The sequence below is a fragment of the Dyella japonica DSM 16301 genome (genome assembly GCF_001010355.1).
Lineage (GTDB): Bacteria > Pseudomonadota > Gammaproteobacteria > Xanthomonadales > Rhodanobacteraceae > Dyella > Dyella japonica.
Genome location: NZ_JPLA01000025.1, coordinates 1 through 57671 on the forward strand (window position 1 = coordinate 1; position 57671 = coordinate 57671).

50 protein-coding genes and 1 tRNA gene (1 of these 51 running past the window's edge) are annotated in these 57671 nt (G+C 65.0%); 26 read left to right on the plus strand and 25 right to left on the minus strand.

Annotation, left to right across the window (positions count from 1 at the left end; genetic code table 11):
- Window positions 1–301: 301 nt before the first annotated feature.
- Window positions 302–378 (plus strand) — tRNA-Arg (locus Y882_RS09925).
- 120 nt (window positions 379–498) lie between these two features.
- Window positions 499–1365, plus strand: a complete 867-nt coding sequence (locus Y882_RS09930) for an MBL fold metallo-hydrolase (RefSeq protein WP_046971758.1) — start codon at window positions 499–501, stop codon at window positions 1363–1365.
- Between the two features lie 16 nt (window positions 1366–1381).
- On the opposite strand, the gene Y882_RS09935 is transcribed toward Y882_RS09930, so the two are convergent.
- Window positions 1382–1600 (minus strand): CsbD family protein, encoded by a 219-nt coding sequence (locus Y882_RS09935; RefSeq protein ID WP_046971759.1) that lies wholly within the window; start codon window positions 1598–1600, stop codon window positions 1382–1384.
- A 282-nt stretch (window positions 1601–1882) separates the two neighbouring features.
- Between Y882_RS09935 and Y882_RS09940 the strand changes: the two genes are divergently transcribed.
- Window positions 1883–2434 (plus strand): HdeD family acid-resistance protein, encoded by a 552-nt coding sequence (locus tag Y882_RS09940; protein ID WP_046971760.1) that lies wholly within the window; start codon window positions 1883–1885, stop codon window positions 2432–2434.
- Between the two features lie 62 nt (window positions 2435–2496).
- On the opposite strand, the gene Y882_RS09945 is transcribed toward Y882_RS09940, so the two are convergent.
- The gene (locus Y882_RS09945) at window positions 2497–3093 is read right to left on the minus strand and encodes a hypothetical protein (protein WP_046971761.1); all 597 of its coding nucleotides are present in this window, start codon (window positions 3091–3093) and stop codon (window positions 2497–2499) included.
- Between the two features lie 135 nt (window positions 3094–3228).
- Complete coding sequence (gene queF / locus Y882_RS09950) at window positions 3229–4053, minus strand: NADPH-dependent 7-cyano-7-deazaguanine reductase QueF (RefSeq protein ID WP_046971762.1); 825 nt, start codon at window positions 4051–4053, stop codon at window positions 3229–3231.
- A gap of 147 nt (window positions 4054–4200) precedes the next feature.
- Between queF and Y882_RS09955 the strand changes: the two genes are divergently transcribed.
- The 8 genes from Y882_RS09955 (at window position 4201) to Y882_RS09990 (ending at window position 13951) form a co-directional block, all read left to right on the plus strand.
- Window positions 4201–6168 (plus strand): M1 family metallopeptidase, encoded by a 1968-nt coding sequence (locus Y882_RS09955; RefSeq protein WP_046971763.1) that lies wholly within the window; start codon window positions 4201–4203, stop codon window positions 6166–6168.
- A gap of 163 nt (window positions 6169–6331) precedes the next feature.
- Window positions 6332–8518, plus strand: coding sequence for a penicillin acylase family protein (locus tag Y882_RS09960; RefSeq protein ID WP_046971764.1), 2187 nt, complete (start codon window positions 6332–6334; stop codon window positions 8516–8518).
- A gap of 450 nt (window positions 8519–8968) precedes the next feature.
- Window positions 8969–10573: a S8 family serine peptidase gene (locus tag Y882_RS09965; protein WP_046971765.1), complete on the plus strand. Its 1605-nt coding sequence runs from the start codon at window positions 8969–8971 to the stop codon at window positions 10571–10573.
- 189 nt (window positions 10574–10762) lie between these two features.
- On the plus strand, window positions 10763–12085 hold the full coding sequence (locus tag Y882_RS09970; RefSeq protein ID WP_052949883.1) for a Xaa-Pro dipeptidase: 1323 nt from the start codon (window positions 10763–10765) through the stop codon (window positions 12083–12085).
- A gap of 89 nt (window positions 12086–12174) precedes the next feature.
- Window positions 12175–12642 (plus strand): nuclear transport factor 2 family protein, encoded by a 468-nt coding sequence (locus Y882_RS09975; RefSeq protein WP_046971766.1) that lies wholly within the window; start codon window positions 12175–12177, stop codon window positions 12640–12642.
- Between the two features lie 40 nt (window positions 12643–12682).
- Window positions 12683–13033: a UBP-type zinc finger domain-containing protein gene (locus Y882_RS09980; RefSeq protein ID WP_046971767.1), complete on the plus strand. Its 351-nt coding sequence runs from the start codon at window positions 12683–12685 to the stop codon at window positions 13031–13033.
- 61 nt (window positions 13034–13094) lie between these two features.
- Complete coding sequence (locus Y882_RS09985; RefSeq protein ID WP_046971768.1) at window positions 13095–13511, plus strand: VOC family protein; 417 nt, start codon at window positions 13095–13097, stop codon at window positions 13509–13511.
- Between the two features lie 98 nt (window positions 13512–13609).
- The gene (locus Y882_RS09990; protein ID WP_046971769.1) at window positions 13610–13951 is read left to right on the plus strand and encodes a ribonuclease E inhibitor RraB; all 342 of its coding nucleotides are present in this window, start codon (window positions 13610–13612) and stop codon (window positions 13949–13951) included.
- A gap of 17 nt (window positions 13952–13968) precedes the next feature.
- Here Y882_RS09990 and Y882_RS20015 read toward each other — a convergent pair whose 3' ends face one another.
- Window positions 13969–14211 (minus strand): hypothetical protein, encoded by a 243-nt coding sequence (locus Y882_RS20015; RefSeq protein WP_156171392.1) that lies wholly within the window; start codon window positions 14209–14211, stop codon window positions 13969–13971.
- A gap of 94 nt (window positions 14212–14305) precedes the next feature.
- Complete coding sequence (locus tag Y882_RS10000) at window positions 14306–15988, minus strand: DUF4231 domain-containing protein (protein ID WP_046971771.1); 1683 nt, start codon at window positions 15986–15988, stop codon at window positions 14306–14308.
- Window positions 15989–16280: 292 nt separating this feature from the next.
- On the opposite strand from Y882_RS10000, the gene Y882_RS10005 reads away from it, so the two are divergent.
- From Y882_RS10005 to Y882_RS19315, 5 genes are all read left to right on the plus strand, one after another.
- Window positions 16281–18488, plus strand: coding sequence for a TIR domain-containing protein (locus tag Y882_RS10005; RefSeq protein ID WP_046971772.1), 2208 nt, complete (start codon window positions 16281–16283; stop codon window positions 18486–18488).
- A 79-nt stretch (window positions 18489–18567) separates the two neighbouring features.
- On the plus strand, window positions 18568–19011 hold the full coding sequence (locus Y882_RS10010) for a hypothetical protein (protein ID WP_046971773.1): 444 nt from the start codon (window positions 18568–18570) through the stop codon (window positions 19009–19011).
- Window positions 19012–19240: 229 nt separating this feature from the next.
- Entirely contained in the window at window positions 19241–19387 is a 147-nt protein-coding gene (locus Y882_RS20510) for a hypothetical protein (RefSeq protein ID WP_169748743.1), read from the plus strand.
- Window positions 19388–19404: 17 nt separating this feature from the next.
- Entirely contained in the window at window positions 19405–20223 is an 819-nt protein-coding gene (locus Y882_RS10015; RefSeq protein ID WP_046971774.1) for a hypothetical protein, read from the plus strand.
- 350 nt (window positions 20224–20573) lie between these two features.
- On the plus strand, window positions 20574–20726 hold the full coding sequence (locus Y882_RS19315) for a DUF3309 family protein (RefSeq protein WP_082121058.1): 153 nt from the start codon (window positions 20574–20576) through the stop codon (window positions 20724–20726).
- An 88-nt stretch (window positions 20727–20814) separates the two neighbouring features.
- On the opposite strand, the gene Y882_RS10020 is transcribed toward Y882_RS19315, so the two are convergent.
- Complete coding sequence (locus tag Y882_RS10020) at window positions 20815–22752, minus strand: hybrid sensor histidine kinase/response regulator (RefSeq protein ID WP_046971775.1); 1938 nt, start codon at window positions 22750–22752, stop codon at window positions 20815–20817.
- A 126-nt stretch (window positions 22753–22878) separates the two neighbouring features.
- Window positions 22879–23589: an rRNA pseudouridine synthase gene (locus tag Y882_RS10025; protein ID WP_046971776.1), complete on the minus strand. Its 711-nt coding sequence runs from the start codon at window positions 23587–23589 to the stop codon at window positions 22879–22881.
- A gap of 126 nt (window positions 23590–23715) precedes the next feature.
- Here Y882_RS10025 and Y882_RS10030 point away from each other — a divergent pair, with 126 nt between their 5' ends.
- The 3 genes from Y882_RS10030 (at window position 23716) to Y882_RS20020 (ending at window position 25777) form a co-directional block, all read left to right on the plus strand.
- Window positions 23716–24960: a DUF418 domain-containing protein gene (locus Y882_RS10030; protein WP_046971777.1), complete on the plus strand. Its 1245-nt coding sequence runs from the start codon at window positions 23716–23718 to the stop codon at window positions 24958–24960.
- Between the two features lie 78 nt (window positions 24961–25038).
- Window positions 25039–25254 carry a hypothetical protein gene (locus Y882_RS10035; RefSeq protein WP_046971778.1) on the plus strand — a complete coding sequence of 72 codons (216 nt, stop codon included), beginning with the start codon at window positions 25039–25041 and terminating at the stop codon, window positions 25252–25254.
- 148 nt (window positions 25255–25402) lie between these two features.
- Window positions 25403–25777, plus strand: a complete 375-nt coding sequence (locus Y882_RS20020; RefSeq protein ID WP_156171394.1) for a hypothetical protein — start codon at window positions 25403–25405, stop codon at window positions 25775–25777.
- Window positions 25778–25865: 88 nt separating this feature from the next.
- On the opposite strand, the gene Y882_RS18890 is transcribed toward Y882_RS20020, so the two are convergent.
- A complete protein-coding gene (locus Y882_RS18890) occupies window positions 25866–26549 on the minus strand; it encodes a toll/interleukin-1 receptor domain-containing protein (protein WP_052949884.1) in 684 nt (227 codons plus the stop codon).
- A 2-nt stretch (window positions 26550–26551) separates the two neighbouring features.
- Window positions 26552–27415, minus strand: a complete 864-nt coding sequence (locus Y882_RS10045) for a Tll0287-like domain-containing protein (protein WP_211259159.1) — start codon at window positions 27413–27415, stop codon at window positions 26552–26554.
- 289 nt (window positions 27416–27704) lie between these two features.
- Between Y882_RS10045 and Y882_RS10050 the strand changes: the two genes are divergently transcribed.
- Window positions 27705–28040, plus strand: a complete 336-nt coding sequence (locus Y882_RS10050; protein WP_046971780.1) for an antibiotic biosynthesis monooxygenase family protein — start codon at window positions 27705–27707, stop codon at window positions 28038–28040.
- A 61-nt stretch (window positions 28041–28101) separates the two neighbouring features.
- Here Y882_RS10050 and Y882_RS10055 read toward each other — a convergent pair whose 3' ends face one another.
- Window positions 28102–33606 carry an AAA family ATPase gene (locus Y882_RS10055; RefSeq protein WP_156171395.1) on the minus strand — a complete coding sequence of 1835 codons (5505 nt, stop codon included), beginning with the start codon at window positions 33604–33606 and terminating at the stop codon, window positions 28102–28104.
- 452 nt (window positions 33607–34058) lie between these two features.
- Here Y882_RS10055 and Y882_RS10060 point away from each other — a divergent pair, with 452 nt between their 5' ends.
- Window positions 34059–34385, plus strand: a complete 327-nt coding sequence (locus Y882_RS10060) for an RcnB family protein (protein ID WP_046971781.1) — start codon at window positions 34059–34061, stop codon at window positions 34383–34385.
- A 144-nt stretch (window positions 34386–34529) separates the two neighbouring features.
- Here Y882_RS10060 and Y882_RS10065 read toward each other — a convergent pair whose 3' ends face one another.
- The 7 genes from Y882_RS10065 to Y882_RS10095 form a co-directional block, all read right to left on the minus strand.
- A complete protein-coding gene (locus Y882_RS10065) occupies window positions 34530–35276 on the minus strand; it encodes an HvfC/BufC N-terminal domain-containing protein (protein WP_046971782.1) in 747 nt (248 codons plus the stop codon).
- A complete protein-coding gene (gene bufB / locus Y882_RS10070; RefSeq protein WP_046971783.1) occupies window positions 35273–36118 on the minus strand; it encodes an MNIO family bufferin maturase in 846 nt (281 codons plus the stop codon). The genes Y882_RS10065 and bufB overlap by 4 nt, the downstream gene beginning before the upstream one ends.
- Before the next feature lie 62 nt (window positions 36119–36180).
- Window positions 36181–36462, minus strand: a complete 282-nt coding sequence (gene bufA2, locus Y882_RS10075) for a BufA2 family periplasmic bufferin-type metallophore (RefSeq protein WP_046971784.1) — start codon at window positions 36460–36462, stop codon at window positions 36181–36183.
- Between the two features lie 43 nt (window positions 36463–36505).
- A complete protein-coding gene (locus tag Y882_RS10080) occupies window positions 36506–37288 on the minus strand; it encodes an alpha/beta fold hydrolase (RefSeq protein ID WP_046971785.1) in 783 nt (260 codons plus the stop codon).
- A gap of 51 nt (window positions 37289–37339) precedes the next feature.
- The gene (locus Y882_RS10085) at window positions 37340–37804 is read right to left on the minus strand and encodes a DoxX family protein (RefSeq protein WP_211259160.1); all 465 of its coding nucleotides are present in this window, start codon (window positions 37802–37804) and stop codon (window positions 37340–37342) included.
- Window positions 37801–38076, minus strand: coding sequence for a BufA1 family periplasmic bufferin-type metallophore (locus tag Y882_RS10090; RefSeq protein WP_046971786.1), 276 nt, complete (start codon window positions 38074–38076; stop codon window positions 37801–37803). The genes Y882_RS10085 and Y882_RS10090 overlap by 4 nt, the downstream gene beginning before the upstream one ends.
- Window positions 38077–38108: 32 nt before the next feature.
- The gene (locus Y882_RS10095) at window positions 38109–38522 is read right to left on the minus strand and encodes an organic hydroperoxide resistance protein (protein ID WP_046971787.1); all 414 of its coding nucleotides are present in this window, start codon (window positions 38520–38522) and stop codon (window positions 38109–38111) included.
- A 306-nt stretch (window positions 38523–38828) separates the two neighbouring features.
- Here Y882_RS10095 and Y882_RS10100 point away from each other — a divergent pair, with 306 nt between their 5' ends.
- From Y882_RS10100 to Y882_RS18895, 4 genes are all read left to right on the plus strand, one after another.
- Window positions 38829–39371, plus strand: a complete 543-nt coding sequence (locus tag Y882_RS10100; protein ID WP_046971788.1) for a redoxin family protein — start codon at window positions 38829–38831, stop codon at window positions 39369–39371.
- 35 nt (window positions 39372–39406) lie between these two features.
- A complete protein-coding gene (locus Y882_RS10105) occupies window positions 39407–40147 on the plus strand; it encodes a response regulator (protein WP_046971789.1) in 741 nt (246 codons plus the stop codon).
- Window positions 40144–41463 carry a sensor histidine kinase gene (locus Y882_RS10110; protein ID WP_046971790.1) on the plus strand — a complete coding sequence of 440 codons (1320 nt, stop codon included), beginning with the start codon at window positions 40144–40146 and terminating at the stop codon, window positions 41461–41463. The genes Y882_RS10105 and Y882_RS10110 overlap by 4 nt, the downstream gene beginning before the upstream one ends.
- A gap of 239 nt (window positions 41464–41702) precedes the next feature.
- Complete coding sequence (locus Y882_RS18895) at window positions 41703–44444, plus strand: hybrid sensor histidine kinase/response regulator (RefSeq protein ID WP_162207410.1); 2742 nt, start codon at window positions 41703–41705, stop codon at window positions 44442–44444.
- Between the two features lie 79 nt (window positions 44445–44523).
- Here the strand turns inward: Y882_RS18895 and Y882_RS10120 are convergent, their stop codons facing one another.
- The 7 genes from Y882_RS10120 to Y882_RS10150 form a co-directional block, all read right to left on the minus strand.
- Window positions 44524–44988 carry a hypothetical protein gene (locus tag Y882_RS10120; protein WP_046971791.1) on the minus strand — a complete coding sequence of 155 codons (465 nt, stop codon included), beginning with the start codon at window positions 44986–44988 and terminating at the stop codon, window positions 44524–44526.
- Between the two features lie 182 nt (window positions 44989–45170).
- Window positions 45171–46562, minus strand: coding sequence for a sensor histidine kinase (locus Y882_RS10125; RefSeq protein WP_211259161.1), 1392 nt, complete (start codon window positions 46560–46562; stop codon window positions 45171–45173).
- On the minus strand, window positions 46559–47224 hold the full coding sequence (locus tag Y882_RS10130; RefSeq protein WP_046971792.1) for a response regulator: 666 nt from the start codon (window positions 47222–47224) through the stop codon (window positions 46559–46561). The genes Y882_RS10125 and Y882_RS10130 overlap by 4 nt, the downstream gene beginning before the upstream one ends.
- 149 nt (window positions 47225–47373) lie before the next feature.
- A complete protein-coding gene (locus tag Y882_RS10135; protein ID WP_046971793.1) occupies window positions 47374–48099 on the minus strand; it encodes a phosphatase PAP2 family protein in 726 nt (241 codons plus the stop codon).
- A 14-nt stretch (window positions 48100–48113) separates the two neighbouring features.
- Entirely contained in the window at window positions 48114–50378 is a 2265-nt protein-coding gene (locus Y882_RS10140; RefSeq protein WP_244466315.1) for a TonB-dependent receptor, read from the minus strand.
- 188 nt (window positions 50379–50566) lie between these two features.
- Complete coding sequence (locus tag Y882_RS18900; RefSeq protein WP_052949888.1) at window positions 50567–54865, minus strand: autotransporter outer membrane beta-barrel domain-containing protein; 4299 nt, start codon at window positions 54863–54865, stop codon at window positions 50567–50569.
- A 211-nt stretch (window positions 54866–55076) separates the two neighbouring features.
- Window positions 55077–55496 (minus strand): cupin domain-containing protein, encoded by a 420-nt coding sequence (locus tag Y882_RS10150; protein ID WP_046971795.1) that lies wholly within the window; start codon window positions 55494–55496, stop codon window positions 55077–55079.
- Between the two features lie 134 nt (window positions 55497–55630).
- Between Y882_RS10150 and Y882_RS10155 the strand changes: the two genes are divergently transcribed.
- On the plus strand, window positions 55631–56713 hold the full coding sequence (locus tag Y882_RS10155; protein ID WP_046971796.1) for an oxidoreductase: 1083 nt from the start codon (window positions 55631–55633) through the stop codon (window positions 56711–56713).
- 244 nt (window positions 56714–56957) lie between these two features.
- On the opposite strand, the gene Y882_RS10160 is transcribed toward Y882_RS10155, so the two are convergent.
- Window positions 56958–57671 carry the 3' portion of an aldo/keto reductase gene (locus tag Y882_RS10160; RefSeq protein ID WP_046971797.1) on the minus strand. 282 nt of this gene lie beyond the right edge of the window, so only the last 714 of its 996 coding nucleotides appear in the window; the start codon falls outside the window, past its right edge; the stop codon is at window positions 56958–56960.

Below are 57671 nucleotides of genomic sequence, written 5' to 3' on the forward strand. Positions count from 1 at the left end.
CCCCTGTGCGCGACCAACCTACGAAGAGGTACACCCCAGCGCTGCGGTCGCGCACAAGGTGCGCTCCTACAAGGGTGCGCACGCCGTGGGGTGGTCAACATTGCCGGTCGGCTCTTTGTGGGAGCGCACCCTGTGCGCGACAGGCCTACGGAGCGATACACCCGGGCGTGGCAGTCGCGCACAGGGTGCGCTCCCACAGACAGCGGGGCACGTCAGCGCATGGGCTCTCGCCCCCAACTCCGCTATACTGCGCCCTCGCCGTGCCCCGGAGCCCCGGTTCCATGCACGCGCCGACGCTTATGCGCCCGTAGCTCAGCCGGATAGAGTAGTGGCTTCCGAAGCCATTGGTCGGGGGTTCGAATCCCTCCGGGCGCGCCATCTTCTGACCCTGTACCTGCTCCTGCGCGATGCGCCGAGCGGGTCGCTATGGCTATTGGCCGCTGGCATCGCGATGCCTCATGCGTTCCAATGAGCCGCCATGGACACGAGTAGCAAGCCGTGCAGCGACCCGAGGTAAAGGCCTTCTTCGACGAGTCGACCAACACCTTCAGCTACGTCGTGGCTGATCCGGCGACGCGCAAGGCGGCGGTGATCGACAGCGTGCTGGATTACGACGCCGTCTCCGGGCGCACGCGGCGCGATTCGGCCAACGCCATGATCGACTTCGTCAAGGCACAGGGGCTGGAGCTCGAATGGGTCATCGATACCCATGTGCATGCGGATCATCTTTCCGCGGCGCCCTACGTGCAGTCCGTGCTTGGCGGCAAGCTGGCCATTGGCGAGCATATCCGTGAGGTGCAGGAGACGTTCGGCAAGATCTTCAACGCCGGCGCGGCGTTCCAGCGCGACGGCAGCCAGTTCGATCATCTGTTCAAGGACGGCGAGCGTTATCGCGTCGGCGGCATCGAGGCGGTGGCGATGCATACGCCGGGTCATACGCCGGCGTGCATGACGCACGTGATCGGCGATGCGGCGTTCGTTGGCGACACCTTGTTCATGCCGGACTACGGCACGGCACGCTGCGATTTTCCCGGCGGTGATGCGCGCACGCTATACCGATCCATCCAGCGGATATTCACCCTGCCGGACGAAACGCGCGTGTTCCTGTGCCACGACTACAAGGCGCCGGGTCGCGACGTCTTCTCGCATGAAACCACGGTGGGTGATGAGTGCCGGGCCAACATCCATGTGCGGGCAGGCAGCGATGAGGAGGACTTCGTGCGCATGCGCAGCACGCGCGATGCCACGCTCCCGATGCCGCGACTGCTGCTCCCGGCGGTGCAGGTGAACATGCGTGCGGGTCGTTTGCCGCCGTCGGAAGACAACGGCACCAGCTATCTGAAGATACCGCTTGACACCTTGTGAGCTTTGTAACTGTCGCTCAGCGCGAGCCCTGCGAGTGACATAGCTGCTTCTCGAAGGCCTTCACCTGCTGATCGGCCTTGTCGCGCGCGATGCCGTCGCGCTGCTGCAGCTTGCCCGATAGATATTCGGCATTGCCTTCGGCGATTCTCAAATCGTCCGCCGTGAGCTTGCCCCAGTGCTGCTTGATCTGGCCGCCGGGCTGCTTGCCACGGCCCTGGATAGTGGCCTTTTTCAAGGTGAGTCCTCGATGGATGGCCCATCGTGCAGTGCGTATCGCAAGACCATTCAAGCAAGCCACGGGTTAAGTGCACGTGCCATCCATGTTGTCGCCTTGGCCGGAATTCACCCCCTCTGAAGGCCGCTGAGACGGCATTCGCATTGCGTCGACACGCCGGATGCGTCGATGCTGTCTCGGACGCTCCCGCGACGAAGGGGACGGGCTGCCTGGTTCCTGCCTGGGTCGTGGGTGTCTGCGGGCCGATGTGCCCGCCATTCAACTTCAAGGAGGGTCGCGACTATGAGTTCCATCCTGCATCGGGGCGTCAGCCGCACAGGCTGGTTGCTGGTGTTCTACGGCGTCATCTCCATCCTGTTCGGCATCAGCGCGCTGGTGTGGCCCGGCGGCACGGTGATTGCGCTGACCTGGGCGTTTGGTGTGATGGCGTTGGCGGAAGGCATCATCAGCGTGTTCGCCTTGTTCAATCGCCACCTGGCGATGTCGCGCGGCTGGCTGATCGTCTATGCGATCGCCTCCATTGTGTTTGGACTGCTGGCGATCTGGCATCCCCTGGCCGTGGTCAACGTGCTGCTGCTGTTCCTGGCGGCGTGGCTGATCGTGGCGGGCATCTACCGCATCGTGTTCGCCATCCGCGTGCGCAAGGAGATCACCGGCGAGTGGATGATTGCCTTGAGTGGCGTGCTGGCCATCCTGCTGGGCGGTCTGTTCGCCGCCTATCCGGTGGCCGGCCTGCTCACCGTGGCGATCTGGATCGGCGTGGCTGCGCTGGTCTACGGCGTGCTGCAGGTGATCGCAGGCATACGCGTGCACAAATGGAAGCGTGCCTTGTAGCCCTCCCGCGCAGCCACAAAAAAGGCGCCGTAAAGGCGCCTTTTTCTTGCGCAACCACCGGCCTAGCTGCGTACTTCGAAATCTTCCGACGCCACGGGCCTGCCATTGAGCGAGATCACCACCTTGTACTTGCCCTTGGGCCACGCATTGGGGTTCTGCACCTTGAACGTGGTGATCGCGGGGCCGTCGGTGGCGATGGATTCGCTGGTGCTGCTGAAGGCCTCGTCCTTGCCGTCGACGTAGCTCCACTTGGCGTTCAAGGTGGCGTTGTCGGTGGTGCCGATGGTGGCCACACTGGCGTAGATGGCCTGGTCTTCCGGCGCGAAACGACGCTGTTCCTTGCTGATGGCATGTGCCGCGTCGACCTGGCTGCCCAGGGTGACGGCGGCCACCTTGATCTCGCCGCCGGTCTGGATGCTGGCCGACTTTCCGGTGGTCTCCGCGGGTGCGGGCGCCGTGCTGGTTGGCGATGGCGCGCTCGACGGCGCCGGCATCGGCGTACTGGCCGAGGGTGCCGGGGCGGCAGGCGCGGGGGCGCTGGACGCTGGCGCCGTGGGCGTGGTGTTGGAGGCTTCCTGGTTCTTGCCGCACGCGCTCAGCACTAGCAGTCCGGCAAGGGTCGCGCAGTACAAAGCCGTCTTACGTGGCTGGATATTCATGACTGACCCCGTGGCTGGTGGCGGACACGCACCCGGCGGATGATGCCGGGCGCCTTGCCAGTGGGAGGCTAGCTTCCACGGTCTGAAGCTGCGATTACCGTGGTTTTCTGCATCCACGCCGCCTTCACGATGGGCTTACTGGCGTGCACCGCGCGGATTGCCGGGACGCTCGCTGCCGGTGCTGCGATAAGGGTTGATGTCCAGGCCGCCGCGCCGCGTATAGCGCGCATAGACGCTCAGATGCTGCGGGCGGCAGCGTTCCATCACGTCCACGAAAATCCGCTCCACGCACTGCTCGTGGAATTCGTTGTGGTTGCGGAACGAAACCAGGTAGCGCAGCAGGCCGGCATGATCGATCGGCGCGCCGCGGTAATGGATCTGCACGCTGCCCCAGTCGGGCTGGCCGGTCACCGGGCAATTGGAACGCAGCAGGTTGGAGACCAGGCTTTCCTCGACCACGGGGGCATGCTCGTTGGTCATCAGATAATCCGCACGCGGCGGACCGTAGTCGTCGATCTCGATGGCCAGCTCATCCACCAGCGTGCCCGGTAGATCGGTGACGGCATGGCCGCGCGCCTGCGCGTGGCTCAGCGTCACTTCCACCGGGGCGCCGGCGGCGGCCGAGAGATCGCGCACGAGGATGGCCGCCAGGGCGTCGCCGCCGGCCATGCGCTCCTGCGAGAAGCCATTGAGATAAAGCTTGAACGACTTCGACTCGATGATGTTGGGCGAGCTGGCCGGTACGCGGAATTCGGCCAGCGCCACCACCGGCTTGCCACGCATATCCAGCCAGGACAGCTCGTAGGCGTTCCAGACGTCCTCGCCGTGGAACGGCAGGGGCTCGGCGACGCCGATCTCGTCGCGCTTGGCCTGGCGCGGGATGGGGAACAGCAGGGCAGGGTCGTAGCGGTCGGCGTAGACCGTGGTCTTGCCGAGCGGGGAATGTTCGGGGGTACTCATGGCGCCATTGTACCGCCTCGGGGGCGCGGCCCTGGACCGATCCGCATGAAGCTGCGCCGCCGTCCATGACCACTGACCCGGTTCATCCGCCGCCCCACTGCCTATATTGTCGGGTGGAATGCTGGGGAATCCCGAGGAAAACGCCTGATGAAGAAACTCGTCCTGGGCTGCGCCATAGCGGCGGGCCTGCTTGCGGCTGGCGCCCGCTGCGCGCCCGCCTTCGCCGACGGCACGGACGCCGCGTTCGATCCCCAGGCGCTGTTTGCGCCGCTCGTACTGCCCGACGCGCCCAACGCGTTCCGCGACGGCGCCGGCAAGCCGGGGCCCCAGTTCTGGCAGAACCGCGTGGACTATGCGATCCAGGCAGACATCGACCCGGCCTCGCACACGCTGCGCGGCGATGAAACCATCACCTATACGAACCGCAGCCCCGATGCGCTGGACGTGCTGTGGGTGCAGCTGGACCAGAACATCTATCGCCGCGATTCGCGCGGCACGCTCTCCTCGCCGCGTCCGCGCAACGATTTCACCGACGGCTACCAGATCGAAGCGGTGGAGGTGGACGGCAAGCCCGTGCACTTCCTGGTCGACGATACGCGCCTGCGCGTGGACCTGGGCCAGGCGCTGGCCGGCAACGGCAAGCAGGCCAAGCTGCGCATCCGCTATCACTACACCGTGCCGGGCACCTGGGGCGGCCGCACCGCCGTCACGCCCACCAAGAACGGCGACATCTACGAGATCGCCCAGTGGTTCCCGCGCATGGCCGTCTACGACGATCTGCGTGGATGGGATACGCAGCCTTACCTCGGCTCGGAGTTCTACCTCGAATATGGCGATATCGATTACGCCGTCACCGTGCCGTGGAATTACCTCGTCGCCGGTTCCGGCGCGCTGACGAACCCCACCGAGGTGCTCACTGCCACGCAGCAGAAGCGCCTCGCACAGGCGGCGCAGAGCGACAGCACGGTGATGATCCGTTCGCCGCAGGAGGTGAACGACCCCGCCAGTCGCCCGAAGCAGAGCGGCACGCAGACCTGGCGCTTCCACATGGAGCACACCCGCGACGTGGCCTTCGCCGCATCGCCGGCCTTCGTGTGGGATGCCGCGCGCATCAACCTGCCTGATGGCAAGCATGCGCTCGCCATGTCGGTGTATCCGCAGGAAGGCGTGGGCAAGGACCAGTGGAATCGCTCCAGCGAATACGTCAAGGGCGCGATCGAGCACTTCTCCTCGAAGTGGTATCCGTATCCGTGGCCGGTGGCGGTCAATCTTGGTGGCCACGGCGCGGGCATGGAATATCCGGGCATCGTGTTCGACGGCTACGACGACAAGGGCCCGATGCTGTTCTGGATCACCGCGCACGAAATCGGCCACACCTGGTTCCCGATGGTGGTGGGCTCCAACGAACGCCGCAACGCCTTCATGGACGAAGGCTTCAACACCTTCATCGACGTGTATGCATCGGACGCGTTCAACAAGGGCGAGTTCGCGCCCAAGCGCGATGGCGAGTACGCGCCCAAGGGCGGCAATCCGGTCGACGAGATCCTGCCGCTGCTGGCCGATGCCAATGCGCCCACGCTGATGGCGCCTGCCGATTCAGTTGCGGAGAAGTACCGCCACCCGGTGAGCTACTTCAAGGGCGCGCTGGGCCTGGTGCTGTTGCGCGAGCAGATCCTGGGTCCGGAGCGCTTCGATCCGGCCTTCCGCAAATACATCGCTACCTGGGCGTATCACCATCCCACGCCGTCGGACTTCTTCCGCTTCATGAGCAGCGAAGCGGGCGAGGATCTGTCGTGGTGGTGGCGCGGCTGGTACCTCAACAACTGGCAGCTGGACATGGGCATCAGCGCGGCCAGCTATGTCGACAACGACCCGGCCAAGGGCGTGCAGGTGACGCTGGCCAGCAAGCAGAAGCTGGTGATGCCCGCGACGCTGCGCATCGACTATGCCGACGGCAGCCACGAAGACGAGCGCGTGCCGGTGGAAGCATGGCGGCAGAGTGCGACGCCGAAGCTGGCGTTGCATACGACGAAGAAGATCGCGAAGCTCACGCTGGATCCGGAGCATAAGTTGCCGGATGCGGATCGGGGGAATAACAGTTACGCCATGCCGTGACAGGAACGCCGGACTTCACTAGCTCGTCATCCCGGCGGAAGCCGGGATCCAGCGCCTTATCCACGCGATAAAGCTAAGGCGCTGTATTCCGGCTTTCGCCGGAATGACGGAGTGGAGGACTGGACCGGGCCGTTGAACTCGAACACAAAAGACACCGAAGACCATGACCATCGGCAAGCGTCCCCTCTCAATCGCCGTCCTTCTCGCCCTCGGCTGCCTCGGCACTGCGCACGCAGCATCCGACGACACCTCCCGCTGGAAGACCCAATCCGCCGCCGTCACCATCACCCGCGACGACTGGGGCATCGCCCACGTGCACGGCAAGACCGATGCCGACGCCGTGTTCGGCATGGCTTATACCCAGGCCGAAGACGACTTCAACCGCGTCGAGACCAACTACCTCAACTCGCTGGGCTGGCTCGCGCAAGCCGAAGGCGCGCAGGCGATCTGGTCCGATCTGCGCCAGCAGCTGTGGATTGATCCGGTCGAGTTGAAGCAGCAGTACGCGAAGAGTCCGGCGTGGCTGCGCGTGCTGATGGACGCCTGGGCCGATGGCCTCAACTATTACCTCGCCACGCATCCGGACGTGCATCCGCGCGTCATCACGCATTTCGAGCCGTGGATGGCGCTGAGTTTCAGCGAGGGCAGCATCGGCGGCGATATCGAGCGCGTGTCGTTGAAGGATCTGCAGGCGTTCTACGGAAAATCCAGCGATGCCGTGGCCTTCGTCGACACGCCGTCGAGCTGGGCCGAACCCACTGGCTCCAACGGCATCGCCATCGCGCCGAAGCTCACCGCCGATGGCCATGCCTTGCTGCTGATCAATCCGCACACCTCGTTCTTCTTCCGTTCCGAGCTGCAGATGAGCAGTGATGCGGGACTCGACGTGTACGGCGCCGTGACCTGGGGCCAGTTCTTCATCTACCAGGGCTTCAACAAGCACATCGGCTTCATGCATACCTCGACCACCGCCGACGTGGTGGACGAATTTGCCGAAACCATCGTGCATGACGGCGGCAAGCTCGGCTATCGCTACGGCAAGGACGTTAGGCCGGTCACCGCCAGGCCGATCACCGTGCGTTACCGCAAGGCCGATGGTTCGATGGCGCAGCGCACGTTCACCACCTATGTCACCCATCACGGCCCGGTCGTGCGCGCGGAAGGCGACAAGTGGATCGCCACCGCGCTGATGAACAAGCCGATGGAAGCACTGGAGCAAAGCTGGCTGCGCACCAAGGCCAGCGACTTCGCCAGCTTCATGAAGATCGCCGAGCTCAAGGCCAACTCGTCCAACAACACCATCTTTGCCGATGACAAGGGCGAGATCGCGTACCTGCATCCGCAATTCATCCCCAAGCGCGACAACCGTTTCGATTACACCAAGCCGGTCGATGGCAGCGATCCGGCGACGGACTGGCAGGGACTGCTGCCGCTGGATGCCGCCCCGCATCTGCTCAATCCCGCCAACGGCTGGATCATGAACACCAACAACTGGCCGTACTCCGCGGCCGGCCCCGACAGTCCCAAGCGCGAGAACTATCCGCGCTATATGGACAGCGTCGGCGAGAATCCGCGCGGCATCCACGCCACCATGGTGTTGACGGACAAGCGCGACTTCACGCTGCCCTCGCTGATCACCGCGGCGTTCGATTCGTATCTGCCGGCGTTCGCGCGGCAGGTACCGATCCTGCTCAAGGACTACGACGCGCTGCCCGCCAACGATCCGCTGAAGAAGCAACTCGCCGGCCCGATCGCCTTGCTGCGCGGCTGGGACTATCGCTGGGGCATCGCCTCCATGCCCACCTCGCTGGCGGTGTTCTGGGGCGATACCTTGTGGGACAAGGTCGACAAGTCCGATGTATCCGAAGGGCTCTCCGTCTACGACATCATGGCCGAGCGCGCGGGGCCCCAGGCACGTCTGCAGGCGCTGGTGGAAGCGTCGGACCGTCTGCAAAAGGACTTCGGCAGCTGGGGCGTGCCGTGGGGTGAAGTCAATCGCTACCAGCGCATCAACGGCGACATCCAGCAGCCGTTCGACGACAGCAAACCCAGCATCCCGGTGCCGTTCACCTCATCGCGCTGGGGCTCGCTTGCCTCCTTCGGCGCGCATCGCTGGCCCGGTACGCGCCGCTACTACGGCACCAGCGGCAACAGCTTCGTCGCCGCGGTGGAGTTTGGCGACAAGGTGCGCGCGCGTGCCATCACGGCAGGCGGCGAGAGCGGCCATCCGACATCGCCGCACTTCAACGATGAGGCCGAGCGTTACACCACCGGCAATCTGCGTACGGTGTATTTCTGGCCTGAAGACCTGCAGGGCCACATCGAGCGCACCTACCATCCCGGGTCGTAATTAAGTTCGATAGGCGCAAGCGCGACGCCTACATGCATCGCTTGTGTGAGCTTGCTCACATAAGCGATGTCTACCTACGCCGGTGACGGCAATTATTTGCGATTCCTTCACCGGTGCCATGGGTCAATGCTGGGGTCGCCGATGGATGCGACGTGGCTGCGTGAGGGGATACGAAACGCGCGCCACCCATGAGAGAGCTACGTTGCCGGCTACCCTGGGGGCCGCCGGCGCGGTGAGCGTTTGCGTTGGATTCTGGGGTTACCGGTTTCGTTGAATCGCTGCGTTACGCGCGGCGCGGGTTGGCTTTGTCTTCGCGGCGGGTCATGGATGACTCCCGCGTCGCCGTAATCATCAACGTCGAAGGCTCGACGCATCGAGGCGCCGCCACGGTGGGATTCCGACAGGAGGTCACGGGATCACTTCGACCCAAACCAAGCATGGGGAGTTCGAATGGAACGTCATACTCACAAGCGCTGGCTGGTGGTTTCCCTGTTGATGGCATTGTCCGCATCGGCGTCTGCCGCCGATTTCGGCACGTCGCCGCCGCCTTCGGCCAATTTCGACGTCAGTCCGCTGCAGAGCGATCAGAGCTACAGCGGTTTCATCATCACGTACAAGGACGGCAGCGCCGAACGCGGCAACGCCGCCGTCGCGGTGCAGAACGTGGGCGTCGCCGTATCGCGCGCGAAACTGGGCGCGGGAACGCTTGCCGCGCCGCGTGCACTCACGGTGCGCTACGCGCGCAGGCTGGCCACCGGTGCCGATCTGGTGCATACCGATCGCGCACTCTCGGCGAGCGAGGCGGCGACGCTGATCAAGCAGATCGCCGCCGATCCCGCGGTCTCCTATGTGGAACCGGAATACATGCTCAAGCGCGTGGATGGCATTCGCCCGCAAGGCGCCGCCACTTTCACGGTGCCCAACGATCAGTACTACGGCGCCTATCAGTGGGATTACCTGGCACCCAGCGGCGCGAGCTTCTTCGACAACACGCTCAACGCCAACGTCGCCAACTGGGGCGCGGCCAATATCCAGCAGGCGTGGACGCTGGCCGATGGCACCGGCGTGACGATCGCCAGTCTCGATACCGGCGTCACCAATCATCCGGACCTCAATCTCTCGCTCGCCAACGCCGGCTATGACTTCATCACCAGCGCCGCCGTGTCGGGCCGCTCCACCAACGGTCGCGTGGCCGGCGGCTGGGACACCGGCGACTGGACCACGGCCAACCAGTGCGGCGCGGGTCAGCCCGCCGAGAGCAGCAGCTGGCACGGCACGCACGTGTTCGGTACCGCGGGTGGCGAGATCACCAACAACAGCACGGGCATGGTCGGCACCGCCTTCAGCGCGCAGGTGGTGCCGGTGCGCGTGCTGGGTCATTGCGGTGGCTCCAACGCCGACATTGCCGATGCCATTACGTGGGCGTCGGGCGGCAGTGTCTCCGGCGTGCCGGCCAATGCGCATCCGGCCCAGGTGCTCAGCCTGAGCCTGGGTGGATCGGGCACCTGCCCCGCGAGCAGTGCGCTGGGCAAGGCGATCACCGGCGCGATCGGTCGCGGCGCCAGCGTGGTGGTGGCCGCTGGCAACAGCAACGCCAATGCGGCGAACTTCTCGCCGGCCAGCTGCGCTGGTGCCGTCGTGGTGGCCGCCACCGGCGTCACCAGCACGCGTGCGTATTACTCCAACTACGGTTCGATCGTGACCCTGGCTGCACCCGGCGGCGGCGTCTACAAGAACGACGCCTCGAGCGGCACCCAGGCCACCACCGGCTTCATCTGGTCCACCATCAATGCCGGCACCACCACGCCGACCACGGCAACCTATGGCGGCATGGCCGGCACCTCGCAGGCGACGCCGCACGTGGCGGGCGTGGTGGCGCTGATGCAGAGCTATCGTCTTGCGCTCGGCAAGGCCCTGCTGACACCGGCGAAGGTCACCCAGCTGCTGAAGTCCTCGGCCACGGTGCCGCACGTCACGCCCAGCGGCAGCAAGCCGATCGGTGCCGGCATCGTCAACGCCTATGCCGCCGTGCAGGCGGCCGGCAGCCAGCCCTGATCGACGGCGGGACCGATGTTCCCCGCATCGGTCCCGTTTTCTGGTGGTCTGGCATGCGCCATCCGTCACGGGTGACGGATCGGCGTTTTACGGTAAGGTGCCGACAGGGGGATATCGCAAGATCGTGGCGCAATGCGCGGCGTCGGGCTGTCCGCCCACCGTCATCGTCATTGCCCACGGAGATGCTCCATGCGTTTGCTGCCCCTGTTTTCCGCCATCGTCCTAGGCCTGGGTTCGGTCGCTGCCGCGTCGGCAGACGATGCACCGGCACCGGCACCAACGCGTGTTGCCGTGCGTGCCGCGCATCTCGTCGACGTCAAGGCGGGCACCGTGCGCGACAACCCGCTGGTGATCATCGAAGGCGAGCGCATCACCGAAGTGCGCTATGACGGCCAGGTGCCGGCAGGCATCAACGTGATCGACCTGGGCAGCGCCACGCTGCTGCCCGGCCTGATCGACTGCCACGTGCATCTCACCGGCGACCCGGGCGAGGTGAAGGGCGATTACTACGAGGCCGTGCTCAAGCGCGGTTCGATTGATTCGGCGATCCTCTCGCCCATCTATGCCAGGCGCACGCTGGATGCCGGCTTCACCACGGTGCGCAACCTGGGTGCGCCCGACTATGTGGACGTGGCCCTGCGCAATGCGATCGATCGCGGCGACATCGCCGGTCCGCGCATGCTGGTGTCCGGTCCGCCGCTGGGCGCCACCGGCGGCCATGCCGACGACACCACCGGCTTCTCGCCGTTGATCGAATTCCACGGCGTCGAAGGCGTGGCTGACGGCGTCGATGCCATCCGTCACCGCGTGCGCGAAAACGTCAAGAACGGCGCCGACGTGATCAAGTTCATGGCCAGCGCCGGCGTGCTCAGCGCAGAGGCTTCGGTCGGTGCACCGCAGTACTCGCAGGAAGAAATGAACGCCGTGGTGGATGAAGCGCATCGCTGGGGCAAGAAGGTCGCCGCGCATGCGCACGGCGCCGAGTCGATCAAGATGGCCATCCGCGCCGGCGTGGACTCGATCGAGCACAGCAGCATGATCGACGAGGAAGGCCTCAAGCTGGCCAAGCAGCACGGCACCTATCTGGATTTCGACGTCTACAACGACGACTACATCTTGAGCGAATACGCCAAGAAGGGCTTCCCGGCCAGCACGGTGGAGAAGGAGCGGCTGGTGGGCCGCCTGCAGCGCGAGAATTTCCAGCGCGCGGTGAAGGCCGGCGAAAAGATGGCCTTTGGTACCGACGCCGGCGTCTATCCGCACGGCTGGAACGCCAAGCAGTTCGCGGTGATGACCCACTGGGGCATGACGCCGATGCAGGCGATCCAGGCGGCCACCGTCAACGCCGCCGATCTGCTCGGCATGACCGGCAAGGTGGGCGCGGTGGCGCCGGGCTATTACGCCGACCTGGTGGCGGTGAGCGGCGATCCGATCAACGATGTTGCGCAACTGGAACACGTGGGCTTCGTGATGAAGGGCGGCGCCGTCGACAAGAACGAGATCAAGCGCTGATCCGTAGCGCGTTTGTGGCAACCTTCGCGGGACGTGGATGTTACTCAGGCTAAGCTTGCGTATCGCTCAACCCGTCCCCGAGGTGTGCCATGGAAGTTCGTCAGCCTGTCCCTCCCTTCACGGCCGAAACGGCGGCGCAGAAAGTGCGCCTTGCCGAAGACGGCTGGAACAGTCGCGACCCGGTGAAGGTCTCGCTGGCGTACTCGCCCGATACCTACTGGCGCAATCGCGCCGAGTTCGTGCATGGCCGTGAGGAGGCGCAGGCCTTCCTCGCCCGCAAGTGGAATCGCGAACTCGACTATCGCCTGATCAAGGAACTGTGGACCTTCGCCGGCAACCGCATTGCCGTGCGCTTTGCGTACGAATGGCACGACGACTCCGGCCAGTGGTACCGCAGCTATGGCAACGAGAACTGGCAGTTCGATGAGAACGGCTTGATGACGCATCGCCATGCCTCCATCAACGATATGCGCATTGCCGAATCGGAGCGCAAGTATCACTGGCCGCTCGGTCGCCGTCCGGACGATCATCCCAGCCTGAGCGACCTGGGCTTCTGAGCGCCGTTTCCATCCATCGATCACGTCAAGGAGGCCACTGATGAGCCATGCGGATAGCGGCATCAACCTGGATGCCGAACCCAGCGGCGAAGGCTGCGTCGAATGTCTCAAGGCCGGCGGCTGGTGGCTGCATCTGCGCCGTTGCGCGCAATGCGGCCATATCGGCTGCTGCGACAGTTCTCCCAGCCAGCACGCCAGCAAGCACTTTCATGAAACCGGCCATCCGGTCATCGCCAATTTCGAGCCGGACGATCCCTGGTTCTACGACTTCCGTACGCGCCGGGCCTACGACGGCCCCGAGCTGCGTCCGCCCCATTACCACCCTCTGGATCAACCCACGCCAGGACCTCAAGGCAAGGTGCCAAGGAACTGGGAAGATCTCCTGCATTGAACACCACCCGCGCTTCCAGGCACGGGCCTGGCGCGGCCACATCGACGATGGATACGACCCCATGAACGACAGCAACGCACTGACCGCCGGCATCGATCATGTGGGTCTGACGGTGAGCGACATCGAGCTTTCCCGCGCGTTTTTTGTGCAATGCCTGGGCTGGCGGGTGGTCGGTGGCAACCCCGGGTATCCGGCCGTGTTTGTGTCCGACGGTACCTCCGTGCTGACGCTGTGGCAGGTCGATGGCGCGGATGGCCACCAGTCGTTCGACCGGCGCAAGAACATCGGCCTGCATCATGTCGCGCTCAAGGTCGCCAGCGAGGAAGCGCTGCATGCGCTGTTCGCCAGGGTGGCCGGGTGGCCCGGGGTGGAAGTGGAGTTTCCACCGGAGGCCGTGGGAAACCTGGGCAATATGCACGGCTTCGTGCGCGAGCCGGGCGGCACGCGGGTGGAGTTTCGCTACAGCGTGCCGGCCTAGCCGGCGGCGCGCACGCGCTTGCCGTTGCCCGTATTCCACGGGAGACTGGGCCACGCGCTGATACCAGCGCGCAGCGCTGCACGCACACGGGACAGGCAATGAACGAACACGTGGACTTTCCGGACGACGAGAACGGCGACGTGCTGCGGCAGATGGCCGAGCAGGGCGACGACCTCTCGGTGGCGCGCGAAATCGATTTCTCGGTGATCTTTCCCACCGAAGAAGCCGCGCTGAAGTTCGCGGTGCTATTGCTCAGGAACGGCCAGAAGGTGTCCTTCTCCGAGTACGAAGGCGACGAGGAACGTCCGTGGGAAGTGCAAGCCCATCCCTTCATGGTGCCCACGCACGACAACATCAGCGGCTATGAAAGCCTGCTCGCCAGCGAGGCAGAATCGATGGGTGGCGTCAATGATGGCTGGGGCTGCGTGGTGCAGGAATAGGGCGAAGCGGGCCGCACTTAGTGCGAAAGCGTGTGATCAATCGCGGCAACCGCTGGCCGCTCAGCATGTTCCTCGCGCGGCACTCGTTGGATAGCCGCACGCGCCGTGTGGCCGGTATGGGCCTGGCGGCGTTCGCTGGTGTGATGATGAAACGCCAGCGCGGCGGCGCGGACATCGGGTGGCGCATAGCGGAGATCGCAATCGGCGTTGGTGTTCGCGCTTAGCGACAACATCAGGGCGAGCATAAGCGTGCGTGGCATGGGAACCTCCGTGGCACTCGGAGGTTCCCATGAGGTGAGCGACGGCGGCCATCCGGTTCTTGTCATGGGCGACATGTCGCTCGAACCGCACGGACTAGAACTTGCTGTGCTCCACCTGCCGCTCACGGCGCATCAGCGTCCATTCCGCATGTTCGGTCAGCGCGGCATCGCCCAGCGAGCGCAGGATGCCGCGCTTCTCCGCGGGATCGTCGGTGCGGTCGAGCGCCGCGCGGGCGCCGCTGAAAATACGCTGCATGAAGCGGTATTGCCGGATGAGTTCCTTGTCCGCCTTGCGGTACGCGTAGGCTTCGCGCACGGCGGCAACAATGGACAGCACGGCCATGATCACCACCAGCGTGTTCTTGATGTCTTCGGGCAGCTTGAGCGCAAAGATCGCAAGAAAGACGCTGATGGCGATGCCCGTCCACAGGCTGATCGAGCCCACTGTTTCGGTCAGATGGTGCAGGCCCGCACTCTCCAGCGTCTTGCACTCGAAGTAATGGAGCTGGCCCGAGCGGCCAGGTTCGCCCACCCATTCGTTGATGACCTGGGTCAGCGCGTCCGGCTCGGGTTTGGCCGGTGGCTGCAGGCCCACGGCGCGCATCACGTTGCGGATCCAGCCTAGCTCGATGTTCTGCTTCTGCAGGAAGTTGTCGTGGGCAAACTCGTGGTCCGTGTCCTTGGAGATGCCGGCGCGACGCCAATACAGCTGGATGCGCAGGCCCTCGGCGAGTGCGCGGTAGTCGAGATACTTGCGGTGCCATTCGCGCCGACGCGCGAGCGCAGCGACGATGCCGCCTGCCGCAAACAGCAGCAGGAAGAAGTAGATCATGTTGTTCTGTTGGGTGAGGTGGGCATACAGCGTGAACGCGATACCCATCAGCGCTGCCAGCGTATAGGTCACGCGCAGCGCCAGCAGCACGCGCTTGCGAAAATGCATGGCCAGCCAGTCGGCGCATCGAAACAGCCGGTCGACGGCTTGCGTGCTTTCGCTGGGTGATACGCCATGTTCGTCAGCCGCCGCATCGATCTGCGGCGCGTAGGTCTCGCAATCCTCGTTGAACTCGACCATGTGGCGGATCATCAGGTCGAACTCTTCCGGCGGCTCGGCCTCCAGCGACACATGGTCGCCGGTGCGCCAGAGCGTCTGCAGCGCGGTGAGGCCTTCGGCGACCGAACCCTGCGCGCCTTCGCGCGAACAGACAATGTGATACAGCAAGTGCTCGTCGCCGCCGCTGAGGATGTGCCGCGCCTGGCGCGGATGTTCGATGATGCCGGGCAGCGAGCCGTGCAGGTAATACTTCACGATCTGCGCCGTGCCGCCGAGCCGGCCGGAATCCTTGCCGTCCCAGATCGACACCAGGATGTGGGCGTGACTGGCAATGAATACGCCGGCCTTCGCATATTGGCGATTGCGCGCTTCGCCGTGTGCCTGCAAGGCCTCGCGCGACTGGCTCTTCAGCAGCGGCAGGCGGATGACATCGGCGCGTTGGAAGAGCTCATCGAATCCCTCGCGCACCGCGGGCTCGGCGAAGTCTTCGACATACATCTCGCGCGGCAAGGGCAGTGGAACCACCAGGCGTGCGCCCGCCGCCAACGCTTCGCTCGCGAATAGCTGATCGCCGCCTTCGGCCAGTGCGGACAGGGCTACCAGCGACAGCGACGGGTAGTCGCGCTTGAGCGATGCAAAGAAAGCCTGCAGGCGTTGCCGTATCGGCTCGATTTCAGCCGCGGCGATGTTGCGATGGCTGGTGACGCCGACCACCAAGGGTGTCATGGCAACCTCCGCGCGAGCCACGGTCCGGACCAGCGAACGCGTGGTGTGTCCGTTGTGGCAGGGCAAGGTTCGCCCCGACGAGAAGGGCGCGTGAAGGCCCGCTCGTTCCCCTCGGCGAAAACAAACGCAGCCTACCTCAAAATGTGATGTGCATCACATTCTTGATATCATGGCGGGAGGTGGCGAGGGGGCGAAGGCCACCCGTTCCAGCCTGGCTCCGTGCAGGCTGGTCAGCGGTTGCGGACGTTCCCGGCCAGGAAGGCCATGGCCTTCCTCGGGAGTGCACGGCGTCATGAAGCAGCCTGCAGCAGCCCCGGCATGCCGGTACCGCGCCTTCATCAGTTATAGCCACCGGGATGCCTCCTGGGCGGGCTGGCTGCACAAGGCGCTGGAAACCTATCGCGTGCCGTCGCGCCTGGTGGGCAAGCAAACGGCTGCCGGCGTGACGCCGCGGCGACTCGCGCCGATCTTCCGCGATCGCGACGAACTGGCCAGCGCCACCGACCTTGGCAGCGAGGTGCATGAGGCGCTCGCGCAATCGGCCAACCTCATCGTGATCTGCTCACCGCACTCGGCCAGCTCGCATTGGGTGCAACAGGAAGTGCTCGCCTTCAAGCGGCTGGGACGCAGCGCCAACGTCTACTGTCTGATCGTGGCCGGCGAGCCGAACGCGAGCGAGCGCGTCGATCAGGCCGATCAGGAGTGCTTCGTGCCGGCCTTGCGCTTTCAGCTCGACGCCGATGGCGAACTGGGCGGCGAGAAGGCCGAGCCGATCGCCGCGGATGCGCGCGCGTCGAAGGATGGGCGTCGCAACGCCAAGCTGAAACTGATTGCCGGCATGCTGGCGATCAGCTTTGACAGCCTCAAGCAGCGCGAACTGCAACGGCGCAATCGACGCCTGAGCATGATCACCGCGGCCGCACTGGTGATCGCCGCGGTGACGGCATCGCTGGCGATCGTGGCCATGCAAGCGCGCCACGCCGCCGACGTGGCGCGGGTGGCTGCCGAGCGTCGACAGCGCCAGGCGGAAGACCTGATCGACTTCATGCTGGGCGACCTCAACGACAAGCTGCACCGCATCGAGCACCTGGACATCCTGGAAGATGTCGACAACAAGGCGATGAAGTATTTCGCCGCCATGCCCACCACCGACGTCACCGAGCAGGCGCTGGTGCAACGGGCCAAGGCGCTGGAGCGCATCGGCGCGGTGCGGGAAGAACAAGGCCATCTGTCCGATGCGATTGCCTCGTACCGGGCCGCGGCCATGCTTGCCTCATCGCTCGCACAGAAGGCACCCACCGATGCGGCCAAGCAGTTGCAGTACGCGCGCATCCTTGCCTTCATCGGCCGGGCGCACTGGTTCGAGGGCGAACTCGACGCTGCCCAGACCAGCTTCGAAGAAGCGCAGCGCGTGCTGCTGCGCGCCGAACCGTATGCCAAGGACGATCTGGAGCTGCAACTGGAGCTTGAGATCGTCGACAACAACATGGGCCACGTACTGGAGGCGCGCGGTCGCCTTGATGAGGCCCTGGTCAGCTATCGCAGTGCCCTGGATCTGGCCAGCAAGCTGGTCGCCGCCAAACCCGATCGCGCCGACTGGGCCACCGAGCTTGGCGGCGCGCACAACAACATCGGCAAACTGGCGCTGTTGCACGGCGACCTGGCCGGCGCCATCACCGAGTACGGCTCGGACGATGCGATTGAAACGGCCTTGTCTGCGCAGCATCCCGATGACATCAGCCAGCGTGACTCGATGCTCACGGTGCGCGCCATCCTGGGCCGCACGCTGGCCCTGGTGGGTGACGACGATACCGGCATGCGCCACATGCAACAGGCGGTCGATATCGCCGAAGGGCTGGTCAAGAACAGTCCAAGCAACAGCGGCTTCAAGGAAGATGCGGCCCGCTATTCGGCGCAGCTGGCGCGACTGAGGCGTCTCAATGGCGATCTGCCAGCCGCAAGCGTGCTCACCACACGCGCACTCACGCTGGCCGCAGCGTTGGTCAAGCAGACCCCCACCGACGCCGGCCTCGCGCGTCTGCAGGCCGAGGCGCAGACCGAGCACGCCGCGCAACTGTTGGCGGCGGGGCAGACCGAAGAGGCGCACGCGCAGTTGCTGGTCGCGCTGGACACGCTCCGTACCATGCTGGCCAAGCAGCCGTACGAGCGCTCCCTTGTCCTGGCCAACGGCGCCGCGCAACTGCTGTTGGCGGCAGCCACGACTGACCCTGGCGCGGCCCTGCAGTTGCGCCGCGAGGTGGTGACGATGGCACAGGGGCAACCCAGCGGCCAGGGCGATCCACGCTTGCTGTCGATGCACGCCAGCGCGCTGCTGGCGCTGGGCGAGGCAGCCAAGGCCGATCCCTTGGTGCAGCAGCTATGGAGCAGCGGCTATCGCGATGCGGAGTGGTTGGCGGTGCTGCGGCGCGCGCACGTGGCCTATCCGATCAACACCGTCTTCCAGAAAAAGTTGGTGGCACAGAACAGCAGCGATCGCTGATCAGGCTGACCGGGGCAGTCGAGAGTACGGGAGCACCATCGGGTAGGGAACCGCAACCTCTCAACGACGGGAGTTCATCATGAAAACCAGCAACCCCAGCAAGATCGATATCGAAGTGGAGCTTTATCGCAATCCCAAGCCCGGACGGGAGGAGAACCTGTTGGTGGTCAACCAGGGCAAGCACCATCATGCCTTCGAGAAGGTGGCCAGCGACGACCAGCCGCATACGATCACCTGGACACTGTCAGGCAACGCGAGCGACGGCGAGTTCTGTGCCGCCGACGATCCGCATAGCCCCGGCTTCTCATGGCTGGTCCGCAGGCCGAGCGACAAGGTGTTTCGCAATCTGCGCTACGAAGGCAAGAAGAAGATCAGCATCGACAACTACCATTGCGACAAGAACAGCGAAGGCGTGTGGCACTACCAGCTGTTCGCGCGTTTTGGTGACAAGGTGTACGGCGTGCCCCTGACGTTCGTGTGCGGCGAGTCCAATAGCCCGCATCCGTCGATCAAGAATACTTGACGTTGCTGACGCGCGGCGGCGTGTGCCGCCCATCGATGACGCGCAAGGTCGCCCAGGGACGCGGCGGCCTTTGCGCCGACTGAAGATGGCACGCGAATAAGGAAAGCCAGTTAACCGGCGTTGCGTCGCCCACATCGATCTCTCGCGTTTCTCACACGTTGTCCACGGAACCGGTCGCACTGTCCAGCCACACGCGGCAAGCCTGCCGTTGTCTTGCTGGAGCGTATGCATGAGCGACCTTATCGAAAGCCAGAACATCGAATCGGCGGAGCCTGCGCAGAAGCAGCGGGGCGGCATCGGCTATGTCCTGCTGTGGATACTTGGCGTTCCGCTTCCCGTGCTGATCCTCATCGCGCTGGTTCGTGGCTGCGCCTGACCTCAAGGAGACCGTCCATGGCTACGACCTATAGCAGCGCCATTGCCATCGATCCTCTGGCGCAGATGCGTTGGAGCGCGGTGTTCGCGGGTTGGTTTGTGGCGACGGGTATCGCGATACTGCTCTACGGCGCGGGCATCGCGTTGGGGTTCACTGCATTCAATCCACACAACGCGGAAGCGGCGGCCAAGGGCCTGGGCATCGGCACGATCATCTGGATGATCCTGACCTGGGCCGCGTCGCTGTTCGTGGGCGGTCTGTTCGCCAGCTGGTTCGATGGTCGCGCGGACGACACCATGGGCAGCCTGCATGGCATCACGGTGTGGGGCGTGGCGATGACCGCAAGCACCTTGTGGCTGGCGCTCACGCTGGGCCAGCTGAGCCATGAGCACAAGGCGCCGCACGGCGACCGCGCGGGCGCCACGGCCATGGTCGACAACGAGCCGATGGCCGTGCTTCGCACTGACGTCCATCGCACGCTGGGCTCGCAACGCGAGAATCGGCCGGACAGCCAGACGGAAAAGGCGCTGATCGCGGCGCTGGTGGCCGGGCATACCGATACGGCTCGCGCCATCCTGATCGCGCAGACCGAGATGCCCACCGACGCGGCGACCATGCGCGTCAATACCTGGTTGCCCGTCGCCAACGCGACGCGCGATCAGCTCAAGAGCGATGCCGATCGCCTGAAGCACTACGCGGCGGTTGGCATGCTGACTTTGCTTTTGAGCGGACTAGCAGGCCTGATTGCGGCTGCCTTTGGCGGCTGGATGGGCTCGCGCCATATTCATCGGATCTACCACTTGCGTCGCTACGAGGGTCGACCCTTCCGCGGATAAGTGTGGGCGGAGCAGAGGTAACGGCAGCGCCGGTGCAGGCGCTGCCGTTTGCTTGTTCGATGGGATCAAAGTGGGCGACGACGCGCTGCTGACGAGGGCTGCCGCGTTGTCGTTGTGTACCGCGCTCTCACTTGCGCCCTTGTTGTTGCTGCTGCCCATCTTCGGGCCTGGCAAAACAGACGCTAAGCGGCACCCAAACGCAGCGCAGCTCTACACGTTTCGCGTGTAAAAAGTTGACACGCCCGTTATCTGCCGACGCCCACGCTTCGCGCTGCACACTCTACTCGGGGCGTCTGCTGCCCTGGGACACTCATCATTGCTGGCGCTGCGGTGCCACGAGGGGAAACCCCATGTCTCTCATTCTGCTGATCATCATCCTCATCCTTGTCATCGGCGCGCTGCCGTCGTGGCCCTATAGCCGCGGGTGGGGCTATTACCCCAGCGGTGGTCTGGGCCTGATTCTGCTCATCCTGTTGATACTGTTGTTGATGGGACGCATCTGATCCCTCTTCACGCAGGCAGGTCCACGCAAAGACGGCGCCACTCGTGCGCCGTCTTGGGTAGCGAAGCAGGTCACTCACACGACGCCGGCTAGACGTGTGCGTTCTTTGCAGCAGGCCGCGCCACGGCGGCTTCGACCACACGCACCAGATCGGCACGCCCGAACGGCTTGGGCAGGCGCAGCACGTCCCTGGCCGAGCCTTCGGGCAGCTCCGCATAGCCGGACGCCAGGATGATGGGCAACGCAGGCCAGCGCGACTGCACCTCTTCGATCAGCTGCAGGCCATTCATCACCGGCATCGCGTAGTCGGTGATCATCACGTCGAAAAAAGTTTTCTGCGACAGCTGTTCCAGCGCCTCGCGCGCGGAGTGCGCTTCGACGGTGACGTGGCCCAGGTCGTTGAGCACGGCCGTGATGGTCATCGCGATCAACGGATCATCGTCCACCACCAGGATGCTCTGCGCGCTGGTCGCAATGGCCTCGGGCTCCGCTTCGGGCAAGCGAGCGGGCGCCGCTGTCGTGGTCCCGGCCATGGGCAGCCATAGTTCGGCGGTGGTGCCGCGTCCCTCCTGGCTGCGCAGCAGCAGACGTCCGCCGGACTGTTCGGCCAGTCCATGCACCATCGACAAACCCAGGCCCGTGCCCTTGCCGATGCCCTTGGTGGTGAAGAACGGCTCGGCCGCGCGCTCAAGCGTGGCGGCGTCCATGCCGTGGCCGTCGTCGGTCACGGCCAGACTCACATAGTCGCCCGGCGGTAAGGCGGTGCGATGGCCGGCCTGCTCGATCTTCTCGTTCCTGGACGTGATGATGATATGCCCGCCCTCGGGCATCGCATCGCGGGCATTCATCACCAGGTTGAGCAGGGCCAGTTCCAGCTGGTTGCCGTCCACCATGGTCTGATGGAGCGTGAGCGGAAAGACCGTGTCGATGGTGATGGTGGGACCGGCCGAGCGCTGCAGCAGGCTGCTGATTTCCTGCACGAGTGCGCGCACATCGATTGCCGTTGGCTTGAGTTCCTGCTTGCGCGCGAACGCCAGCATGCGCTTGGTCAAGGCGGCGCCGCGTCGCGCGCCGGCCAGGGCATTGCCCAGCAGATTGAGCGCCTGCGCATCATGCGACAGCCGCGGCTCCAGCAACTCCAGGCTGCCGATCACCGCCATCAACAGGTTGTTGAAGTCGTGCGCCACGCCGCCGGTGAGCTGGCCGATCGCTTCGAGCTTCTGCGACTGGAACAGCGCCTCGCGTGCATCGGCCAGCGCGGCGTCGGCATCGCGGCGTGCGGTGATGTCGCGGGTGACCTTGGCAAAGCCCACGTGACGGCCGTCGTCGTCGTTGATGCGGTCGATGATCACGTGCGCCCAGAACGAGGTGCCGTCCTTGCGCACGCGCCAGCCTTCGGCTTCGAATCGACCCGTGCTCGCGGCGATGCCGAGGGCACGCTGCGGCTCGCCGCCGGCGCGATCTTCGAGTGTGTAGAACGTCGAAAGATGCTTGCCGAGTATTTCCTCGCGCGTATAGCCCTTGATGCGTTGCGCGCCGGTATTCCAGCTGGTGATGAAACCGTCCTGGTTGAGCATGTAGATGGCGCAGTCGCCGACACCTTGCAGCAACAGGCGAAATTGCTCTTCGCTGTGGCGCAGGCGGTCTTCGGCCTGCTTGCGTTCGGTGAGGTCGCGGGTGACCGAGGCGTAGCCGATCGGTGTGCCGTCGGCGGTTTTCACCAGGTCGAGCACCATGTTGGCCCAGTACTGCGTGCCATCCTTGCGGCGGCGCCAACCCTCCGTCTCCACGCGACCTTCTTCGAAAGCGGTCACCAGCGCCAGCTCGGGTTCACCGGCGGCGCGCGCTTCTTCGGTATAGAACATCCGCAGATGCTCGCCCAGCACCTCGGATGCCGAGTAGCCGCCGCTGCGCTCGGAGCCGATGTTCCAACTGGCAATGGTGCCGTCCAGATTGATCAAACAGATGGCGTAGTCGACGACGGAGTCGACCAGCAGCTCGTACTTGTTTTGCCCCGTGGTGTTCAAGCGCCCCTCTTGGTACCGCGTAGGACCGAGTGGTCATTGTTTGTCGAGGAAACGTGTAGAACGCGTCAAAATCGCGGGCTCGTTGGGTTGCTCCCTTGAAGCCCGCCCGCCACCGGCCTTGCGGCATCAAAAGCGATCGTTGCTCGTCAGGTAGCGCCATTGACCCGGCTGCAGGCGGGACATCGGAACGCGGCCGATGCGCAGGCGCTTGATCGCCAACACCTTCAGGCCCACCGCATTGCACATGCGCTCGACCTTCTCGATCGCAATCCGCTTCAAGGCGAAGCGCAGGTGGGTCTCGTTCTGCCAGCTCACCTTGATCGGCGGCAGCGCGTAGTTGTCGAAGCTGAGCCCATGGTTGAGCAGGGCGAGGCCGTTGGGCGCCAGCTTGCCTGTCACTTCCACCACGAGTTCCTGCTCGAGGCGGTCGAAGTCTTCTTGCAGGCGACGCTTGACCCGCCAGTCCTGGGTGAACACCAGCAGGCCGCTGGCTGCGTCGGGCAGGGCCAGCGGCGATTCCAGCCGGGCGAAGTGACGCTTCAGCAGGCGCACGCCCGAGGCGTCGTCCTCTGCGTGGCTTTCCACGCGGACCAGCGCGCGGGCCTCGTCGAGCGAAACGCCGGCGGGCTTGTGCAACACCAGGGTGGCCGGTTCGGCGGGCTCGAGCTTGGCGTGCGGATCGATCTCGATGTGCTGTTCCAGCACCTTGAACTGCGGCTCCTCCACCGTCACGCCATCCACGCGCACCCAGCCGCCTTCGATATACATTTCCGCCTCGCGTCGCGAGCACTGGGTCAGGGCGGCGACACGTTTGGCGAGGCGTACGGGTTCGGTCATCTGGGGTGCCAGGGAGTGATGTGCGCCATTATAGGCGCTGCCGTGCCGGCCGGAGCGTACCTCCAGGCGAGCGGGCGTCGCCGGTTGATGGCGGTTTGCTAGGGATGACCAGTGCAGGGGCAAGTCATGTCGGATCACGAGTCGATCAAGGAGGCGCGGCCCGTTCGTCCGGAGCGACGCCTCGTCGTCATCGATGTATTGCGCGGCGCGGCGCTGTTCGGCGTGCTCTGCGTCAATCTCATCAACGAGTTTCGGGTGTCCATTTTCCAGCAGTTTCTTCCCGCAGCGACTGACGGCTCCTGGCTGGATCATGCTGTCCAGGCGATGGTGAGCATCGGCATGGAGTTGAAGGCCTTCGCGCTGTTCTCACTGCTGTTCGGTGTGGGCCTGGCCATCCAATTCGAACGGCTGGCGGCGACGTCGCGCCGTCTCCCGCTGCTGACCAGGCGACTGCTGGTGCTGCTTGGTTTTGGCCTCATCCATCTGTGCTTCATCTGGAACGGCGACATTCTCACCGAATACGCGCTGGTGGGATTGCTGGCCTTGCCCTTCCTCTATGCGTCAAACCGCGTTCTTGCCATGGCTGCCGCGGTGGCGCTTGCGATCTATGCGGCCTTGCCGTTCTGGCTGCCGGATACGTTCTTCTGGCCGAGCGGCGTCTCGCTGCAGCAGTATGTGCAAACGGCTACGGCGGTGTATGCGGGAGGCACATGGACGGACGTCATCCGATTCAATCTCGCTGAAATAGCGCATTTGATCCCTCTGCACGTGCTCGTCGCGCCGCGCACATTCGCCTTGTTCCTGCTGGGCGTGATGGCATGGCGAAGCGGTCTGCTGCGACGTCCCGAGCATTACCGTCGCCTGCTTATCGGTATGGCGGCGGTGGGCGTGGGTTTGGGATTCGGCATCAATTGGCCGGAGCCACCGGAGCCATCCTCGGCCTGGCACAGCTGGACGCCGGTGATCTCGGTGCTGATCACGCTGGGGCCTGCCGTGCTGGCGATCGGCTACGGGGCTGCGATCGCGGTGCTTTATATGTTTACCAGCGCCAGCCGTGTCCTTGGTGTGCTGGGTCCACTTGGTCGCATGGCCTTCAGCAACTACCTGGCCCAGTCGCTGATCTTCGGCTGGATCTTCTTCGGCTATGGCCTGGGTCGCTTCGGCCGGATGAGTCCATCGCACGCCCTGTGCCTGGGCGTGGCCGACTACGTTCTCCAAGTCATCGCCAGCCAGTGGTGGCTCAAGCGATACCGCTTCGGTCCGATGGAGTGGCTATGGCGAATCCTGATGTACGGCGTGCGCCAGCCCTGGCGGATCACGAACGATGGGCACCGCCAGGGAGGCACTGGCCCTGCGTCCGAGCTGAAGTAGACTGCCGCCTGGTTCACCCGTCACCGACCGCTCCGTTCTTGCTGAAGCCGCCCTCGCACGCGAACGAAGGAGTTTGGCATGACCAGGCAACTGCTCCTCAAAGCCATCGCACTGATGTTCACCGGCGCGTGCCTCTACTGCGGCCTCACCGCCACGGATTTCCATGCCTTGACTGCCGAAGCCGACGAATCGACGAGTTGGCCCAAGGTGGTGCTCGCGATTGCCTTTGGAATCGCGGCCGTGACTGCCCTGTATCTATCAGCCCCAGCGAATGACAAAGCGTCGGGCTCATGACTGCATCGCACGGTGGCAGCCGCTACGCATCGCGGACATGTCGGGAGACAGTTTGATCGGCGCGATCAGTACTTAAGACTTTCGGTCAGTTGTCGAGCCCGATGCATGGCGTAACGTGACGGGTCGACAAATCGGCCGGGAGGCACTCATGAGCCCGATCAAGTGGCTGTTGGCAATCGCGTTGTTGGCTTGCGGATCATTGGCTGTTTCATCCAGGGTGCACGCTGCACAGGCCACGGACGCGTGCAAGCAAGGCTATGTGTGGCGCGAGGCATTCCATGGCGATCACGTTTGCGTCAAGCCTGACGTGCGCGATCAGGCGGTCGTTGATAATCGGGATGGGCCCACTCGCAGGCAACCAGGGGGCGGTCCTTATGGGCAAGATACCTGTCGCTCGGGCTACGTATGGAGAGAGGCCAATCCTCGAGACCACGTCTGCGTAAAGCCGGAGATCCGCGACCAGGCCGCCACCGACAATCGCGATGCACACAACCGGGTAGCCCGCAAGCAATATACGTTTTGATACCAGCGTAGCGGAAAGCTGCCGTGCGCCTTGCCATGGATGGATCTGCTCATCGGCGAACGGTGCGGCGTGCCAGTCGATCGGCCGACTATTTGTCCTTGCCAATCCGCCAGCACGCTTCAAGAAAATGCCGACGTTCCGCTTCGCCATCGATTTCAGGCGCGAGGCGTTGCGCAAGCGCGTCCAGGTCGCCCCCGCCCTGCGTGGCACGGCGTACCAGATGTGCTGCCACCGGGCCGATGTGCCTGGCGAGTTCCACTTCGAGCTGGCGCAAATGCGCCGCGTCGAGGGTGGCGGTCGGGTGCGTGATGGCGGGAGGGGCAGGGTGCTGGCTTGCGTGCAGTTCGACGGGGCGCTCATGCACGGCGACCTTGCCGAGGGCGCTTTCGAGGTAGGCACACAGGCGATCGATATGCGGCTCGAGCGGTGGCGGGAAGGCATCCATCCAGTGCTGGGTGCTGAGGAAGTACTCCAGGCTCTTGGAGGGCAGCACGTTCTCCAGCCGAAACGGAAGTATCGGCAATTGCTTGTGCACGGCCCGCTCGACTTCGCGCCGCACCTGGCCCGAATCATTGCTGCTGGCGGAGAAGATCAGCAGCATCAGCCGCGCGCTGGTGATGGCGTCGATGATTTCGGCAGCCCAGTCCGCGGCCGGTGACACATCACGTGGGGCGATCCAGACGCTGATGCCGCGCGCCTCCAGGCGCTGCACGAGTGCGAACGCTGCTTGCCGGTCCGGCTGCGAGTAGCTGACGAACAAGTCGTGTGCCATGGTCAGCTGCCCAGCAACTTCATCGCCTTGTCCAGGCTCTTGCGCATGCGGTTGAAGGCTGCCGACAACGCGGCCACTTCCGCACCGCCACCCCTGGGGAAATCGGCGGCCGACGTATCGCCCAGGCTCACCTGGTCGGCGATGCGTGCGATGCGCCGCACCGGGCGGATCACCAGCAGGTAGAGCGAAGCGTTGACCACCAGCAGCACGCTGACCAGCATCGCGGCGATGGCAAGCAGCACGTCGCGGCGCACGCGCGCGGCGCTGGCTTCAGCGCTGGCGAACGGCACCGAGACGATTTGTGCGCCGACCACTTCGTTGGGCTGCCAGCCAAAGCCGTTGTCGCGGCCATAGCGCGCGAGCATGGTGGCAGGCGCCGCCGAGGGCAGGCTGTGGCAACCCATGCAGCCGGCATCGACGCGGATCGGGCGTGCCAGGTAAAGCGATCGACCCATCGGCGTATTGCGTGTTCCGCTCACTTCCCGCGCGCCGCTGTCGTTGCGGAAGCGCTGCACGATGTCGGCCTCCCAGTCCGTCGCGCGGTCGCGCGGATTGGTCGGGTTGAGCGTGGCTTCCTTATAGGCGTAGTCGGGGTGCGCTTTGTGCAGGGTGAGGAAGTTCTGCGTCGCGGCATAGAACGGCACGCTCTGCGGACGGAACGCGCTGGCCATCTTCTCGTCCAGCAACGGCACGATCTCGGTATCAGTGTAGGAGCGGATCGCCGCGGCGCTGTCCATCATCAGGCCGGCCTGCGCCAGCACTTCGCGCGTCGCGTTTTGCTGCAACGTGGAAGTGATCACCAGGGAGATCGCGATCATGCCGAGCGCGAAGGCGATGAGCAGTATCAGGTTGATCCGCAGCAGCACGCTCGACCCCCTTGCCGGTACACGGATCCACCGATCCCGACCGACGGAGTTCATGACGGTTGGAACGTCCGTTGCGTCCTGCAGTCACGCCACTCCTGCCACCGGGAAATCATGACACAAAGCGACAGGCCCGGCGTCCGACCGCGGGTCGCTGGTTGGCCTGGTCCCTCTGGGATTTGTCAGCGCCGCAAGGGGCGCGGTAACGTCGGTGGCGAGCCTGATCCTCCCATCGGAGCGCGTACCTCGGCTCGTTGACCACACCAACCCCGGTTGCCGCGAAAGGAATGCCATGAGCAACGCCGTACCCCCGTTTTGCGCCATCTACCGCTGGCGTCTCCATCCCGGCTCCGAAGCAGCCTTTGTCGAAGCCTGGTCGAGGGTCACCCAGTTGCTGCGCAACGAACGAGGCTCCTTGGGCTCGCGCCTGCACCGGGGCCCGGATCAAGTCTGGTACAGCTACACGCAATGGCCATCGGCGGAGGCGAAGGCCGAGGGCCTGGCACGCGAGTCGGTCGATCCGGATGCATGGCAGCGCCTGCGCGCTTGCATCGCCGAAAGCCTGCCGGAACTCGTGCTGGAACCCGTGGCGGATTTCCTGGCGCCGCTGCCGCTGGGTGGCGACTGAGCATCGCGATGCCTGGCGCAGCGAGCCGGCGCTGCTGTTCTACGGTGCAAACGATGCTTGCCTAGCTCGCGTCACTCGCCTCGTCGGCCGCGGGCAGCGTGAAGCTGAAAGTCGCACCGGGCCCATCGTTGGCCTCTGCCCAGAGGCTGCCCTCATGGCTGGTGATGATCGACCGGCAGATCGACAGACCGATGCCCATCCCGTTGGCCTTGGTGGTGTAGAACGCGTCGAACAGCTTGTCCGCAGTCTGCGGGTCCACGCCGGTGCCGGCGTCCCGCACGGACAGCGTGACGCCACCCTTGCCATCGAGCGAGGTCTTGACCAGAAGCGTCCGCGGCCTGTCCTCGACCGTGGCCATGGCATCGGCTGCATTCAACAGCAGATTGAGGATCACCTGCTGCAGCTGCACGCGATCGGCGCTGACCGGCGGCAGGTTGGGCGCAAATTCGGTCTGCACGAGCGCGCGATTGCGCTGAAGTTCGCCGGCGGATAGCGCGATCACCTCGCTCGCTGCGTCGCTGAGATCGACCCTCTCCATGCTCGGCGCATTCTTGGAGAACATGGCGCGCAGGCGTTTGATCACACCCGACGCGCGATCGGCATCGCGGATGGTGCGCCGCGCCGTCTCGGCGGCGCCGGCGAGGTTGGGAGGATCGGCGGCCAGCATGCGCAGACAGGTGTGGGCATTGGTCAGGATGCCGGACAACGGTTGGCTCACTTCGTGACCGATCGAAGCGGTCATGGCATTGAGTGTCGCCACCCTCGCCACGTGGGCGAGATCCGCCTGCGCCTGGCGCAAGGTCTCCTCCGCCTGCACCTGTTCGGTGACGTCGCGCGCGGCGCCGACGAAATCGAGGCCGCCGATGTTGACGGCGCGACCCTTGACGCGGATGTATTTGATCCTGCCGTCGGGCATCAGCAGGCGATGCTGGTGATCGATCGCCCGGTTCTCCTTCATGGCCGCCTCTAGATTGCGCCTGACAAACTCGCGGTCGTCGGGATGCATGCGCTGCAGCGCGAGCTCGGGTGAGGGCTGCACCTCGTGGTCGTACTCGAGGATGTTGTAGTTTTCCTCCGACCAGTAAAACTCGCCGCTGGCCGCACTCCAGCCGAAGGTGCCGGTGCGGCTGATCTTCTGCCCCTGGGTCAGGAAGGCTTCGCTGCGTTGCAGGTCGGTGTACAGAGCCGCATTTTCCAGCGAGATCGACGCCTGCGATGCCAGCAGCTCGAGCAGCATCAGCCGGTCCGGCGTGAAGGCCCCGGGCGTGAGCTTGTTCTCCAGATAGAGTGCGCCGATCAACTTGGCTTGCCGGAGGATGGGCAGGCACAGGATCGATCGGATGCGCTGCTGGCGCACGTAGTCATCGTGCGCATACACCTCATCGGCGCCGGCATCGTCGAGCAGCACGCGCTCCTGCGTCCGCATCACATAGTGCAGCAGGGTCTGTGGCAGATCTGACGGCGTGACGGCGGCATTGCGAATGACCACCTCGATGCTGCCGGTGCCCGTGGTCGCTTCCGCTTCTATCCTCGGCTCGCCGCCGTGGGTGCCGCCGCGCAGGAGGATCAGCAGCCCTCGTTCGGCGCCGGCGTTTTCCACCGTGATGCGTACCAGCATCTCGATCAGGTTCGGCAGCACGATCTCGCTGGACAGCGCCTGCGAGGCCTTCACCACCGTCTCGACGTCGAGTTCACCGAATGACGCCCCCGGCGTGGCCGATGCGGGATGTCGCTCCTCGCGTGCGGGCGGATAGCGTTCATCCAGTTGCTTCAGCTTGCCGGTCGCGCCCCAGCGCAGATAGGCCTTCCTGGCATCGCGGGCATAGACCTGCGCAATCTTCGCAAGGCCCCGCGCGGCATAGAACGTCGCCGCGGCCTCGTTGGCGACGGCCTCGCAATGCGCAAAGCCACTGTCGTGTGCGCAACGGATGGCCGTTTCATAGAGATGCTCGGCGTCCAGGATGCGGTCTTCGATGCGCGCGATCTCCGCGCTGACGAGGGTGCTGCGCGTGTCGAAGTTGGCCGGGCAATGCAGCGCCCAGATCGCCAGCTGCTGGTGATGGTCGTTGAGGGCGGCCAGATGCGCCTGCTTTTCTTCCGCGCCGGCTGCATGCCATGCGGCGGCATGGGCCAGGGCGGCGTAGTAGCGAAAGTCGCCCGTCTCCACCTGCGAGGTTGCCGACCAGAGCAGGAGATGGGCCTTGCGCGACGCTTCGACCGCCGCGACATGGTCCCCGGCGAAATAGCGCGCCTGCATTTTCCGCGTCCAATAGAAGAACTCAGCCAACGCCAGGGTGGGATTGCTGGCGAAACGCTGTTCCGTGTCCGACTCGCTGTAGTCGTGCGCATCCAGATGTCCAAACACCGGCGTCAGGCCGCGCAGCGTTCGTACCAGGCCAAGTTGTGCCGCGCAATTCTCGGTGACCAGCCCAAACCCGGCCTTGCTGACGAAGTGCAGGCCTTGCTCCACTTCGGCCTGCACCTCGGCCAGCGGGTCGCCCACGGCCAGGTAGCTGGTGATCAGGGCATGCCAGCTATAGGCGGAGAAGGTGAGGTCGCCTGTTCGATAGGCGACGTCGAAGGCGCGGCGGATCAGCTCGCGAGCCTGCGCGGCGTGCTTCGCCCACGGCATCAGCGTGGCAAACGACAGATAGGTTCTCGCTTCGTAGCGAGTGAGTTTGCGCTTTTCAACCAGATCGTAGCCAAGCTGGGCGAAGCGGTAGCCATCGCGGTAGTTGTTGAAGCGCGGGCCTGCGAACATGCCGAACCAGACATAACCGAAGCACGCGGCATCGCCGTTGCCGTGCTCCAGGCACAGCGCCACCATCCGGCAGACCACCAGGGTGGAGAGGTTCTCGTCGAAGAACATGGCGGGGTGCACGATCTCGGTGAATACATCGAGCATGTCCAGTACGTCGGGGTCGCGCAGCGGTGGCAAGTCCACCAGTTGCTCGATCTGGCGCTCACCGACCAGCAGCCAGAGCCGGTGGTATTCCTGCATGACATCGTCGCGCGTCGGCCGCCGCGACCAGGTCGTACCGTTGCGGTGGAGGTAATCGAGAAATACCGAGATCGCGCGTTCGCTGCGATCGAGCGCGGTGTAGAGCGTGATCTGCAAGCGCGTGACCACCGCATCGTCGTGGCGGTTGCCGGCACGTTGGGCCAACAGGTTCAGACGGCGTTCCGCGGCGGGCATGTCGGCGGTATGCAGTTCGCATTCGGCCATCAGCGACTCGATGGAAAACACCAGCCCATAGCAGCGCTCCCAGCTGTCCTCGCTCAGCAACGAGCGGCCGGCATGCAGGTACTTGAGTGCCGCGTCATACGCGGTGGCCGCCTTGGCCCGCTTGCCGGCAATGAGGTTCAGTTCGGCGACGCGTTCGCGATCATGGTGTTCGCCGATGAGGAAGGCGCCGCGGTTGAGCTGGTTGACGATCTCGAAAATGCCTTCCTCCAGCCGGTCGGCCGGCATATGCGATGCCATCAGCATGCCGATATGCAGATGCATCTGCGCCTGCAGGGCCTGGGGGATCAACAGGTACGCCGCTTCCTGCACACGGTCGTGCAGGAAGCTGTATGCGACGTCCGAGCGGAACACCAGGCCGGTCCTTACGGCCTCCCACAATTGCCCATGCAATTGCTTGCTCGACTCGGGGTAGATGAGGTTGAGCAGCGCGATGTCGGCCATGTTGCCCAGGCATGCCAGCTTCTGCAGCGCGTCCTGGGTGCCAATGGAGAGGCGATTGAGCTTGCCCACCATCAAGTCGACGACGTTGTCGGTGTAGCCCTTGGCGCGGATGCGCTCGAGCTCCCAGCGCCACTGCCCCAGGCGATGATCGAACGCGAGCAGTCCCTCGTCGAACAAGGCGGACATGAACTGGATCGCGAAGAAGGGATTGCCGCTGGTCTTTTCCTCGACCAACGCGGCCAGTGGGCCAGCTTCTGCAGGCTCGCAATGCAGCGTATCGGCGATCAGTTGCTGCAGGTCGTGGCGCTTCAAGGGCGCCAGCACGATGTGCTCAAGCATCGCACCCGCCTGCTGCATGACCTGCAGCTTGCGCATCAGCGGATGCGTTGGGGTGACTTCGTTGTCGCGATAGGCGCCAATCAACAGCAGCTGCCGGACGCCCGGTTGGGTCAGCAGATCCTCGAGCAGATCCAGCGTCGGTGCATCGAGCCACTGCAGGTCGTCCAGGAACAGGGCCAGCGGATGCTCGCGCGTGAAGGCGCCGATGAATCGGCGGCATACCAGATGGAAACGGGCCTGCGCATCCTTGGGCGGCAGTTCCGGCACCGCGGGCTGCTCGCCGATGATCAACTTCAGCTCGGGAACCAGCTCCACCATGAGTTGGCCATTGGGACCCAGCGCCTCGCCTAGCACCTCGCGCCATCGGCTCAGCTCCGCGTCGCTCCTGGCCAGGATGGGACGGACCAGGCTCTGGAAAGCCTGCGCGAGCGTGGCATAGGGGATATCGCGTTTGTACTGGTCGAACTTGCCCGTGGCGAAGATGCCGCGGGGCGGCACCAGGGCCTTGTGCAGTTCGTTGACCACCGAGGATTTACCGACGCCGGAGTAGCCGCGGACCAGCACGAGTTCTGGCCGGCCTCCTTTCACGACGCGCTCAAACGAGGCCAGCAGTGCGGCAATTTCAGCGGCGCGGCCGTAGAGCTTTTCGGGAATCAGCAGGCGGTCGGGCATGTCGTGCGCGCCCAGGCGCGCCGGGCCGATGCGGCCTTGCGTTTCCCATTCGTGCAGGCAGCGGCGCAGATCGCGCTCCAGTCCGACGGCCGTCTGGTAACGCTCTTCGGCCGTCTTGCTGAGCAGCTTCATGATGATGGCCGACACCGGCATGGGGATGGTCGGAGTGCGCTCGTTCGGCGCGGTCGGCTGGCGCGCGATCTGGCAGTGCACCCACTCCATCGGATCGGCGGCGATGAAAGGGAGTCGGCCGGTCGACATCTCGTAGAGCGTGACGCCCAGCGAATACAGATCGCTGCGCGAATCGATGGAACGGTTCATCCGTCCCGTCTGTTCGGGCGCCATATAGGGCAGGGAGCCGGCGATGAATTCCGGCGCGTCCGGCGGCTGGCGCTCGCGCGCGAGCCGCGAGGCGATGCCGAAACCGGTCAGCCATGCGCGGCCCGATTCGTCCACCAGTGCATTGGCCGGCTTGACGTCCCGATGGATCAGGCCTTGCCGATGCGCGTGCCCCAGCGCGGCGGCCAGGCCGATCGCTATGCGCAGGAAGCGGCTCAGCTCGAGCGGCTGTCCCTGTTGCCGGGCGATGATCCGGTCCAGCGGATCGCCACCGGGATCCTCAAGGATGAGGGCGGCGCGCCCCTGCTGACGCGCCAGGGCCAGTGGCCGGGCGGCCCACGCCGTATCCAGTTCGGTGGCCAGCGCGTATTCGTGTTCGAGCCGGCGGATGTTCTGCGGCGAGGGCTGCTCGTCGGCGACCGTCACCACCAGGATGGGTGTCGGGTCGGCGCGCTCCCTGCCGCGGTAGTAGTTGAAATCGCCGCCTTCGCGCAGCGGCTCCAAGTCGTACTCGGTCTCCTCCGCCATGGGGACGCTCGTGTTGTCAGGGGAATGGTCGCCTATTTCGCCAACCGCGGAAGAGGCCTCCGGATACGCCATCACGTACTTTGCTAAACAACGGCAGGCATCGCGGTCCCCTGAACGACGATGCTGGAAACATCTTACTGGATGGTGATCGATGGTGGCGCAGCGTGCGGTATGCGCACGCGTGCGACTTCAATGCGTGGCCGTTGCACACCGTCCTGTGTTCAAGGGTGTGCCGCAGCGTTGCGGTGACGGTCGACCAGTTGTATCGCCGACGCAACGCAAGGGCAGGATGAATCCGTCCGCACTTATCGATGAATGGCCGCCGCAGGCGCTACAGGAATGTCACATGTTCGTGACCTGATGAAAGTAAGTGTGTGGCGCGGCGCATCTGCCGTTGGGCGCAAGACACTTCGATTCGCAAGAAAACGTGACTTTGAATAAGGACGCAGCTAATGAAAACGACACTGGCCGCGGCGATGGCCGCCGCACTTCTCCTCTCCAACGCGGTGATGGCGCAGGAGCATGAGCATCCGCCCGGCGACGAGCACCGTCAGGAAAATGCCGTGATGCACGAGCGCGGCGCCAAAGAAGGCTGGTACAAGAAGGGCGGCGCCGTGCCACGCGAGTATCGCGATGACCGCTATGTGGTGACGGACTGGCGCACGGAACACCTGCGCGAGCCGCCACGCGGCTACCACTGGGTGCGCAGCGACAATGGCGAATTCCTGCTGGTGGCGATCACCTCCGGCGTGATCGCCGACATCATGCTCAACCACTAGTCGATCCCGCTTCAATCGCGCCTACAAGGCGCATCACCGACGTTGCCGCAACCGGTAACGCCTCGGTGATGCGCCGAACTGCCGGTGCTGGCGCGCATCCTGAGATATGGCGGAAACCGACCATGGTCCGCCACCGTGGACCGGCTAGTCCACGTCGGTGACGATGCCCGCCGAGATCCAGCTGGCCAGCAGCTCGCCAGCCCGGGCGATGCCGGCCTCTTCGCCGAGGCGCGCCACCAGGGCATCGCAGAGCGCGCTGAAGCGCGGGTCATCGCGCAGCGAGAGCAGGGCTTCGTGCTCGATCGCATCGATCGGCTTCAGCTGGCACGTATAGCCCTGCCGCCAGGTCACGACACCGCCAGGTGTGGCCAGCATTTCGCTCTCAGGCACCTCGGTCTGTTGCTGCAACGCGGACCACAGGTCGGAGGCATTGGTCGTCACCGATCGCTGCCGCAGGCTCGGCGCGAGCTGGAGGCGCGCGATGTCCCAATCGATCTCGGCCAGACGATCGCTGGCCAGCATCGTTGCATCCGGCGCCACGAAGGACTCGGACAAGGACCATTCGATCCAGGCCAGCTCGTGCACGTCGGGGTTGTCCGGCAGCATGTGGCTCAGCGTGGCTTCGAAGTCGGCGCCATAGGCATCCAGCGTCCAGCCATGCGGGGGCCGGCTGTCGATATGGCGGATGGCCGCTTCAAGAAACAGGCTCGAACCCAGCCATGCGTGCAGCTGCGGATAGCTCGCTTCCAGCACGCCCACCAGCTGGGCGCGGTAGTTGTTCTGATACACCGTCATGCCCATGCCCGCGCGGGGATCGAGGCGCCGCGCCGCCTCGGGCGAGGCATGCGTCAGCCAGACGCGAAAATCGCGCTGCAGCTCGGCGAGCGTCATGCGGCCTCCCGCAGGTCATGGGCGCGCTCACTGATGCATCGTGCAATCGCCAGTTCGTCCAGCAGTTCGGCCAGGGGCGGAATCGCATCGTCGCGTTCGATCATGCTGGCGACTGGACCGAGCAGCGACATCGCCTGCGCATAGAGCGACCAGACGTCGTCGCACACGGGCTGGTCGTGCGTGTCGATCAGCAGGTCGGTGACTTCGGTGTGGCCGGCCAGGTGAATCTGACGAACGCGTTCGGCGGGCAGCCCACGCAGGAACGCTTGCGCGTCCAGCCCGTGGTTGCGCGAGCTCACGTACACGTTGTTGACGTCCAGCAGCAGGCCGCAGCCAGTGCGACGCGACATCGCGGCGAGGAACTCCCATTCGGTCATGTCCGCATCGGCAAATGCCACATAGCTGGACGGGTTCTCGAACAGCATCGAGCGGCCCAGCGCCTCTTGCGCTATGTCGATATGGCGGCAGACCAGGTCGAGTGCTTCCCTCGTATACGGCAGCGGCAGCAGGTCGTGCGAGTTGAAGCCGGCCACGCGCGACCAGCTCAGATGATCGGACACGAACAGCGGCTGGATCTCGTCGACCAGGGCGCGCAACCGGCGCAGATAGGCATGATCGAGCCCGTCGGCCGAACCGATCGACATCGACACGCCGTGCAGGGCCACCGGATGACGCTCGCGCACCTGGCGCAGGATGTGGCGCGGCTGGCCGCCATCGACCATGAAGTTCTCGGAGATCACCTCGACAAAATCGACCGGCACGTCGGTCTCGAGAAAGTCGCGGTAGTGCTCTTTGCGCAGGCCCAGGCCGAAGCCCGCAAAGGTCGGAGGTGGCGTGAACATGGCGTGGTCCTTGAGCAGAGAAAGATAGCGGGGCCTGCACCATGCAGAGCCCCGCGGGCGGCTTACTTCGGTTCGGTGAGCGTGCCGCCTTCGGCGACGCAGGCGCTCTTGGTCTTCACCACGACGCCCTGGCCCTTGCAGCTGTTGAGGCCTTTGCAATCGTTCTTGGCGGTGGCGCACAGGCTGGTGCCCTTGCAGGTGTTGACGCCGTAGCAACGCACGGGCTCTTCCTTGGCGCCGGCCTGGTCGGCCGCGCGCACGGGCGAGGCGATCGAGGCGACCGCGAGGGCGACGAGGGCGGCGGCGGAGGCGAAGCTGGTGCGCTTGATGGTGGCGGTAGTCATGCTGGATTCCTTGAGAAGTGACGTTGGTTGGGAGGTGATGTGCTTAGTGCACGCTGGTGGCGGCTTCCTCGATCACCTTCGCCACCGCTTCGGGCTGCGAGATGTAGACGAGGTGGCTGGCCTTGATCTCGGTGACCTTGGAGCCGGCGCGCTGGTACATCCAGCGCTGCAGGTCGGGGCTGAGCGCGTGGTCTTCGGTGGTGACCACGGCCCAGCTGGGCTTGCTGTGCCAGGCGGCCGACGACACCGTGGCGTTGAACGCGGCGGAGGTGGCCTGTGCCTGCGACACGGCAAAGAAGTTGGTGCGGTTCGGCGTGAGGTCGGCGGCGAAATCGGCGGCGAACTTCGACGGCTCCACATACAGATGGCCATCTCGGGTGGCGACGATGTCGTTGCTCGGCGAAGGCATCGAGCCGACCAGCTGGCTCAGGCTCTCGCCTTCGCTCGGCTGCACGCCGGCCACATAGACCAGGGCCTTCACCTTGTCGCGATTGCCGGCCACGGTGATCACGGCGCCGCCGTAGCTGTGACCGACCAGCACCACGGGACCGTCCTGTTGGCGGATCAGCTCGCGGGTCAGGTCGATATCGTCGGCCAGCGTTTCGATGCGCGGCTGCTCCACGGTGACGTGGTAACCCTTGTGGATCAGGATGTCGTGCACGACGCGCCAGCCGGAACCGTCGACGAAGGCGCCGGGCACGATCACGATGTTCTTGACGCCGGCGGGAACGGAGGTCGGCGTCGGTGCGGCTTTGGGTGCCTCGTCGGCGAGGGCGGGGCCCATCGATGCCATCAGGGCGATGGTGAGGCTCAGCAGGGTACGCATGGGTGTGTCCTTTCGGTATTCAGGGATGAGTGAGTGGTGGAGTCGTGGTGTTCAGTGCGGCGTGCGACGCTGGCGCAAGAGCTGGTCGAGCGACCACTTGCCACCACCGCGCACCGCCAGCGGCAGCAGCAGCGCTGCCCAGCTCAGATGCGTCGGCCATGCGTCCGGGTAGACGAAGAGTTCGATCACCGTGGTCATGCCCAGCAGCGCCAGGGCGGAGATCCGCGTGGACAAGCCCAGCACCAGCAGCAGTGGGAACAGATGTTCCGCACCCGTGGCCAGGCGGGCGGCCCAGTCGGACGGGATCAGCGGCAGGCGGTATTCGGAGGCGAACAAGTCGTACGTCGAGGGCTTGATCGAGAGAAAACCCTCGACCTTGGTGCGTCCCGACTGGAAGAACACCGCCGCAATGCCCAGGCGCGCCACCAGCAACAGCAGGGCATCGGGCAGCAGAGGCGAGCGACGCGGGGCGACCAGGGTCCTCGGCGACTGCGCGACGACCTGCGTGCTGATCACGACTTGGCCTCGAGCGTGCCATGCCCTTTGGGCGTCTTGATGGTGGTGCAGGTGCCTTTGTCGACCAGCACCCAGGCGTTGCCCTGGTAGTCGGCCTTGGACGTGCCGGCGCAGCTGGTGCCTGGACCGGCTGCGCAATCGTTCTTGCCGGCGAGCGCGACGCCGTAGCACTTTTCCATGGGCTTCTTGGCGTCCTCGGCGTGGCCGCTCACGGCGAACGCGGCGAGGCTGAGGGCAAAGGTGGCGGCGAGGGTGGCGCGTGTGCGATTCATCGGAGGATCTCCTTGGGTTCGATGGCTGGGGCTCAGACGAGCGAGATCACGACGTCGATGTTTCCGCGCGTTGCCTTGGAGTACGGACAGGTCTGGTGCGCGGCGTCGATCAGCTGCTGCGCAACGTCACGGTCCAGGCCCGGCAGCGACACGTTCAGACGTGCCTGCAGCGCATAGCCATCGCTGCCCTGCGTCAGATCCACTTCGGTGGAGACGCTGGTGTCGGCCGGCAGGACGATCTTGCTGGCGCGGGCGGCCAGACCCATCGCGCCGATGAAGCAGGCCGACCAGCCCGCGCCGAACAACTGTTCCGGATTGGTGCCGGCCTTGCCCGAACCCGGGGGCGACAGCTTGATGTCGAGCTGGCCGTCGCTGCTGCGCGACTGGCCGTCGCGGCCGCCGGTGGTGGTGGTCTTGCCGGTGTAGAGGACGTTGCGGTCTGACATGGGAGGATCTCCTTGGCGTGGTTTGCTTGGCATGGCTGTCGATCAGCCGGTGTGGCCATGAAACCGTCGCCGCGTATCCCCGATGTGTCGCGCTCACCGTCGAATGGCATCGAAATGTGTAACGGCGCCCCACCGATACATTCCGATACAAACCAGCCCCAGCCAGGCCTCCTGCGGGCTGGCGGGGCAGATACAAAGCGATACAAAAAGCCGCCGCGGGCGACATCTCCGATACAAACCGGGCTGTTCTCATAGGCATCAAGCTGGCGCGTGCGCCGTCCCTGATGTCCTTAGGAGTACCCTTCCATGAAACTTCTGCGTTATGCCGTTGCTGCCGCGGCTTTCGGTGCAGCCCTGGTTGCCGCGTGGCCTGGCGTGTCGAATATCGCCAATGCACAGACACCCACGGCGAATACCTCGGCCCCGGATTTCGCCGGCGCCAATCAATGGTTCAACTCATCGCCGCTGACCATGCAGTCGCTGCGTGGCAAGGTGGTGCTGGTGGAGTTCTGGACGCGCGAATGCATCAACTGCGTGCACGTGCTGCCGCATACCAAGACGCTGTACGACCGCTACGCCGCCGACGGCCTGGTGGTGGTGGGCGTGCACACGCCCGAGTACGACGAGGAACGCGACGCCCACGCCTTGAAGGACGCCATCGGCGCACTCGATATCAAGTATCCGGTGGCGATGGACAACGACTACCGGATCTGGAACGCCTGGGGCAATCGTTACTGGCCGGCGATCTACCTGATCGACCGCGACGGCCACGTGGTCTATCGCCACGTGGGCGAAGGCGATTACGATCGCACCGAGGAACGTATCCGCCAGCTGCTCGGCAAGGCGTAAGGCAGGCGATACGGCGTCAGATCATGGGAGACAGCATGGAACACATCGACCAGGTCCTGGTCGTCGATGACGATCACGGCATCCGCACCGGCATCGTGGACTACCTGCGCAAGAATGGCTTGCGCGCCACCGGTGCCGCCGATGGCCGCGAGATGTTCGCGCAGCTGGACACCTCGGCGTTCGATCTGGTCGTGCTCGACATCATGATGCCGGGCGACGATGGGCTGGTGCTGTGCCGCAACCTGCGCGGCGGCAAGCACAAGCATGTGCCGGTGGTGCTGCTGACTGCGCGCGATGATGAAACCGATCGCATCATCGGCCTGGAGATGGGCGCGGACGATTACGTCACCAAGCCGTTCTCGCCGCGCGAACTGCTGGCGCGCATCAAGGCGGTGATCCGCCGCACGCGCATGCTGCCGCCCAACTTGCGCGCGACCGAGAGCAGCGACAGCATCGCGTTCGGACGCTGGCGCCTGGACACCACGGCGCGCCATCTGCTCGACGAGAACGGCACGGTGGTGTCGCTCAGTGGCGCGGAATTCCGGCTGCTGCGCGTGTTTCTCGATCATCCGCAGCGTGTGCTGTCGCGCGACCAGCTGCTCAACCTCACCCAGGGCCGGGACGCGGAGCTGTTCGACCGCTCCATCGACCTGCTGGTGAGCCGCCTGCGCCAGCGCCTGCAGGACGGCGCCCGTGACCAGACCTATATCAAGACCGTGCGCAGCGAGGGCTATGTGTTCTCCATGCCGGTGATCCTCAACGGTCAGGAACCATGAGCGCCGAGCCGGTGATCGAGCCGCGCCGCTGGCTGCCGCGCAGCATGGCGTCGCGGATCTACCTGATCATCTTCGCCGGCTTGATGCTGGCGCAGGGCTTGTCGTTCGCGCTGCTCTATATGGAGCGCATGCAGAGCGCGACCGCGGTGATGTTCAACACGCTGGAGCACGACGTCGGCACCTCGGTGGCGGTGATCGACCGCCTGCCGGCAACGGAGCGATCGCGCTGGCTCAACCGGCTGGAGCGCGACAACTACTTCTACATCCTCGGTCCGGGTGAGCCCGGCAAGCAGCTCGCCACGCAGCGCTCCGCCTACGTGACGGACCTGATCGCCAAGGAGGTCGGGCCCGACTTCCATGTGTACGGCAACACCATTTCGAAGACGCCCGAGCGCTACCAGGTGCACTTCACCCTGCACGACGGCTCGCCGCTGACGCTGCAGATCACGCCGTACATGAAGCCCGTCGCCAGCTGGCTGCCGTTCGTCTTCATCCTGCAGGTGATCCTGCTGCTGATCTGCACCTGGCTCGCCGTGCGCTTTGCCACGCGTCCGCTCAGCACGCTCGCTGCAGCAGCGGATGCGATGACGCCCACCGCCGATGGCCCGCGCATGTCGCAGGAAGGGCCGATTGAAGTGGCACGCGCGGCCAAGGCATTCAACACCATGCAGGACCGCATCGCGCGCCATCTGCAGGAACGCCTGCACATCCTCGCCGCCATCTCGCACGATCTGCAGACGCCGATCACCCGCATGCGCCTGCGCGTGGAAGCGCTGGACGAATCGCCGGAACAGCAGCGCATCGTCGACGACCTCAAAGAGCTGGAGCATCTGGTGCGCGAAGGCGTGGCCTATGCGCGCAGCGCCCACGGCGGTTCGGAAACGCCCGTGCGGCTGGACCTGGGTGCCTTCGTGGAGAGCCTGGTGTTCGACTATCAGGATATGGGACGGCCGGTATCGATGACCGCCCAGGTCGCCGCCACCACCACCGTCCGCCCGCAGGCCTTGCGTCGCGTGCTGGCCAACCTGATCGACAACGCGATCAAGTACGGCGGTTCCGCCGAGGTTGCGGTGCAGGCCGAGGCGTCGGGTGCCTTCAGTGTCACGGTTGCCGACCATGGCCCGGGCATTCCCGAGCACGAACTGGAGCAGGTGCTGCAGCCGTTCTATCGCCTGGAGTCCTCACGCAATCGCGACACCGGCGGCGCGGGATTGGGCTTGGCCATCGCCGCGCAGCTCATCGCGTCCATTGGTGGACAGCTGCGGTTAACTAACCAGCAAGGCGGCGGCCTCAAGGCCATCATTACCCTGCCGTGAGTGCAGGTGTTGCGCCGGGCGACGGGCTTTTTTGTCGGTGCCTACACGCCTCAGGCGATATGAGCATGGGCAAACCCTGAGCTCGGTGGCGGCCATGGGGCATCACTAAGTTCCAAGCCCGCTGCGGCACGGCAGCTTTTCCTCTACAGGCCCGAGTGAAGCGTCCTATGCCCGAACCCGTCGTTGGCAGCACGCAGATGGAATTTGCGCCCTCAAGCCCAGGCAGCTTGGGCGCCGCCATGAGGGATCTTGACTGGTCGCAGTCGCCCCTGGGCTTATCCAACACATGGTCTCCAAGCCTGCGCACCACGGTCGGCATGCTGCTGGCAGCGCAGGCGCAGATCGTGCTGTTCTGGGGACCGCAGTTCGTCGCGCTCTACAACGATGCGTATGCGCCCACCATCGGCGACAAGCATCCGCGCGCACTGGGGCGCCCCGCTGCGGAAAACTGGACGGAACTGTGGAGCGATCTTGAGCCCTTGCTGATGGGTGTGCGCACGACGGGCCGCACTTTCACCGCGGCCGACCGACCGTTCTACATCGAGCGTCACGGCTACGGCGAAACGGTCTACTTCGATGTCTCCTATTCCGCTGTGCCCGAAGGGGATGGTTCGGTGGGCGGCGTGCTGTGCATCGTTTCGGAAACCACCGGCCGTGTGGTGAGCGCACGTCGACAGGCATCCCTGTTGCAACTGGAAGACTCGTTGCGCGATATCGTCGACGCGGACGGCGCCAAGGCCGTGGCGGTCGAACTGCTGCAACGCGAATTGTCGGTGGCATCGGTTCGCTATGCGGACATGGGCGACGGCCTGGCAGCCGACCCGTGCCGGCTCGATATTCCCGTATCGCGCAACAACATCGCGGTGGGCGCCTTTCACGTCATCTATCCGGCATCGCGCCACTGGAACGACGACGACTCGCACTTTGCACGCTCGGTGGCCGAGCGCACCTGGTCGGCGTCCGAGCGCGCGCGGGCCGAAACACTGCTGCGCGAGTCCGAAGCCCGCCAGCGGCAGGATGCCGATCGCGTGCAGTTGGCGCTGTCGGCCGGTGCCATCATCGGTACCTGGATGTGGGATCTGCCGCGGGATCGCCTCACGGTGGACGAGAAGTTCGCGATCAGTTTTGGACTGGATCCCGCACTGGGCCGCGAAGGGCTGAACCTCGCGCAGGTGCTTGCCACCGTCCATCCCGACGACCGGCCGCGCCTGGAGCGTGCAATCGCCGAAGCCATCGAGCACGGCGGTCCGTATGCGCACCAGTACCGCGTGCGTCGCGCGGACGGCAACTACTACTGGGTCGAGGCCAATGGCCGCGTCGACCAGGGTGGCGACGGCAAGCCCGCGTCGTTTCCTGGCGTGCTGATCGATCTGGAAGAGCGTCGTCGCGCCGAACAGAAACTCGCGCTGAGCGAAGCGAAGTACCAGACGCTGTTCAACGAGATCGACGAGGGCTTCTGCGTCATCGAGCTGCTGGACGGTCCGCAGGGGCCGCTGAGCGATTACGTGCACGTCGAGGCCAATCCCGCTTACAGCGTCAACACCGGCATTCCCCATATCGTCGGCAAGCGGGTGCGTGAGCTGATTCCCGATGAAGCCGGTGCGTGGGTGGCGATCTTCCGCCGCGTGCTGCTTACGGGCGAGGCGGTACGCTTCGAGCGCGAGCTGGCGGCGACCGGGCGTTACCTCGAGCTTGCCGCCTTCCGCATCGAGCCACCCGAGCGCCGCCAGGTAGCCGTGCTGTTCAAGGACGTCAGCGCACGCAAGCGCGCTGAGGACGAACTGCATCTGCTCAACCGCGAACTCTCCGAGCGCGTGGCGCAGGCCGTGGCACAACGCGAAGCGGCGCTGGCGCATGTGCACGAGATGCAGAAGCTGGAAACCATCGGCCAGCTCACCGGCGGCGTCGCGCACGACTTCAACAATCTGCTCACGCCCATCGTGGGCGCGCTGGACATGGTGGCGCACATCCACGAGAACGACGAACGCACCCGCCGCCTCACCGGCGCAGGTCTGCAGGCGGCCGAGCGCGCACGCACCCTGGTGCAGCGCCTGCTGGCCTTTGCGCGCCGACAGCATTTGCAAGCACGCCCGGTCAATGTGCGCCAGCTGGTGAACGGCATGGAGGATCTGCTGGTCCGATCGCTGGGACCGCAGGTGCAGTTGAAGATCGAATGCGTCGCCGGACTGCCCCTGGCGATCATGGATCCGAACCAGTTCGAGCTGGCGCTGTTGAATCTCGCCGTGAATGCACGCGATGCGATGGTCGAAGGCGGCGCACTTACCGTGAGCGTCGACCTGGACAACGTCGCGCATCACGCCAAGCTCGCCGAAGGTCGCTACCTGCGCGTGTCCGTCTCCGATACGGGGGCAGGCATGGATGAGGACACCCTCAAGCGCGCCGTCGAGCCGTTCTTCACCACCAAGGCAAAAGGGCAGGGCACCGGACTGGGCCTGTCGATGGTGCATGGTCTGGCCGCACAGTCTGGCGGCGATTTCTCGCTCGCCAGCAGGCCAGGGCAGGGCACCACCGCCACCTTGTGGTTGCCCGCATCGACGCAGAGCGTGGACGAGCAGGCGGCGCTACCCGCGGTGACATCACTGCTGCGCCGTGGACAAGGCGCGCGCGTGCTGCTCGTCGACGACGAGGAACTGGTGCGTTCCGGCACCGCCGACATGCTCATGGATGCGGGTTACGTGGTGCGTCAGGCCGCGTCGGGCCACGAGGCGCTGGCGCTGTTGCGGGCAGGACTCGACGTATCCGTGCTGGTTACCGACTACGCGATGCCCGGCATGTCCGGCACCCAGCTGGCGAGCGAAGCCGTACAACTGCGCCCGGCCTTGCCGGTGCTGATGATCACCGGCTTCGCCTCGCTCAACGACGACACCGTCGCCGACCTGCCGCGCTTGTCCAAGCCGTTTCGTCAGCACGATATCGCCGATGTGCTGGCGGACCTGCTTGAAAAGAGTCAGGCGCGTTGAGCGGCGACGCACACCGGCCAGAGCAAAGAGCCCGGCGGGTGCCGGGCTCTGCTCAAATCTTGCTGGGTGAGTTCACGGCTCAATAGCCGTCCTGGTATCCCTGCTGATAGCCCTGCTGGTAGCCGTCGCTGGGCTGCTGATAGATGACCTGCCCTTCCTGCGGCTGCTCGTACACCACCGTGGCCGGCTGGCGATAGACCACGGCAGGGGCCTGCTGGTAATACGTCGGCGCGGGTTGGTAGTAGGTCGGGGCAGGCGCCACCGCCTGGGTCACGATGCCGGCTATCGCCGTCGCAACAATCGCCCCGGCAATCCAGTTGCCTGCATTGCTGTGACCGCCGTGGTATCGGCCGTCGTGATGCCAGTCGCCGCGATCGCGGCCCCAGCCGCCTCGATCATGGTTCCAGTTGCCGCGATCATGGCCTCCGCGATAGCCGTTGTCGTGCCCCCAGCCATCGCGCGCGGATGCAGCCATCGGCACCATCGCGGTGGTCGCCACCGCCAGGCCAAGCACTACGCGTTGAGCAAGTGCGAACTTCTTCATGGCACACCTCCGTTGAACTGGAGTCGATGCTCGGGCTGCGGGGCTTAATGAGTACTGAAATTTCCTGCGATTCCGACCTCGCCTGCGATTCGGTTGCCTGCCGTTGTGCTTATCGCTAGAAAATCGTCAAGCCACGCTTAGCGGTCGCTTAGTCGGGCTCGCAGCGCGTTTGGCACGCAGGGTCACGGACACAGCAACGGGATGGAAACGCGCACGCGCAGGCCCCGGCCAAACGGCGAGTCCAGCAGCTCGATGGTGGCGCGGTGCAGGCTGGCGGCCCGCGCCACGATGGAAAGGCCCAGCCCATAGCCCTCGCCGCGGCTGCCGGCTTCGCGATGGAAGCGGGCGAACACGGCATGGCGGCGCTCCAGCGGGATGCCGGGGCCGTTGTCGATCACTTCGAGCGTGGCTTCCTGCTGGTTCTGCACCACCGCCAGCTGGATGCGGCCGCCAGCCGGCACGTAACGCAGCGAGTTTTCCAGCAGGTTGCGCAGCAGGGCCACCAGGGCCGGCGCATAACCTTGCACGACCACGCGGCTGTCCTGCAGCACGAAACCCAGTTCCACACCGCGGCGCTGCAGGCCCGGCGTGAACTCCTTGACCACGCCGTCGGCCAGGTCGACCAGGTCCACCGCCTCAAACGGGCTCGACGCCGCGCCTGCCTCGAGCTTGGCCAGCGCGAGCAGCTGTTCGATGCGACGGCCCAGCGTGACGACGCTGCCGTGCGCCCCGGCGAGGCTGTCCTGGATTTCGTCGGGATCGACGGTTTCCATGGCGCTCTCCAGGTTGAGCTGGATCGAGGCCAGCGGCGTGCGCAGTTCGTGCGCCACGTCGGCGCTGAAGCGGCGCTCGCGTTCCAGCGCGTCCTCCTGCCGGTCCAGCTGCTCGTTGAGCGCATTGAGCACCGGGCGCAGCTCACGCGGTGCGTCAGGTAGCACAATGCGCGCCCGGCTTCCCGGTTCGCGTGCGGACAGCGCCGTGGTGAGGCTGGCCAGTGGGCGCAATCCTCGCCCCACCGCCCAGCCGACCAGCAGCGCGAGCACGGGCAAGCCGAACAGGAACGGCAGGCCGTGATCCAGCCACAGCGTGTGCACGATGTCCTCGCGGCTGTCGTAGCGGTCGGCCACGCGGATCACGTAAGCGCTGTTCGGATCGACGTAGTTGAACACGCGCCACACGTGGTGCTGCTTCTTGAGGTCGTGATAGGCCGAGCGATCATCCGGTGTGGCCGGCAAGGTCATCAGGTTGATCGTGCCCAGCACCAGCTTGCCCTGGCGGTCGAACACCTGGAAACCCACTTCGGACTCGTGCGTGGCCACCTCGCCCTGCGCCGCCAGCACGCTCTTCTTCTGCACCGGCACCAGCAAGCCTTCGTGGCCGGCAAACGTCTGGACGCCGGCCTGCTGGATCAAGGTGGCGATGGTATGCGCCGCTTCGGCCAGGCGTGCATCGGACAGCACCGCCATTTCCGAGCTGGTGCGGCGAAAGCTGTAGAACGCCAGCGGCAGCAGGAACAACAACAGCAGCGCGATGATCATCCAGCGCAGGCGCCCGCGCAGGCTGGTGGGCCTCACCGCGGGTCCCGCGGAATCATGTAGCCGAACGCGCGTACGTTCTGGATGGTGTCGAAGCTCAGCTTGCGGCGCAGCGAGTGCACCAGTACATCGAGCGCGCCGTCGGTCACCTGGCGATCGCTGCCGTAGAGCGAACTCTCCAGCGTGTCGCGGCGCACGACGCGGCCGCTGCGTTCCATCAGGGTCTGCAGCAGCGACATCTCGCGTCGAGTCAGATCCACCTTGTCGCCACGGAAGGTGACTTCCAGCGTGGCCAGGTCCAGGCACAGCGCGCCGGCTTCGATCCGGTTGGCGGCCAGGCCCTGCATGCGGCGCGTAAGCGAACGGATGCGCGCGCCCAGCTCATCGAGATGGAACGGCTTGGTGAGGTAGTCGTCGGCGCCGGCATCGAGGCCATGCACGCGCGCCTGCACGGCATCGCGCGCGGTGAGGATGAGCACGGGCGTGCGTATGTCGTTGCGGCGCGCCTCGGTGAGGATGTCCAGGCCATCCTTGCCGGGCAGGCCCAGATCGAGCAGCACCAGGTCGGCCGTCTGATCCTGCATGGCGGCGATGGCCTGCGTGCCATCGGTGATCCACGTCACCGCGTACGACAGACGCTCGAGCGCGCGCTGGATCGCCGCGCCCAGTTCCAGATCGTCTTCCACCAGGATGATGTGCATCGCATGCCTCGGCTACGAGAACGGCGGGCCGAGGGGCCCGCCGGGTCAGCGTTCGATTGTCTTGCTGTTTTGTTACCGTCCCGGGTAAAGCTGCCCATCCCTGGGCAATCACAACTGCCCGCGGGCCATGCGGTGCCCGCGGACAGCTGCTACGGGGCCTTGGAAGAACTCGACGCCAGGCCGGCGGCGCGCAATTCCTCGCGGGCGGCCGCGAGATCGTGCTGCAGGGCCGGCGAAGCAAGCATGTCGGTGGCCAGCGCCTGGCCGAATTGGCGACCGGCGTAGATGTCCTGCAGCGTGTGCACGCCCTTCACCACGCGACGCCAGCCGATATCGCGGGCGTGCTGCATCAGCGCGTCGGCATCCTGCGGAAACAGTTGCGCGAGCAGGATGGCGTCCACCGTGGCGCGGCTGGAATGACCGCTGGGATAGCCAAAGCTCTTCTTCGCCAACTCCTCCGGATGCATCGCGCAGTCCGAAGCGGGCGGGCAGGGGCGTACGCGCTTCCAGTGGTTCTTGGACAGATCCACCGCTTGCTTGGTCTCGTGCTCGGCTTCCTTGAACAGCGCGGCTACGTGCGGCAACTGGTCCGCGCGGAAGCCCGGGCCGATCACCGGGGCAAAGTCGAACGCGTTGAATTTCTCTTCCTGCTGCGCCTGGGCGAAGTCCGACGGCGATCGCGCGGCGAAAGCGCGATCGGTGGCGGCGCGATCGGCCTGGTCTTCCGCGCTGCCCGGTGTGCTCGGCGGGGGCAAGGCGGACATCACGGCGTCGACCTGGGCCGTGCTGAGGTAGACGTCGGCATGCACGTCCTTGGCAGCGGCCAGGGACGGTGCGATCAAGAGCAGTGCAAGGAGGGTGTGCCTGAACTTCATTGCGATCTCCCTCGTCACAGCGCCAGCGACACGGAAGCGAACCAGCTGCGACCCGGCAGCACGTAGTACGAACCCACGTTGCCGCTCACCGAGTTGATCACCAGGTTGTGCGCGTCAAACAGGTTGTCCACCTGCAGGCGCAGCTTGTAGCTCTTGATCCACGAGCCGGTGACGTTCTGGCCATAGCCCACGCTCATCGCCGCCTGCCAGTAACCGCCGGTGCCGATGGTCGAGGTCACCGAAGAGGCCACGTCCGGATTGAAGCTGGAGTTGTACGCCTTCTGGCTGCCCGAGTACTTGTCGTACAGCGAGGCGAAGAAGCCGTTGTTTTCATACATCACGCCCAGTGCGGCGGTGCTGTCGGGCACATTGGGGATGTCGAGCTTGGAGCCCTTGAACGTCGCATCCTGCAGCGAGCCGTTGGCAAACACACTGGCGCCAGCACCCACGTAATAGGTGAGTTCGCCTTCGATGCCCTTGATGTACGCACCCTTGGCCAGGTAGTACACCGCATCGGTGGTGCCGGGCACGGTGGTGGAGAACTGGTAGTTCTTGAAGTTGATGAAATAGACGTCGGCATCGGCATTGAAGCGATCGGTCTTGTAGACCGTGCCGAACTGGTAGTTCATGGTCTGCTCGGGCTTGGTGTTGTTGAGCGTCGGGTCAGGCACGTAGAACTCGTTGAGGTTGGGCGTGAGCATGCCCTGCGCCGCGGTGGCGTAGATGCTCCAGTCGTCGCGCAACAGATAGTTGGCGGTGAGGTAGCCCAGCGTCTTGTCCCAGCTCTGGCTGTAGTACAGCGGCGTCTTGCTGGTCTGGTTGATCGGCGCCTCGATGTCGCGGCTCACGTCGAAATACTTCACGCCCGGGGTGATGCTCAGGCCGTCGTACGCGTACCACTCGTACTCGGCGTAGAGCTGGCCGGTGTGCAGCTGGTCCTTCATCGTGTACTTGTACGGGCCGCTGTACACGCCCTTGCTGTTGAAGGTGCCAAAGGTCGACGCGCCGGGCTTCACGTCGATGGCGCCGTCGCGGCCGTAGTCAATGGCGATGCTGCTGCGGTCGTTGTTGGTGTACTCGTACCAGCCGCCGGTGCGGAACTGGCCGTGGTCGTCGGCATGCACCAGCTGGAACACGTCGCCCCAGGCGCGGTAATTGTTGATCTTGACGTAGCCGCCCATGTTGGTGGGCGATGCCTTGGTGCCCACATACGGGCTCTCGTGGCTGGTGTTGTCGTAGGCGTAGGTATAGACCTTGTTGTCCACCGACCAGGTGTCCGACAGCAGGCTGTGGATGCCCAGGTATTCCAAGTCGGTCTGCTTGGTCTGGAAGTTGTAGCAGGCGCAGTTGGTGCTGGTGGGATCGTTGTTGAGGCCGAAATTGCGGCCCAGCTGGTCGATCTGCTGCAGCGTCAGCGAGCTGAGGTTCGGGTTGTTGAAGCGGATGTAGTTGTAGTTGCTGAGGAAGGTGATCTCGGTGTTGTCGCCGATCGGCTGCACATATTTGATGTAGCCCGTCTTGCGCGAGGTGTCGCCGTCGGTCTTGGCCGTATCGGTGCTGATGTACTGCGCGCTGGCGATCAGCTTGCCGCCACCGAGGTCATCGAGCTTGCCCGAGTTGATTTCCAGATGGGTCAGCGAGGTGTCGTAGCTGCCGAAACTCTGCGTCGGGATGAACGAGAACGAGTCGGTCGGGTCCTTGGAACTCAGTGCCACGGTGCCGCCGAAGGTCGCCTCGCCGATCGTGCTGGCGCTGCCGGGGCCGCGATCAATCAACACCTGGCCGATCATCTTGGCCGGGAAATAGCTGCTGGTGTGATGGCTGAAGTCGTTGGTGTCGCCAAACGGAATGCCGTCATAGGTGACGTTGAAGGAGTTGTCGTTGAAGCCGCGCAGCGTCATCTGCTTGGATTCGCCCAGGCCCGGGCCCGCCGTGCTGACATTGGTCACGCCCGGCGCGATGGCGGCGATGGTGGCGTAGTCGGCGGTGGGCGCCACGTGGTTGCTGATCCAGTCCAGTCCGATCACCGACTGCGGCTGCGTGATGTTGAGGTCGGCCTGGGTCGGCGCCTGGGTGATCGCCGAGGTGGCGGCGGAACCCTGCACTTCAACTTCCTCCAGCTCCTTGGGCGCCTTCAAGGCATTGGCGCCGGGCTTGGACGCCGCCGCGTCGACCGGCGCGCTCGCCGCCGTGGTATCGGCGTCAGAGGCATGCACGGGCAGGCTCAGCGACAAGCTGGCGAGCAAGGCCAGCGCAACCGCGCTGGAAATAGGACGCAAGACAAGCTGCGACGCGTGGAAGCGCCGACGGAAAGAGGAAGACATGGCGGCCCGAGTAGTGGCTGGAATCAGTGCACTAGCGTGGGTTCGCCGTTTGACAGTTCTGTTGCACCGGGGTGATGCGCAATGGCCGATTGCTTAGCGCGGACTTAGGCAGGCCTTGGGCGGCAGGTCCTGCGCCGAGGTGCCTACCAGTTAATGCGCATGCCCAGGTTTCCGTTGACAGCCTTCACGCCTTCGTTGAAACCCTTGTCATAGCTGATCGTGGCATACAGCGATGCGCTCCTGCTCAACTGCGCGCTCAGGCCCGTGCCCAGTTCCCACCAGCTGCCGCCCAGATCCGAATGGAACGGGATATTGCCGGTCTGCGACGAGAACAGGGTGACCGCATCGGCCTTGAACTCATGCCAGAGGTTCGCAAAGAACCAACCCGAGAGCAGGCGAGGCTTGCTCCCCTGGTCCCACTCCCAGCTGCGCGACGCCCGGCCGCCCAGGCGCGCGGCGAGCGAATCGGCGTCGCGGAACTGCACGTGCGCCGAGCTATCGTTCGCGCTATTGAGATGCAGCGACTGGTAGATCAGCTGGCTCTGCGGTTCAAGCGACCAGCCGTTGGCGAAGGTGAAGGGATAGCCGCCTTCCAGCGACAGCGTCGTGCCAAAGCCATGCGTGGAAAGACTCTGCTGCTCGTTCGATGACTTGGCGTCGTACCAGGTGCCTTGAATGACGCCATCGAGATACCAGTCCTTCGCGCCAAAGCGCGTCCAATAGCCACCGATGGAATACGAGTCGAAGCGGTCGTTGCCCGCCACGGTGTCGTCGTAGTTGGTCACACCGCCGTGGCCGTGGCCGACCGACGAGAGTACGCCGGCAAAATCGCGGGAGCCGTCGTCATGCGTATCGCGATAGAGATCCAGGCCGGCCTGCACCGCGACCATGTTGTCGTCGAACGAGGGGCCATCGCGATAGATGCCACCGCTTTTCGCATCCCATTGGCCATCCTGACCGATCACGCGCGCCCACACGCCGCTGGCGCCGAAACCATCACCCGACAGATCGCGCAGCTGTTCCTCTTCGCCCACGCGTTCGTGCAACGTCCCGATCAAGGCCTTGCCATAGTTGAGCGCCATCGAGGGGAGGGCGGTGTATAGCGATACCTCAGGCCGGTAGTACGCCACGTAGGGCCGCGTCGCCGCTGGCGTGCCGGGCGCCGGCATGGTGATGCCCAGAGCATCCAGTACATCGGCGGGAGGGGTCGGATCTTCCGAACGCAGGTACCACGATTCGGGCGAGGACGCATCGCGCGCACCCTTGAACAAGGCGTATTGATAGGGGCCAGCCTCCAGCGTAGTGCCGAGCGCGAACGCATCCGGTGTGGTGACGGCCAGCCCGGACGCGGCCACCACCAGGATGCCGTTGCCCGGCGTGGTGGCCCCCAGGCCGCCGACGTTGGTGATATCGAGCACGGTATGCCCGCTGGTGGTGCCCTTGCTGACGACCAGCAGATCGGAGTTGGAAGCGTCGTCGCCCAGCACCGTGTTCATCGCGATGCGCGAATTGCCCTGTCCCACCAGATTGCCGACAAACAAGCTATTGCCCACGCCAGCGCCCGCCAGCTGGATCAGGTTGTTGTTGGTCAAGGTGCCGTTGATGGCGAAGTCGCCCTTGCTGCCGCCCTGGAACAACGGCAGCGCATCGGCCACCGCGATCGTGCCGTCGTTGCTCACCGGACCACCCGAACCATCGTAGTTGCCGATCATGCCGTAGCCGCCCAGGGTGGCGCCGCCGGCCACATGCACCGCGCCACCTCCCGCAATCGCTGCCGTGCTGTTGGGTACGTTGCCCACCACCAGCGTGCCCGCATTGACCGAGGTCGTGCCGCTATAGGTATTGAGCGCCGTGAGCACCGTGGTGCCGCTGCCGTTCTGCTGCAGGCTGCCGATCGGATCGGGCGTGGTGTTGGTCCAGTCGCTGATCACACCGCTGAAGGTCAGCGTGTCCGAGCGGTTGAAGATCAGCGTGCCGCCATCCTGCACGTCACCCACGATGCTGCCGGTCGAGCCGCCGTTGCCCAGTTGCAGGGCGCCGTTGGCGATCACCGTGCCTCCGCTGTAGGTGTTGTTGCCGGTAAAGATCGTCGTGCCGCTGCCGAGCTGTTTCACGCTGCCGCTGCCGGATATCGCACCGGGAATCGTCACTGTGTCCGAGTGATCGACGATCAATCGCCCGTTGTCCACCACGTCACCCACGATGCTGCCGCTGGTGCCGCCATCACCGAGCTGCAGCACCCCCGCCTGTATCGTGGTGCCGCCGGTGTAGCTGCTGTTGCCGGTGAGCACGGTGGTTCCCGTGCCTTGTTGGATCACCGCGCCGCTGCCCGATATCGCGCCTGCGAACGTGGATGCATCGCTCCGGTTGAACACGAGCGCGCCGTTGTCCGTCACGTCGCCGACGATGCTGCCGCTGGCACCGCCATCGCCTAACTGCAGTGTTCCAGCACTGATCGTCGTGCCGCCGGTGTAGCTGTGGTTGGCCGTGAGCAGCGTGGTGCCGGTGCCTTGCTGTGTCACCGAGCCGCTGCCCGAAATGAGGCCGGCAAACGTCACCTTGTCGCTACGGTTGAACACCAGCGCGCCGTTGTCGGTGACATCGCCAACGATGCTGCCGGTGCCGCCACCATTGCCCAGTTGCAGCGTTCCTGCATTGATGGTGGTGCCACCCGTGTAGGTGTTGTTGGCTGTGAGCACGGTCGTGCCGGTGCCTTGCTGCGTGACCGATCCGGCGCCGGAAATCGTGCCTGCGAAAGTCGACGTGTCGCTGCGGTTGAATACCAGCGAGCCGTTGTCGCTCACGTCGCCGACGATGCTGCCCGCGTTGCCGCCATCGCCCAGCTGCAGCGCGCCGGCGCTGATGGTGGTGCCGCCGGTATAGCTGTTGGCGCCGGTGAGCGTCATGCTGCCGGCGCCGGTCTTTACCAGGCCGCCGCTGCCGGCGATCACGCCGTCGAACGACGTGGATGTACCCAGGCCACCGGTGGTGAGCGTGCCCGCACCCAGGGTCACGGCGCCCGCACCCGCAAGACTGCCGATGATCTGGTTGGCATTACCCAGATCCAGCGTGGCGCCGCTGATGACGGTGAAGGCGCTGCTCGGCGCGAGCAGGTTGGCCCCGCCTGCCTGCAAGGTTCCGCTCGCGATGGTGGTCGGCCCGGTATACGTGCCTGCACCCGCTAGCACCAGCGTGCCGCTGCCCGCCTGCGTCACCGCACCGCTGCCCTGGATGGGCGCGGTGATGTTGAGATTGCCCGCGCTGGCAAAGACGAGCGTACCGTTGTCGTTGATCTGTCCACCGATGGTCAGCGCAGGCGTGGTGAACGTCGCCGTGGTGCCCGCATCGAGCGAGAGATTGCTCAGCGCATAGCTGGCGGCGGACAGCGTGACATTGGCGCTGTTGCGCAGCGCCACCAGCTGCCAGTTGGGAATGGCGTTGGCAAAGGCGGTGGAACTGAAACCATCAAAGACCAGCGTGTTGTTGCTGCCGCCGGTACCAGCGTCGATCGAGCCCGTGGTGGTGGAGCCCGCTTCCAGCATCACCGTGTTGTTGGACTGTCCCGCACCAAACAGGATCGCACCGCGGCTGCCACTCAGGCTGCCGGCATTGATCACCGTGATGCCGTTTGCGTTGGGGCCGTTGCCGTAGAAACCATAGGCGTTGTCGCTGGTCACGCTGGCGCCGGCTGCATTGGTGAAGCTGCCGGGGCCTGCCATTTCCACGCCATTGCCAGCGATCGCCACGGTGTTCCCGCTGGCGATGGTGGCGTACGCGCCGTGGGCTGCCACGATGCCGTAGTTGAGGATGGTGCTGGCCACCAAGCTGTCCGAGCGGATGCCCGCGGACGATGAGCGCGCGCTGGTGCCGGAGATGGAGCCGAAGGTATCGATCCTGCCGAGATTGATCAGCACGTTGCCTGCCGTGCGATTGGCCGTGCGCGCAAACATGCCCACCGAATTGCTGCCCGTGGTCTTGATGCTGCCGTCGTTCTCCAGCGTGTTGCCGAAGCCCACGGTAGTGCTCGTTGCGTTGTTGGGATCGCCTGCCCATATGCCGTAGGCGTTGATGAAGGTTGTGCTGATGCTGCCGCCATTCGTCACCGAGCTGTTGTTGTTCACCTGCACGGCGGCGCCGGTCGCGGCGATGCCTGCGCCGGCGTTGACGATCACCTTGGCGCCATTGCCTGGAATGACAAGGGTGCCGCTGCCCACCGTGATGGCATTGATGCTGCTGGTATAGGGATTGGGCGCGTTGGTATTGCAGATGACCGTCACGCCATCGGGCTGCAGCGCGCAGTTGGCGAACGCGGGTGATGACAGCGCAGTCATCAGGCAGGCGAAGAGCAGCTTGGGCGTTGGGTGTGAAAATGGATGTCGATAGGCGCCGCTGTTGCAGGGCTTGGCCGGATGATCCGGCCATCGTGGCAAGCCTTCGCTCATAACCCCGTCCCACTGGCTGCAAGAGCAGACGGGTTGCTTGAGTAACATCGTGGCGGTGACTTGTTCGTGAAGTGCCGCGCGAACGAACGCCTCATGTCACCGCGATTTTCAGCGGGATTTCTGTCAGTAGTGACCTAAGTGCTGTACGGCGCGATGACGCGCGGATGCGGTTGTCACACGCAGCGCGCGTTCTCGAGAGCGCTGCAATTCGTCACTTCACCGGCTCGGCGAGCGGCTTGCCCTTGTCGATGACCCACGTCGACAGCGCCGTGCCGCCATCGCTGCCCGGTGCTGCGGCAAGACTGTGCACGGCGCCGCGCGGATTGAAGAAGTGGTCGCCCGCCTTCAACACCTGATCGGGTTTGCCGCGCGTCTTGAGGACGAGATTGCCCTTGAGCACATAGCCCGATTCATCGCCGTCATGCGTGTGCCAGCCCACGACGCCGCCGGCGGGAACCTCCGCCGTGCCAAGCACGATCTCCGTTCCCGGCACGCCGCTTTGCTCGTGCTGGTCCAGGATGGTGCGCTTGGCTTGTGGCGCATTGGCGGCCGGCGCCTCTTGCGCGGCGACGTTGCTGCTCAGGGCGGTGGCCGTGAGCAGGGCGGCGATCAGCACGGGACGGAGCGACATGACGGCAGCCTCGGCGCAAGCGGAAACGGACCGCATGGTGCGCGCCAAAACGTTAGCGCGGCGCGAAGCTGTTTCCGACGGATCATCCACTGCCGTGGCCTATCATGGGACTCCCCGCACCGCCCGAGTTACTGATGAACGACCCCTCCACTCCCCTGCACGTGGCACTGATCGGCTATGGATTTGCCGGCAAGACGTTCCACGCGCCTCTGATCCGCAGCGTGCCCGGCCTGGCGTTGCGCACGGTCGTATCGCGCGATGCCAACAAGGTGCACGCGGACCTGCCGGACATGGACGTGGTCGCCGATGTCGCAAAAGTTCTTGCGGATCGCCAGGTTGACGTGGTGGTGATCGCCTCGCCCAACGACACCCACGCGCCGCTGGCGCGCGCCGCGCTGGAGGCGGGCAAGCACGTGGTGGTGGACAAGCCGTTCGCGCTCGATCTGCAGCAGGCGCGCAGCCTGGCTGCCGTCGCCCAGCAGCAGGGGCGCGTGCTGTCGGTGTTCCAGAACCGCCGCTGGGACAGCGATTTTCTCGGCGTGCGGCAGCTGATCGCACAAGGCACGCTGGGCGAGGTGACGCACTTCGAATCGCATATCGACCGCTTCCGTCCGCAGGTGCGCGCGCGCTGGCGCGAGCAGCCGGGCGCAGGCAGCGGCCTGTGGTACGACCTGGGGCCGCATCTGGTGGATCAGGCGCTGTCGCTGTTCGGCCTGCCCGAGCGCGTGTGGGGCAGCTTGGCCACCCAGCGCGATGGCGGCGAAGTCACCGACTGGGCACATGTGGTGCTCGAGTACGGCCAGCGCCGCGTGATCCTGCACGCGGGCATGCTGGTGGCGGGCGGCAGTGCGCGCTTCACCGTTCACGGCACGCAGGGGAGCCTGGTCAAGCCCAGGATCGACGTGCAGGAAGCGCAACTGATCGCCGGCATGCGTCCCGGCGACGCCGAATGGGGCATCGATCCGGATGATCTGCTGCTCTACGACGGCGACGGTCAGGTCACGCACCTGACCACGCCCAGGGGCGACCAGAGTCGCTACTACGCGGCGTTCCGCGATGCGGTGCTGGGGCGGGGCGCAGCGCCCGTGACACCGCGTCAGGCGATCACGGTGATGGCGGTGATCGAGGCGGCCATGCAGTCGGCGGCGGAACATCGGGCCGTGGTGCTGGAGCTGGAGGACGGCGAACGCGAAGCATGGCAGGCCGCATCCAATTGAACGCTGTCCGTCGGTGTGAGCCTGCTGATGGGAGCGCGCAGAAGTCCGCAAGCCGCGCATAAAAAAAGGCCCCCTTTCGGGGGCCTCACGGATCGGCTCTAGGGGGGCGACCGATCCGGGCTGCCGGCGTTCGTGGAAACGCCGACCTGGATAGATTGCCTGAGGCTTCGAGATTTCGATGTAAGCCAAGTCTTACGCGATTGGTCAGGAAGTGGATGGCTGTGTGTCAGGCCATCCAGAAACCTCAGCGATTCACCATCTGCATCATCGGCCCGGCGTAGCGCGCACCTGCGGCCACGTCCGGCGGGAATACGGCATCGATGGCACGCAGTTCGGCCGCATTGAGCGTCACATCGATCGCGCCCAGGTTTTCGTCCAGGCGGTTGCGATAGCGGGTGCCCGGAATGGCGAACATGTCCTCACCCTGTGCCAGCACCCAGGCCAGCGCGAGCTGCGCCGGCGTGCAGCCCTTCTCGGCGGCGATCGCGTTCACCTTGTCGACCAGCTCCAGGTTGCGATAGAAATTCTCGCCCTGGAAGCGCGGACTCTGGCGACGGTAGTCATCGGCTTCGAAATCCTCGGGGCTGCGAAAAGCGCCGGTGAGGAAGCCGCGACCCAGCGGCGAATACGCCACGATGCTGGTGCCGGTCTTGCGCGAGGACTCGAGCATGCCGTTCTCCTGCGGATCGCGCGTCCACAGCGAAAACTCCACCTGCAGTGCCGCGATCGGATGCACCTTGGCCGCGCGTTCCAGCGTGGCGCCGGAGGCTTCGGAAAGGCCCAGATGACGCACCTTGCCGGCCTTCACCAGCTCCGCCATGGCGCCCACGGTTTCCTCGATCGGCACCTCGATGTCCACGCGGTGCTGGTAGTACAGGTCGATGTACTCCACGCCCAGGCGCTTGAGGCTGGCCTCGCAGGAAGCGCGCACGTATTCGGGGCGGCCGTTGATGCCGCG

Excerpts from the sequence above, each read along its gene's own strand:
- Y882_RS09940 (WP_046971760.1), top strand. The coding sequence starts at position 1,883 with ATGAGTTCCATCCTGCATCGGGGCGTCAGCCGCACAGGCTGGTTGCTG.
- Y882_RS09945 (WP_046971761.1), bottom strand. The coding sequence starts at position 3,093 with ATGAATATCCAGCCACGTAAGACGGCTTTGTACTGCGCGACCCTTGCC.
- queF (WP_046971762.1), bottom strand. The coding sequence starts at position 4,053 with ATGAGTACCCCCGAACATTCCCCGCTCGGCAAGACCACGGTCTACGCC.
- Y882_RS09955 (WP_046971763.1), top strand. The coding sequence starts at position 4,201 with ATGAAGAAACTCGTCCTGGGCTGCGCCATAGCGGCGGGCCTGCTTGCG.
- Y882_RS09960 (WP_046971764.1), top strand. The coding sequence starts at position 6,332 with ATGACCATCGGCAAGCGTCCCCTCTCAATCGCCGTCCTTCTCGCCCTC.
- Y882_RS09965 (WP_046971765.1), top strand. The coding sequence starts at position 8,969 with ATGGAACGTCATACTCACAAGCGCTGGCTGGTGGTTTCCCTGTTGATG.
- Y882_RS09970 (WP_052949883.1), top strand. The coding sequence starts at position 10,763 with ATGCGTTTGCTGCCCCTGTTTTCCGCCATCGTCCTAGGCCTGGGTTCG.
- Y882_RS09975 (WP_046971766.1), top strand. The coding sequence starts at position 12,175 with ATGGAAGTTCGTCAGCCTGTCCCTCCCTTCACGGCCGAAACGGCGGCG.
- Y882_RS09980 (WP_046971767.1), top strand. The coding sequence starts at position 12,683 with ATGAGCCATGCGGATAGCGGCATCAACCTGGATGCCGAACCCAGCGGC.
- Y882_RS09985 (WP_046971768.1), top strand. The coding sequence starts at position 13,095 with ATGAACGACAGCAACGCACTGACCGCCGGCATCGATCATGTGGGTCTG.
- Y882_RS09990 (WP_046971769.1), top strand. The coding sequence starts at position 13,610 with ATGAACGAACACGTGGACTTTCCGGACGACGAGAACGGCGACGTGCTG.
- Y882_RS20015 (WP_156171392.1), bottom strand. The coding sequence starts at position 14,211 with ATGCCACGCACGCTTATGCTCGCCCTGATGTTGTCGCTAAGCGCGAAC.
- Y882_RS10000 (WP_046971771.1), bottom strand. The coding sequence starts at position 15,988 with ATGACACCCTTGGTGGTCGGCGTCACCAGCCATCGCAACATCGCCGCG.
- Y882_RS10005 (WP_046971772.1), top strand. The coding sequence starts at position 16,281 with ATGAAGCAGCCTGCAGCAGCCCCGGCATGCCGGTACCGCGCCTTCATC.
- Y882_RS10010 (WP_046971773.1), top strand. The coding sequence starts at position 18,568 with ATGAAAACCAGCAACCCCAGCAAGATCGATATCGAAGTGGAGCTTTAT.
- Y882_RS20510 (WP_169748743.1), top strand. The coding sequence starts at position 19,241 with ATGAGCGACCTTATCGAAAGCCAGAACATCGAATCGGCGGAGCCTGCG.
- Y882_RS10015 (WP_046971774.1), top strand. The coding sequence starts at position 19,405 with ATGGCTACGACCTATAGCAGCGCCATTGCCATCGATCCTCTGGCGCAG.
- Y882_RS19315 (WP_082121058.1), top strand. The coding sequence starts at position 20,574 with ATGTCTCTCATTCTGCTGATCATCATCCTCATCCTTGTCATCGGCGCG.
- Y882_RS10025 (WP_046971776.1), bottom strand. The coding sequence starts at position 23,589 with ATGACCGAACCCGTACGCCTCGCCAAACGTGTCGCCGCCCTGACCCAG.
- Y882_RS10030 (WP_046971777.1), top strand. The coding sequence starts at position 23,716 with ATGTCGGATCACGAGTCGATCAAGGAGGCGCGGCCCGTTCGTCCGGAG.
- Y882_RS10035 (WP_046971778.1), top strand. The coding sequence starts at position 25,039 with ATGACCAGGCAACTGCTCCTCAAAGCCATCGCACTGATGTTCACCGGC.
- Y882_RS20020 (WP_156171394.1), top strand. The coding sequence starts at position 25,403 with ATGAGCCCGATCAAGTGGCTGTTGGCAATCGCGTTGTTGGCTTGCGGA.
- Y882_RS18890 (WP_052949884.1), bottom strand. The coding sequence starts at position 26,549 with ATGGCACACGACTTGTTCGTCAGCTACTCGCAGCCGGACCGGCAAGCA.
- Y882_RS10050 (WP_046971780.1), top strand. The coding sequence starts at position 27,705 with ATGAGCAACGCCGTACCCCCGTTTTGCGCCATCTACCGCTGGCGTCTC.
- Y882_RS10055 (WP_156171395.1), bottom strand. The coding sequence starts at position 33,606 with ATGGCGGAGGAGACCGAGTACGACTTGGAGCCGCTGCGCGAAGGCGGC.
- Y882_RS10060 (WP_046971781.1), top strand. The coding sequence starts at position 34,059 with ATGAAAACGACACTGGCCGCGGCGATGGCCGCCGCACTTCTCCTCTCC.
- Y882_RS10065 (WP_046971782.1), bottom strand. The coding sequence starts at position 35,276 with ATGACGCTCGCCGAGCTGCAGCGCGATTTTCGCGTCTGGCTGACGCAT.
- bufB (WP_046971783.1), bottom strand. The coding sequence starts at position 36,118 with ATGTTCACGCCACCTCCGACCTTTGCGGGCTTCGGCCTGGGCCTGCGC.
- bufA2 (WP_046971784.1), bottom strand. The coding sequence starts at position 36,462 with ATGACTACCGCCACCATCAAGCGCACCAGCTTCGCCTCCGCCGCCGCC.
- Y882_RS10080 (WP_046971785.1), bottom strand. The coding sequence starts at position 37,288 with ATGCGTACCCTGCTGAGCCTCACCATCGCCCTGATGGCATCGATGGGC.
- Y882_RS10090 (WP_046971786.1), bottom strand. The coding sequence starts at position 38,076 with ATGAATCGCACACGCGCCACCCTCGCCGCCACCTTTGCCCTCAGCCTC.
- Y882_RS10095 (WP_046971787.1), bottom strand. The coding sequence starts at position 38,522 with ATGTCAGACCGCAACGTCCTCTACACCGGCAAGACCACCACCACCGGC.
- Y882_RS10100 (WP_046971788.1), top strand. The coding sequence starts at position 38,829 with ATGAAACTTCTGCGTTATGCCGTTGCTGCCGCGGCTTTCGGTGCAGCC.
- Y882_RS10105 (WP_046971789.1), top strand. The coding sequence starts at position 39,407 with ATGGAACACATCGACCAGGTCCTGGTCGTCGATGACGATCACGGCATC.
- Y882_RS10110 (WP_046971790.1), top strand. The coding sequence starts at position 40,144 with ATGAGCGCCGAGCCGGTGATCGAGCCGCGCCGCTGGCTGCCGCGCAGC.
- Y882_RS18895 (WP_162207410.1), top strand. The coding sequence starts at position 41,703 with ATGAGGGATCTTGACTGGTCGCAGTCGCCCCTGGGCTTATCCAACACA.
- Y882_RS10120 (WP_046971791.1), bottom strand. The coding sequence starts at position 44,988 with ATGAAGAAGTTCGCACTTGCTCAACGCGTAGTGCTTGGCCTGGCGGTG.
- Y882_RS10130 (WP_046971792.1), bottom strand. The coding sequence starts at position 47,224 with ATGCACATCATCCTGGTGGAAGACGATCTGGAACTGGGCGCGGCGATC.
- Y882_RS10135 (WP_046971793.1), bottom strand. The coding sequence starts at position 48,099 with ATGAAGTTCAGGCACACCCTCCTTGCACTGCTCTTGATCGCACCGTCC.
- Y882_RS18900 (WP_052949888.1), bottom strand. The coding sequence starts at position 54,865 with ATGAGCGAAGGCTTGCCACGATGGCCGGATCATCCGGCCAAGCCCTGC.
- Y882_RS10150 (WP_046971795.1), bottom strand. The coding sequence starts at position 55,496 with ATGTCGCTCCGTCCCGTGCTGATCGCCGCCCTGCTCACGGCCACCGCC.
- Y882_RS10155 (WP_046971796.1), top strand. The coding sequence starts at position 55,631 with ATGAACGACCCCTCCACTCCCCTGCACGTGGCACTGATCGGCTATGGA.